Consider the following 57,671-nt stretch of genomic DNA (forward strand, 5'->3'; position numbering starts at 1 on the left):
AAAATATAACGAAAGGCGCAGTGGCTCGACTTATTACAACAATACTCAAAAAGGAATACATCAGGAAATTATCCGAGCTTCAGCTTGCCGTTATCAAGGGCGCTTAATCTGGGCAACCGAACGCGATGATGCTTTTGCTTTTCCGGGAGTATTGAGTCGTGTGACCAGTCGTTGTGCAGGAACAAAAACAGGTTGTGTTAACGTTATTCTTGTTACCCTTGATGGTGGCAAAACCTTTAGACCCACAAATGGCGGGTTTGGTGGCAATACTGATTATCCCGGTTACTACTCTTCTTTTTTCGATATTATCGTCACCGATGAGGGATTTTATTTAGGGGAAACTGCTGTCAGTCGCCGAGAAGCTAATGATGAATTAGCTAAACCTTGGTGGCGAAAATTTTATTTTGATCCTACCGATTCTAATTATGTTCATAGCAGTGTTGGGGATAAAGAATCTCCCTCTCCAACACTAAAAACTCCATCAGGACAAACCCGTTTTGATTGCAGTGCCCCTTCTATTTACCCTATTTCACAGGCGGAAAAATGATGAGCAACAATAATCCAACTCGTTGGCTAAAACCTAAAGAGTGCCTTGATGGCAGTCAAGAATGGCGTTCTATCACTCATGCTGCCAATATTGGTGGAGAAATTCATGTGAAACCTCATTTACCTGGGATTATTATTTTTGTTCATGGGGTTAATTCAGAAGGGGAATGGTATGAAGATGCTGAACGAGAACTTTGCAAGGGGCTTAATGAAAGACTAAATCTTACTGGTACAGCTTACGAGTTGGAAAGGAATAAATATTACCAACCTAAATTTATCTTAGATGAAAAAAATTATGATAATAGCCATTATATTTATGAAGAGCCTATTCGAACATTAACTGAATTAGGTAATTCCCCCGTGATCCGTTTTTACTGGGGATACCGTGCAACGGATGATGATTTAGGTCAATACTGTATTCCACTAAAAAATAAAGCAGGAGAAAGCTATCACCGCTTAGTTAATGAAATACTTAATCCTGAATACAGTCATAAAGATGAAAAATATTGGACACCCGAAGATATAAAAAAATACAATATTGTACAAGAATACCATTCCCTGCCTTACCGTAAAAAACGTCTCTTTATTAATGAAAAAATTAAACATAAAGGCCCTTTTTTCTGGGGTGGAGGACCATTTCAAAATGGATGTAATAATTTAGTCAGTTTATGGAGTGAGTATGGCTTTAGCAATCTCGCGATGTTATGGACGGTGATCCCAATGCCTATTCCTTATAATGTACAGGCCTTTAACCCTGAATCAGACCGACTATTAACAAAATCCCCCCCTCGCCGCTATTATGCCCATGCCGTAAAACGCTTAGCTAATTTAGTCAAAAAAATACGTGAAAACAACCCCTATGATACTGTCACTGTTATTTCACACAGCCAAGGCACGATGATAGCGTTAGCAGCGGCAGCGATTGAAGCCCCTGATAGCCTCTTTGTTTTAAATTCTCCCTATGCCACAAAAGATAATTTCTTAAATAGTTACTCTTATGTTTACAATGAAAACATTAATGAAGCCCATCGAGAAGCAACCCTAAAAGAAATTATTGATAAAATCGCAAAGAATAAAAATCGATTAAAGGGATCGCCTTGTGGATATTCAAGTCTAGTTGTTGGGGAAAGTGAAGATAAAAAAAGTTGGACTCCTGATGTAATAATATATAAAGGAAATAAGCTTGATATTAGAGATAACGAGAATAAAGAAAATAAAAAAAATATCGAAATAAATAAAGAAAAATTCACTAAAGGTGAATTTATTAAAGAAAGAGATAATCATGGGCAATTTTATATTTATTGTAACCCACATGACCGTGTAATGGGTTCATCACCTTTACAAAGTATTGGTTGGTGTCCACTTCCTAATATCACTCAAAAAGGACAAACCACGCATCATCCTCTGTTCAATCTAGAACAACCGCCTTATATCAGAATGTTAGCGCGTAATACGCCTTGTGGTGGAAAACCTAATCCAAAAACTATATTTACTGATGCAAATAGACGATTCAGTGATGGTGATATTTTTTGGGACAGCAATACCAAAACATTAGAAGGCTTCGCATGGCCTGAGCCTTCTGCTAATATTTCATTAAATATTAATGCCCCTGAAGTACCCAATCCGATTGCCGCAGAAGAATTAGCAACGTTTGATGAAGATTATGCGGTAAAAGATAAAAAAACAGAAACTGATACCAATACGGATACGCAGAAAAAGGGGATCCCTTTAGGTGAAGGTTATGGACAAATTATTTATGATGATGAATTAGATATCTATAGCCCCAAAGATGCAGAATATTATTTCTATAAAGATCTCTATTCTTATCAACATCGTATTTGGGTTGAACTCACCCCAGAAGAGAGAAAAGTACTCCAAGGTAATGTATTGCTGGACCCACAAGATAGAAATGCCACCAAGAAATATGAAACCGTAGAAGAGATGAGAACTCGTATTCGTGAATATAATCAACGCCCTACCGACCATGGTACATTACCAAGAAATTCACTGTTTCTTCGTCGCGTAGTCACTTATGATTTACCTATAGGTTATTGTGAAATAGGCAGAAGCCCAGAAAAGATGGATGAGTTAAGAAAATATGCGGATTGGCTAAGTGGCTTAGATATCTATATGGAAAAAGGTGAATTAGATTTACCAAAAATGCCAGATATCATCGAAAACCCGTTAAAGAAAAAATAACAATAAATGCTCAATATTCTAAATCTTAAAAATAAGAAGTCCGCTTGAATTTATTCAAACGGACTTCTTCTCTTATCAATACTTATTGATTACATTAAAGCGGATCCACTTTTAAGCAAGAGACTGCGTGGCGGAAGCTCCCTTCTAATAAAGGACGTGTTTTTGCACATTCTTCATCAGCCATCGGACAACGTGTACGGAATATACAGCCTGATGGTGGATTAATCGGAGAAGGTAATTCCCCCTCTAATAAATCAATATGCTTGTTACGCTCTTTATCGGGATCAGGAATAGGCACTGCTGACATCAGCGCTTTGGTATAAGGGTGTAATGGATGATGATAAACTTCATCATAAGTCCCTAATTCCACCGCGTGTCCTAAATACATCACCAACACACGATCGGAAATATGTTTTACCACTGCCAGATCATGCGCAATAAAGATCAAAGATAATCCCATCTCTTTTTGAATATCTTTCAGCAAGTTCACTACTTGAGCCTGAATTGATACGTCTAATGCTGAAACAGGTTCATCACAAATCACTAATTTTGGTTCTAAAATTAACGCACGCGCAATACCAATACGCTGACATTGCCCACCTGAGAATTCATGAGGATAACGGTTAATTAAGTTTGGCAATAATCCAACCCGCATCATCATTGCTTTCACTTTTTCAACCACCTGTGCCTGTTTCATTTTAGGGTGATAAGTTTTTAATGGTTCAGCAATGATATCGCCAATCGTCATTCTTGGGTTTAAGGAAGCCAGCGGATCTTGGAAAATCATCTGAATGTCTTGGCGAATATCTCGCCATTGCTTATTCCCCATTCCCAGTAAATCATTACCTAACCATGAGACAGTTCCACCAGAGGCTTTGACTAAACCAATAATGGCACGCGCAAACGTCGATTTACCACAACCAGATTCACCAACAACACCAAGGGTTTCACCTTCATATAGGCGCAGTGTGACACCGTCGACAGCTTTTAGACTTTTTTTCGCTTTCCAAAACCACTGCTTATTATCTTGAACATCGAAATAAACCTTTAAGTCATTCACTTCAAGAATAACTTTTCTATCTTGTAATGTGGCCTGCGTCATACCAATTCCTCCACCGCTTTAAAACAGGCTCGTAATCGCCCTTGTGCAAATTGCGCTAATTCAGGCTCATTCGACAAACATTGCTCTGTTGCATACTGACAGCGTGGTTGGAATGGGCAACCTTTTGGTAAACGCAATAAGTTAGGAGGATTACCCGGAATGGTCGCTAGTCGCTCATCTTCACCGTCTAAACGCGGAACGGCTTGTAGCAAGCCAATAGAATAAGGGTGTGAGGGTTGATAGAAGATATCACGCGCTTTCCCGTACTCCATAGTACGCCCTGCATACATTACCAATACTTTATCGCAAATCCCTGCAACAACCCCTAAGTCATGGGTGATCATAATAATTGCAGTGTTTAAATCATTTTTAAGCTCATTTAACAGTGTCATGATTTGTGCTTGAACCGTCACATCAAGTGCTGTTGTTGGTTCATCTGCAATTAACAGTTTAGGCTTACACAGCAATGCCATTGCAATCATGACACGTTGACGCATCCCGCCTGAAAATTCATGAGGGTACATACTCATTCGTTTATGCGCTTCAGGCATTTTTACGGCATCTAACATACGCACAGATTCCGCATAAGCATCATTTTTACTCATGCCTTTATGTAGCATTAATACTTCAATCAGCTGCGCGCCCACTTTCATATAGGGATTTAATGAGGTCATTGGATCTTGAAATATCATGGATATTTCTTCAGCGCGCATTTTATTTAATTCACTTTGGCGAAGATTTAAGATCTCACGGCCATTAAAATTGGCACTACCTGCTGTACGGCCATTTTTCGCTAATAATCCCATCAATGCGAATGCTGTTTGCGATTTACCTGAACCCGATTCACCAACAATTCCTAAGGTTTCACCTGCTGATAATTCAAAGTTCAGCTTATTAACGGCAGTGACATCACCATCTGCGGTACCAAAAGTGACGCTGAGATCTTTAACACTTAATAACGACTTGTTTGTTGTATTTATCATTTTGTTCTCCTTAACGATCTTTCGGGTCTAATGCATCACGTAAGCCATCACCGATAAAGTTAAAACAAAACAGTGTGATAACTAAAAATGCAGCCGGGAAAAGTATCAACCAAGGAGAAACTTCCATTGAGTTTGCACCATCACTTAATAGTGCGCCCCAACTACTTAATGGCTCTTGTGTTCCTAAACCTAAGAAGCTTAAGAAGGATTCAAATAAAATCATACTAGGCACTAATAGAGAGGCATAAACCACCACCACACCTAATACGTTAGGCACAATATGTCTTAACACAATATTGCGTGATGACACGCCACAGACTAATGCCGCTTCAATAAATTCTTTGCGTTTTAGACTTAAGGTTTGTCCTCTTACAATACGCGCCATATCGAGCCAAGATACCATCCCAATCGCAACAAAAATCAGTAAGATATTTTGACCAAAAAATGTCACCAGTAAGATAACAAAGAACATAAATGGGAATGAGTTTAATATTTCGAGTAAGCGCATCATAATTGAATCAACACGCCCACCAATATAACCCGCCATTGCGCCATAAAGTGTGCCAACAATGACCGCAACAAAGGCTGCCGCAATACCAACCATTAATGAAATACGACCACCAATCGCAACCCGTACTAATAAGTCACGGCCTGATGAGTCAGTGCCAAAATAGTGAGAAGAGGCAAAATCAGGTGCCATCGACATCATTTCCCAATCTGTATCGTCATAAACAAATGGCGATAACATTGGGGCAAAAATAACAAATAATAAAATAAAGAAAAGTAACACAAGACTCGTGATCGCAGCTTTATTGTGCATAAAACGACGACGAGCATCTTGCCATAAACTACGACCTTCAATATCTAGCTGCTCCGAGAAATTCCCCAGAGCTTCGCTGTTTTCCTTCAGTGATAACATAACGCGCTCCAGTGTCTATTAATAACGAATTTTCGGATCAATAACAGCATATAAAATATCGACAATTGCATTAAAGAAAATCGTTAATGCACCTACGATAATGGTCAAACTTAATACTAGTGAGTAATCTCGGTTTAAAGCGCCATTAACGAAAAGTTGTCCGATACCCGGCAATCCAAAGATGGTTTCAATCACCATTGAGCCCGTAATAATACCGACGAATGCAGGTCCCATATAAGAGATAACAGGTAGCAACGCAGGTTTTAAAGCATGACGTAGTACAATTCTTCTCATCGGCAAACCTTTCGCTTTTGCCGTTCTGATAAAGTTTGAGTGTAATACTTCAATCATTGAACTACGGGTAATACGCGAGATGCTAGCAATGTAAGAAAGTGATAATGCAATCATTGGCAACAACATATATTGCACCGCGCCACCATTCCAACCTCCAGCTGGTAACCACCTTAAGGTAATAGCGAAAATGAGCACTAACAGTGGTGCGACAACAAAACTCGGTATTACAACCCCCGTCATGGCAAAAGTCATGACGGTATAATCCCATTTGGTGTTCTGATTCAGTGCCGCTATCACGCCTGCCCCCACACCTAAAATTACGGCAAAAATAAATGCCGACAGCCCTAATTTAGCTGAAACAGGGAATGCTTTACCGACTAAGGTGTTTACACTGTAGTCTTTATATTTAAAAGAAGGCCCTAAATCCCCTTTCGATAACTGAATTAAATAATCGAAATATTGCTTATAAATGGGATCGTTTAAATGGTATTTCGCTTCAATATTTGCCATTACCTCAGGCGGGAGTTTTCTTTCACCCGTAAAAGGGCTACCCGGCGCTAAGCGCATCATAAAGAACGAAATCGTTATTAGAATAAATAGAGTCGGTATCGCTTCCAGAAAGCGACGAAAAATAAATTTGAGCATTGCCCGTTCCTATAACACAAACCTATTCAGGCGTGACGATAAAAAGACCTTGCCTTAAAAAGACAAGGCCTCGCCCGATTACTTAGCAATAATATACAAATCTTTAGTATGTAAATTATCTAATGGATCTTTACCTGAATAACCCCCAACATAAGGTTTCACTAAGCGGGTGTTTACATAGTAGTAAAGTGGAACGATAGCCGAATCTTTATCTAATACACCTTCAGCTTTTTGATAAATAGCGGCACGTTCATCATCAGATTTCACACGTAAAGACTCTTTGATCAATGCGTCAAATTCTGTGTTTTTATAGTGAACAGTGTTGTTACTGCTGTAAGACAGCATCATGTTCAGGAATGAAGAAGGTTCATTATAATCTGCACACCAACCGGCACGAGCAACATCATAAGTTCCTTGGTGACGAGTATCTAAGAACGTCTTCCATTCTTGGTTTTCAAGAGATACATCTGCACCTAAGTTTTTCTTCCAAATTGAAGAGGCAGCAATGGCTACTTTTTTGTGAAGATCAGAAGTGTTGTACAGCAGTTTAAATTTCAGTGGATTGGCTTTGTTATAGCCCGCCTCTTCTAACAATTGACGTGCTTTTTCATTACGTTGTTCTTGAGTCCAAGTCGCAAACCACTCTGGTTTACTCTCTTTAATGCCGTCAGTAAATGGAGGGGTAAAGCCATAAGCTGGGATATCACCTTGGTTTTTTACTTTATAAGTGATGATATCTCTATCCATTGAAAGCTTAAGTGCTTCACGAACACGCGGATCGTTAAACGGTGCTTTCTCATTATTAATTTCATAATAATAAGTACATAAATATGGACTTATGCGCAATTCATCTGGGATCTCTTTTTTCAGTTTTTGGAAAAGTTCGATCGGTAAATTGCTATATGTCATGTCGATTTCACCCGCACGATAGCGGTTTACGTCGGTGACTTCTGATGAGATAGGTAGGAACGTAACTTTATCAATAACGGTACTTTTGTTATCCCAATATGTTGGGCTACGCTCTAAAACAATACGTTCGTTGACTGTCCAGTCTTTCAAATTATAAGCGCCGTTGCCGACGAAGTTAGCTGGCTGTGTCCATTTTTCGCCAAATTTTTCAATCACTTTTTGGTTAACTGGCGACATGGAGGAGTGAGCTAATAATTTTGGTAAATAAGGCACTGCTTCAGATAAAGTAATTTCTAATGTATTGTTATCTAATGCCTTAACACCTAATTCTGTGGCTTTTTTCTTACCCGCAATAATATCGTCGATATTCACGATATGTGCATATTGTAGATAGCTTTCATAAGGAGATGCAGTATTAGGATCAGCTAAACGTTGCCAGCTATAAACGAAATCTTGTGCTGTAACAGGCTCACCATTTGACCATTTAGCGCCTTCACGAATTTTGAATGTCCAAACGGTGAAATCTTTATTTTCCCAGCTAGTTGCTGAACCTGGTAAAATTTCGCCATCTGGGCCAACTATTGTCACACCTTCGAAAAGATCACGAGCTAATGCAGATTCGGGCACACCTTCGATTTTATGAGGATCAAGCGATTGTGGTTCAGAACCATTATTACGTACAAGCACTTGTTTTTCAGCTAATTTCACCCCATCTGGAACAACCGCAGCGTTAGCTGTTAGCGCTGACAATCCAAAGATTGCGCTTATTGCAATCGCCAACGCACTCTTTTTAGTTAAATTACTCATCTTATAAAATACTCCCAGTTAGTGAGTTGGTTGTTAGACAACCATTCTGTGATGTTCAGTTGTGTTTTAGAACGGTTTACACAACTTATTGTTTTTACAAAAAATAAATCAAACTTACTTAATTGCCATCAGTGCTTAATTGCCTGATAACATTATAATTTTTTTATGCCGTTATCTTTTTTTGTGTAGCTTTTTTATTTTTTACTACAGTTAATGTCACTTTTAATCATTTAAATCGCACATAACTATAGAATACCGATAATTTACCAGTTTTAGTTATCTACCTTTATAAAATAGCGCTTTAAGTCCGTATAATCAAAGGGGTCTTTGCCTGTAAATCCACCTACTTTTGGACTGACTAATCTAACACTGACGCGATAATAAACAGGTACTATCGCTGAATCCTTATCTAGCAAGGCTTCAGCACGTTGATAGAGTTGATGACGAGCACCATTATCGAGTGCAAGTAGTGCATTATTTAATGTGTCGTCATAGGTTTTATTTTCATAAAAGACCGTATTTAGGCTACTTTTAGAAAGAAATGAGTTTAAAAATGAAGTTGGTTCATTGTAATCTGCACACCATGTTGCTCTCGCAACTTGGTAATTGCCCTGATTACGATTTTCTAGCGCCGTTTTCCATTCTTGATTTTGTAACGTGACATTAGCGCCAATACTTTTCTTCCACATTGATGCGGCTGCAATAGCTTGCTGTTTATTTTGATCTGATGTGTTGTAAAGCAATGTAAAAGTCAGCGGATTTTTACTATCAAACCCGGCTTCTTTTAATAACTCTCGCGCCCTTTCATTACGTTGTTGTTGTGTCCAATATGCCCATTTAGGTGGCTTAAAATTACCATTACCAATAAAAGAGGGTGTAAAAGAGTAAGCAGGGATTTGCCCTTGCCCCATTATTTTTTCGGCAATTACTTGCCTATCAAGTGTTAATTTCACAGCTTCCCGAACGCGGGCGTCATCAAAAGGGGCTTTTTTATTATTGAGTTCATAATAAAAGGTACATAGATAAGGTGTAACGTGTAAATTATCAGGCTGTTCTTGCTTCATTTTTTTATAAAGAACTGGAGGAATAGCGCTGTTAGTAATATCAATTTCACCACTACGATAACGGTTAATATCGCTAGTTTCTGAGCTAATTGGCAAAAATGTGGCTTGCTCTATAATGGTATTTTTATTATCCCAATAAAGTGGATTACGCTTTAAAGTCACTTTTTCATTCACAACCCAATTTTCAATAACATAAGCACCATTGCCAACAAAGTTTTCTGGGCGAGTCCAATTCACGCCATATTTTTCAACAATCTCTTTTTTAACGGGTTTCAACGGTGTGTGACTGACCATATCGATTAAATAAGGAATTGGTTTGGTTAAATTGACTTGCAAAGTGTGAGGATCTATCGCTTTCACACCTAATGTTTCAGGGGATTTTTTGCCACTAAGAATATCTGTAATATTTTCAACATAAGCATATTCGAGATAACTGGCATAAGGTGAACCGGTTTTAGGATCTACGACTCGACGCCAGCTATAAACAAAATCTTCAGCAGTAACTGGAGAACCATCACTCCATTTTGCATCTTCTCGCAAATAGAATGTCCACACCTTGTTATCATCTGTTTCCCAGCGTTGTGCAACGCCCGGCATACTTTCACCATTCGGTCCAACATAAGTCAGCCCTTCTAATAAATTTAAAATAATATTAGTTTCTGGTGCGCCTTCTACTTTATGCGGATCAAGAGATGAAACTTCAGTTCCGTTATTAATTACAATATTTTGTTGCTTTGCCAGAATAGTGCCTTCAGGAAGAGTGACGGCATGAGAAAAAAAGGAGGTTAAGACAAGTGACATAATACTGAGTGGAAACACTGTTTTTAACGTAACTTTATTTTTCATGGGTACCTCTCCTAATAAACAATAATTTATAGCGGGGTCGCTCAATTAACGTTAGGTATCGTTGTTAAATTTTGATTGTAATATTTGTGGCTCTTAGATATTTGCTGATATTAACGAGATAAAAAATGATAACAACACCCTTCTTTTTTACACTTATCGTAAATTTTGTCAATTAATGCGGTATTCTTATCACTTAACTTTATTGAGCCCTCTAGCGTTCTATCTTGAGAAAATAAAAAATACATATCGAGAGAGGCAAAACAACAAATAAACATTAAATTAACATCATGCAAGTTTTATAGATAGAAAACCTACTTAGCTCACAAAATTAATATAATTAGGATGGGTTTTAACCGACTCGCAGAACTTTATGATGCTTCGTTTGTAAAGAATTTCTTTTTGAAATTAATTATAAATAACAATAAATTCATCTTTAGACTGAATAATAATTCTAATTTAAAAATATTTATAGATTATTAAATATTCACTTTTATTGTTTATTTTTAAAATTTAATCTAAATGTTTAATTGAAATAAAAATAAAAAATATTTTCATTTCCGTTTCTATGTATTAGATGAAAAAAACCTCTTTAATATACATATGTAATATTAAAGAGGTTTTTTATTTTATAACGACACCTTCAAATTTTTTCAGCTAGTTAGCCGATTTTGATTGAAACCATTGTAGCTTCTCATTCAATTTGACGACTTCTCCCACAATAATCAGCGCTGGACTTTCCATTGTTTCTGCCATCTGTGCTAGTTGATGTAATTGCCCAACAATCACTTTTTGTGCTGTTAATGTTCCTTTTTCGATAATAGCAACAGGCATCGTCGCACACATGTTTTGACTGAGTAGCATTTGCTGAATGTAATGAGCTTTACTCAATCCCATGTAAAAAACCAATGTTTGATTCTTTTGCGCAATACATTGCCACTGAGCTTCATTTAACCCTTTACCATGTCCTGTAATAAAACGGACGCTTTGCGCATAATCTCGATGCGTTAAAGGAATACCTGCATAAGTTGTACAGCCTGATGCTGCCGTAATACCGGGGATCACTGAGAATGGAATACGGTGTTCAATTAAAGCTTCTAACTCTTCACTGCCTCGACCAAAAATAAAGGGATCACCTCCTTTTAATCTCACTACTCGTTTTCCTGCGGTAGCTTCTTTGATTAAAATTTGGTTGATCTCATCTTGAGGAACACAGTGAAAACCTGCTTGCTTACCAACATAAATACGTTGTGCATCTCTACGAACAAGAGCCATAATCTCATCAGACACTAATCTATCGTAAACTATGACATCAGCTTGCTGACACTGCTGTAAACCTTTAATCGTCATTAGCCCAGCATCACCCGGCCCTGCGCCGACTAAAACAACACTGCCTTGAGGTTGTTTATTTTCAGATAACAGTGCGCTAATACATTGCTGGATACCGTCGTCTCTTTGCGCTTCTATTTCGGCTTGTAATGATTTATCTGCAAAAAATTGCTCCCAAAAATAACGTCTGGCATTCATCGATGAAAAACGCTGTTTTATTTGCTCACGTAATTTTCCGGCAAGTTGTGCTAACGCACCTAAATAATTAGGGAGAAGTTGCTCAATTTTTTCTCGCAAAATACGAGCGAGTACAGGTGCTTTTCCGCCCGATGAAATTGCCACCATAATAGGAGAGCGATCTATGACAGATGGCATAATAAAGCTGGCTTGCTCTGGTGAATCAACCACATTACAAAATATCTGTTTTTCTGTTGCTATTTGGAAAACCTGTTGATTCACTTGCTCGCTATTTGTCGCTGCAATAATAAGCCATTTACCAGACAGATGATCAGCCGTAAATAGCCCTGTGACACAGTTTAGTTTTTGCTCGGTGTGCCATTGCATAAACTGACTTGTAAACGAAAGAGCGATGACAGAAAGATCAGCGCCTGCCTCCATAAGCAATCTGGCTTTACGTTCAGCAATCTCACCGCCTCCCACTAATAAACAAGGTTTATCTTTAAGCTGACAGAATATTGGAAAGTAATCCATATTCATTCCCCTATTTATTGAGATTATCCATTACGGCTACGTACGCTAACGGTGTTACCTTCAACCTTGACATCAAAATGAGTGATCGAGAAATTCTTATCTTCAAGACAAAAACCATCCGTTAAACGAAAATGCTGTTTTTTTAGTGGACTAACGATATACAACTCGTTTTCATGTTCAGCAATTATTCCTCGAGATAGAACACTAGAATGTGCAAAGGGATCGATATTACTTAACGCATATAAACGCGCATCAGAATAAGGGCGAAAAATGGCAACGTGATCTTGCTCCACCAGCGCACAAACACCCGTTCCCGGTGTAATATCATCTATTTGGCAAACCGCTATCCATTGGCTCATGATTGCGCCTCCTCAGTGACCAATTTGATATCAATACGTTCATGTAAACGTGCTGGACGATGTTGAAATCGTTCTTTTACCGTTTGCACTGTCGGATCAGGCATTGAATTATTAATAAAGTGGGCAAAACGTTTTAATGCTTTTGGAGAATCAACCGTTTCTTTCCATTCACAAGCAACCCGTTCTTGTAAGGCTTTCAGCTCTTTTTCTAACTGTGTGTTTAAGCCTAACTTGTCGTGAATAATGACATCACGTAAATATTCAATACCCCCTTCTAAATTATCTAGCCATACTGACGTTCGTTGTAACTTATCTGCCGTGCGAATATAAAACATCATAAAGCGGTCGATATAATGTACTAAGGTTTCTTCATCAAGATCCGATGCAAAGAGATCTCCGTGGCGTGGTTTCATGCCACCATTTCCACCGAAATAGAGGTTCCAGCCTTTGTCGGTGGCGATAATACCGACATCTTTGCCTTGTGCTTCAGAACATTCACGGGTACAGCCTGAGACACCAAATTTCATCTTATGAGGTGTTCTAATACCTTTATAACGATGCTCTAACGCAACCCCCAAACCAACACTGTCGCCAACACCAAAACGACACCAACTGCTACCTACACACGTTTTTACCATACGCAATGCTTTCGCGTAGGCATGGCCTGTCTCAAAACCGGCTGCAATTAATTTTTCCCAAATGGCAGGTAAATCCTGTTTGTGCGCACCGAACATTGCCATTCGTTGCGAGCCAGTAATTTTGGTATACAAATTGTATTCTTGAGCGATTTGCCCAATAGCGATAATACCAGTGGGGGTAATTTCACCACCAGGAGAGCGAGGAATAATGGAATAAGTCCCATCTTTTTGCATATTCGCGAGAAAGTTATCGTTAGTATCTTGCAAAGAAACTAAATCATCACGCAAGATATACTCATTCCAACATGAGGCAAGCAATGAACCCACTGTAGGTTTACACACTTCACAACCATAGCCTTGGCCATGTTTTTTCAGCAGCTCATCAAAACTTTTTAGTCCTTCTACACGAATAAGATGATAAAGCTCTTGGCGAGAATAGTGGAAATGTTCACAAAGATGGTGATTAACTTCAATACCTTGTTTGGCTAATTCTGCATTTAAGACTTGAGTCACAAGAGGAATACAACCACCACACCCTGTACCTGCTTTAGTTTCCGCTTTAATGGCAGCAACTGTATGACAACCTCGTTCAATTGCTTGAATAATGTCGCCTTTTGTAACGTCAAAACAAGAGCAGATTTGCGCTGTTTCAGGTAAGGAATCAACTCCGATTGCAGGTTTACTTCCTGCATGTGCTGGTAAAATTAAGCTATCTGGGTGTTCTGGTAATTCAATAGTATTGAGTGACAACTGTAGAAGATTGCCATAATCTTCAGTATCTCCCACTAATACCGCCCCTAATAAGTATTTATTATCTTCACTCACGATCAGGCGTTTATAAATTTCTTTGCCTTCGTCCAAATAAATATAGCTACGACACCCTGCTTGTTGCCCATGAGCATCACCAATACCGCCAACATCGACACCGAGAAGTTTTAATTTTGCACTTAAATCGGCTCCTTGAAAGACAGAGTGATGACCTAATAAATTATCAACGGCAACTTGTGCCATTTTGTAGCCCGGCGCTACTAAACCGAAGGTTTTATTTTGCCAAGATGCACATTCACCAATGGCATAAATATCAGGATCTGTTGTTTGGCAGTAATCATTAATAACAATGCCTCCTCTTGGGGCAATGTCTAAATCACATTGACGAGCCAGTTTATCTTTCGGACGAATACCTGTGGAAAACACAATAAAATCAACTTCAAGAGAAGTACCATCGGCAAATTGCAGTGTTTTTCGTGCACTTTCGCCTGTCGATAATATTTCTTGTGTGTTTTTAGAGGTATGCACTTTTACCCCCATACGCTCTATTTTTCGCTTAAGTTGCTCCCCACCTAATGTATCAAGTTGTTCCGCCATTAAGGTTGGTGCAAATTCAATAACATGAGTTTCGATACCTAAACTTTTTAGCGCACCAGCGGCTTCTAAACCTAAAAGTCCTCCACCAATTACTGCGCCTTTACGACTAATGCGTGCGCAAGATCCGATAGCATTTAAATCTTCAATAGTTCGATAGACAAAGCAATCCGGTGAGTTATTTCCCTTAATTGGAGGAACCCACGGATAAGAGCCAGTTGCCATCACTAACTTATCGTAACTAACACAACGCCCTGTATTGGTGTGTACCACTTTTTCTTCACGATTGATGGTTATTACTCGTTCACCAATTAATACTTCTATTTGGTGTTTCTCATAATATCCTTGTTTAACTAAAGAGAGCTCTTCAGCAGTGTGATGAGAAAAATAAGAGGAGAGATGGACTCTATCATATGCAACGCGAGGTTCTTCACAAAAGACGACAATATCAAATTCTTCATTGCCACCTTTATCAATCAGCTTTTCGATATAACGGTGTCCCACCATACCATTACCGATGATTGCGAGTGTTTTCTTGCTCATTTTTGCCTCAGATTTAAAGATTTCTAAGGCTAAAATACGAAACCACTCATAAGGAATATTGATGAATATCAAACATAGCTTAATCAATTCAGCTACTACAACTTAATAGTCAACGAGTTACTACTAAAGGAGTATTTAATTCTCATCTTCTTGCGGTTAATTATTCTTCTACCATAATTAATCTTGGTTGCTTATAACCAAGCGTTATATGTAAGCGTAATTAAAACTTTGCGCATCGGTCACGTTTTGCCTAAGTTAATTTCACAAAGTAATAATAATTAGAGCGTGTTAACCTTTTTTGCTTATTTTTACAGCAAGAAAACCGAGTAAAGCAAACGACTCAACGAGTATGGACATTGATTGCCATTAACAATGTCCACTTAAGATAAAAACAAGTGTTGAAAGCTGCCTTACAGGTTCGATTAAAAGACGTTTTACTCATTTTATTCTGCGTTGATAAACACTAGCTTAGTTCACTAGGCTAGTGTTTATCGCCTTGCCTAAAATGCTTTTAATTCGAATAAAAATTGACCATAAAAGGCTAACACGCTCTAATAAGTTATTGACATAACGACTTTAGCTACACCGTTTCAGGGAGCGTCTCATGAAAGCAAAATTATTATCATTATTCGTTGTGGGTGCCCTTTCCGTACCAGCATTTGCAGCAACACCCGCGAATACATTAATTGTGGTACAAGGGCTTGATGATATTGTCAGCCTTGATCCCGCCGAAAGTAATGAACTGTCTAGTATTCAAACTGTACCTAGCTTATATCAGCGTATTGTTCAACCTAATCGTGATAATCCTGAGATTAATGAACCGATTTTAGTTGAAAGCTGGCAAGCCAATCCTGAACAAAAATCTATCGTATTTAAAATTAAACCTGATGCAAAATTTGCATCTGGTAACACCGTTCGCCCTGAAGATATTATCTTCTCTTATCAGCGTGCGATCACCATGAATAAATCACCTGCCTTTATTTTAAATGTCTTAGGTTGGAAAACAGATAACATTAATTCACTGCTGAAAAAAGTCAGTGATAATGAATTAGAAGTGCGTTGGACCGCCGATGTTAGCCCTGATGTTGTGCTAAATATCCTCTCAACCCCGATTGCTTCTATCGTTGATGAAAAGCTGGTTTCTGCTCATATTAAAAATAATGACTTTGGAAATAGCTGGCTGAAAATGAACTCAGCAGGAAGTGGCGCATACAAAATGCGTGCTTATCAACCTCGTCAAGCGATTGTGTTAGAAGCTAACCCTCTCTCACCAACTGGCGCGCCTAAAATGGCGAATATCATTATTAAAAACGTACCTGATCCAGCATCACGTCGTTTACTGATTGAGAAAGGCGATGCAGATATCGCACGCGAACTGGGTACTGACCAAACCGCGGCACTGGCTGGCAAAGCCGGTATTCAAATCTTAGATATTCCTTCCGCAGAACAAGTTTATATGGCTTTTAATACCGCCAGCGGAAACCCTGCACTTAGTAACCCCGCATTTTGGGAAGCGTCTCGTTATTTAGTTGACTACAAAGGCATTACTGAAGATCTAATGCGTGGTCAGTATTTTATTCACCAAAGCTTTTTGCCAGTAGGTTTACCGGGTGCATTAAAAAATAATCCATTCACCTTTGATCCCGAAAAAGCGAAGGCAATTTTAGCCAAAGCAGGCATTACCAATGCTCGCTTTACATTGGATGTTGAGAACAAAGTACCTTACATTACGGTGGCGCAATCCATTCAGGCAAGCTTTGCTCAAGCAGGTGTACAAGTTGATTTATTACCAGCGGCAGGTAGCCAGGTGTATAGCCGCGTACGCGCTAAACAACACCAAGCTGCGATCCGTTTTTGGATCCCAGACTATTTTGATGCGCATTCAAATGCGAGTGCCTTTGCTTATAACGATGGACAATCCAATACTGTTGCTTGGTTAAATGGTTGGAAAATCCCTGAACTAAGCCAACAAACATTGGCTGCACTAAATGAAGCAGACAAAACAAAACGTCAATCACTCTATACTGAAATGCAAAGAGAGTTACAACGTAGTTCACCTTATGTGTTTATCGACCAAGGTAAAAACCAAATCGTTATGCGCGATAATGTTAAAGGTTATGCCCAAGGCCTAAATGCAGATATGGTTTATTATGACAAAGTAACTAAGTAATATTTTTCCTGAAACCATCCACAGTCATGCTATTGTGGATGGTCTATTTTTTGCCATTTCACTAGGCTATTGCTGTATGAATACTGCTATGACGTTACCTATTCGTCTAAAAGGTCAGTTAATTACTTTTGCTCAAGGAATATTGACATTAGTACTCACGATTTTTGGACTTCTTGTAATTACTTTCACGCTTTCTGCTCTTTCCCCTGTTGATCCTGTTCTGCAAATTGTTGGTGATCATGCGAGCCTCGAAACCTATAACCAAGTCAAACATGAATTGGGGCTGGATTTACCTCTCTATATGCAGTTTTTTCACTATGTAGAAGCGTTATTACAAGGGCATTTGGGAACAGCGACATCAACGGGTCAACCCGTTCTTGATGATTTATTGTCGACTTTCCCCGCCACTCTAGAGTTAGCAACAGTTGCATTGATTATTGGTACCAGTTTAGGCATTTTATTTGGTGTATTATGTGCTCGTTTTGTCGGTACACCTCTCGATTTTGTTTTACGCATTTTGACGCTATTAGGTAGCTCTGTTCCTATTTTCTGGCTAGGTTTAATTTTGTTATTAATTTTCTATGCCACACTGCAATGGACAGCAGGCCCTGGACGATTAGACGATATTTATCAATTTACGATTGAACCTGTAACAGGCTTTGCGTTAATCGATACCTTATTAGCGGGTGATAAAGATGCCTTTTTTAACGCGTTATCACATCTTATTTTGCCCGTTTCTCTGTTAGCTTATTTTGCCCTTGCCTCTATTACTCGTTTAACTCGTTCTGCCTGTTTAAACGAAATGAATAAAGAGTATGTCACCTTAGCAAGAGCAAAAGGTATTGGTGAGTTACGTATTCTTTTTTATCACGTATTACCCAATATTCGTGGTGTATTACTGACCATAATCGCCCTGTCTTATACTGGTATGTTAGAAGGTGCGGTATTAACAGAAACGGTCTTTTCTTGGCCGGGAATTGGTCGATATCTTACAACTGCACTTTTTGCGGGTGATACCACAGCCATTATGGGCGGTACTTTAATTATCGGTTTATGCTTTGTCTTTATTAATAATATGACCGATATCGTTATTCGTTTGACTGATCCGAGGCTCCGCTAATGTCACCTTCATTTTTAAGAAAAATAGCGCGTTCGCCTTCCGCATTTATCGGTTTATCGTTGCTTATTTTACTGTTGATTATTGCTATTTTTGCACCTTGGTTAGCCCCTTACGATCCAAATTGGCAACATGCAGCCCAACGCTTATTAGCACCCAACGCTGAACACTGGTTAGGTACAGATAATTATGGGCGAGATATCCTTTCCCGTATTATTTATGGCACACGCCCAATGCTAGGTTTGGTGGGATTGGTGGCTATTATCACCTTACCATTAGGGTTGTTGATCGGGATTTTATCGGGTTATTACGGTGGATGGACTGAACGTATTTTAATGCGATTCACTGACGTTGTGATGTCAATGCCTTCATTGATCCTAGCTTTTGCCTTTGTAGCAATGTTAGGCCCTGGCCTTCTTAATGGAGCATTAGCACTGGCTTTAACAGCATGGCCTGCTTATGCACGACAATCTCGCAGTGAAATTCAACATTTGCGCAATAGTGATTACCTTGCAGCGGCTGAGATGATGGGTATAAAAGGTGTTCGACTTTTATGGGGACATATTTTACCTCTATGCTTACCATCAGCCATTGTGCGTTTAGCCCTTAATTTGGCGGTGATTATTCTTGCTGCCGCAGGTCTGGGTTTTCTTGGATTAGGTGCTCGCCCTCCTATGGCTGAATGGGGAGCAATGATAGCAGAAGGTATGCCCGTTATTTTTGACCAATGGTGGGTAGCCGCTATTCCGGGTACAGCAATTTTGATCAGTAGTCTCGCCTTTAATTTATTAGGTGATGGGCTTCGGGATATATTGGGAGATACCCATGAATAAAACACCTTTAATTGAAGTGAAAAAACTCTGCATAGATTATCCAACGGCAAGAGTGGTTAATAACGTCTCTTTCACTTTAGGCCAAGAGCGTTTAGCCGTGGTGGGTGAATCAGGCTCTGGAAAATCAATGACAGCCCGCGCATTAATGGGACTTGTACGTCAACCAGGAAAAGTTAGCGCAGAGCAACTCAATTTAATGGGAAATAATCTATTGAATTTTTCATCGCGCCAATGGAATAACACTCGAGGTAATACTATTTCGATGGTATTGCAAGATCCCCGTTACGCATTAAATCCAGTAAAAACCATTTATCAGCAAGTGGAAGAGACGGTAAAACGCCATCAAACACTTTCACGCCAAGATAGGCGTCAATTGATTATCGAAATGCTGTTGTCTGTTGGCTTTCCTGAGCAGAGTATTTACCGCTATCCCGGTGAATTGTCAGGAGGAATGGGACAACGGGCAATGATTGCTATTGCACTAATTAATAACCCAACAATTTTAATTGCCGATGAACCAACATCAGCCCTTGATGCCCAATTACGCCATCAAATTCTTGAACTGATTACCACTCAATGTGAGCTGCGTAAGATGGGTCTACTACTCATTAGCCATGATTTGCCTCTCGTTGCTGAATACTGTGAACGAGTCATGGTGATGTACCAAGGCGAACAAGTGGATGAACTCAATGCGAAAGCATTACCGACAGCCACACATCCTTATACGCGTACACTTTGGACATGTAGACCTAATGCAAGCACTTATGGCACGCAATTGCCAGTATTAGATAGGACGCTTAATTTCAAGGGGCAGCATCATGCTAATTGATATTCATGATTTACATGTTCAATTTGAGCAAGGCAAACAAGCAAAGCATGTTGTAAAAGGGATCAACTTACATGTCCAACAAGGTGAAACCTTTAGCTTGATAGGTCGTTCTGGTTGTGGAAAATCGACTGTTTTACGTGTCATTGCTGGATTATTGCCCCATTGGCAAGGTGACATGTCACTTTTAGGGCAAACCATTAAACCACAACAACGTTTTCAAGGCGCATTGCGCCGTAATGTGCAGATGGTATTTCAAGATCCCTATGCCTCTTTACATCCCCAACACCGTATTGAGCGTGCTTTTTCTGAGCCTTTGAAAATTCATCAAATTTCTTTTGATAACAGCACAATTGAACAGGCATTAGCTCAAGTCGGCTTATCTGCGGATGTGGCAAGTCGTTATCCTCATCAACTCTCTGGTGGGCAACGCCAACGAGTTGCCATTGCAAGAGCCCTTTTGCTACAACCTCAATTGTTATTATTAGATGAACCAACTTCAGCATTGGATATGTCAGTACAAGCCGAGATCTTAAATCTGCTTAATACTCTAAAAAAACAGCATAATATGACTTATTTATTAGTGAGTCATGATGCCGATGTGATTGCTCATATGTCTGATAGAGCCGCATTAATGGAAAATGGCGAATTGACTCAACACTATGATAGAGATGCGTTATCAAAAGGAATTCATCGTCTTGATTAACATAGAAGAAGTGATGCAATAAAAAATCGCAGTATTCAAAAAATACTGCGATTTTTAAAAATGCGACTGTGTTGACGATATTTAAACTAATAAGCCCGGAAAAATAGAACGCAAACCGGTCACAATAAACTCAATACCTAAAGACATTAATAATAATCCCATTATACGGGTTACCACGTTAATTCCCGTTTGTCCCAAGTATTTCACTAACAGTGTTGCACTACGAAAAAGCAACCAACAGCAAAATGCAAAAAAGATACTGGTTGCAGCTAATCCTAAAAAGTTAGTAAAGCCTTCCCAGCGAGAACTCCACACAATACAAGAACTAATTGCCCCAGGCCCTGCCATTAATGGTAACGCTAGAGGCACAACAGCAACACTATTACGTACGGCGGATTCGTTTCGTTCTTGATTGTTTTGTTTATCTTCCCCTAAACGCCCATTTATCATGGTCATGGCAATTGTAACAATCAGCATCCCTCCTGCTATACGAAACGAGTCGATAGAAATACCGAAAATACTCAGTATAGAATCACCAATTAACAGAGATGAAACCAAAATAATTGCAACGGAGCCATTTGCAATTAAGTTTGTTCTGTTTCGCCCCGCATCCGTTTGATAACTCGTCATACTAATAAAAACAGGCAAAATACCAATTGGGTTTACAATCGCAAAAAGACCCACAAAAAACTTAATATAACCGGATAAATCCAGCAGTGACCCCATGAAAAGCCCCTTCTTGGCTAATAAACATGCGAATTATTCTATAAAAGATAGAGTAACTCTAAAAAATCCGCGTTACTTTAAATCAATAAACCAGTTAATTCTATTAGTTAACAAGTTTTTACCTAAAATATTCTCTTGCAATCTGATAAAAACCTAGTGGTTTAATTTTATATCGAAATATTGGGTACGACAAAAAAATCGTTGATGATTTTTTACATATGCTTCTCATTCTCATTTAATACCTTGCTGAAAGGTGTCAGCTTATCAATTTTGTGATATATATCACGTTAATTAATTAGAAAGATGGTAAGCTGTTATCATTCGAAAAAAGAGAGTAACTTTAAAAATATATTTATGTTTATTGTTGTTTTTTTTAAGTTTTTTAAGCAAATTAGGGCCTCTAATTATTATTACTGAAATAAGTACGATGTCATCTATCTAGACTATTCTTATTAATGATGATCAAAACGGCTAATTTGCTTAAAAAATTTAACATTTTATCAGGAGTCTCTTTATGTCTGTAACTAACGTTACTGAACTCAATGATTTGGTTGCTCGTGTAAAAAAAGCTCAACGTGAATTTGCTAACTTCTCTCAAGAACAAGTTGATGCAATTTTCCGCGCTGCTGCATTAGCTGCCGCTGACGCCCGTATTCCTCTGGCAAAATTGGCTGTGAAAGAATCTGGCATGGGTATCGTTGAAGATAAAGTAATTAAAAACCACTTTGCTTCCGAATATATCTACAATGCATATAAAGATGAAAAAACCTGTGGGATCTTATCTGAAGATCTGACTTACGGCACAATGACTATCGCTGAACCTATTGGTATCATTTGCGGTATTGTACCGACCACTAACCCAACTTCTACTGCGATTTTTAAAGCATTAATTAGCTTAAAAACACGTAACGGTATTATTTTCTCGCCACACCCACGCGCTAAAGAAGCAACAAATCGCGCTGCAGAAATCGTTTTAAATGCAGCTATCGCTGCGGGTGCGCCAAAAGACATTATTGGTTGGATTGATGAGCCATCAGTCGCCCTCTCTAACGCATTAATGCACCATGAAGATATCAACCTGATCTTAGCAACAGGTGGTCCAGGCATGGTTAAAGCAGCATATAGTTCAGGTAAACCTGCTATCGGTGTCGGTGCGGGTAATACACCAGTTGTTATTGATGACTCAGCAGATATCAAACGTGCTGTAGCATCAATCTTAATGTCTAAAACCTTCGATAACGGCGTAATTTGTGCGTCAGAACAATCTGTTATCGTTGTTGATAGCATCTATAAACAAGTTCGTGAGCGTTTCTCAACTCACGGCGGTTATATGCTAACAGGCAAAGAATTAAAAGCTGTTCAAGATATCATCTTAAAAGACGGTAACTTAAATGCGGCTATCGTAGGTCAGCCAGCAACAAAAATTGCTGAAATGGCTGGCATTGAAGTGCCTGTAAACACCAAAATTTTAATTGGTGAAGTAAAAGAAACAACCGAAGCAGAACCATTTGCTCACGAGAAATTATCTCCACTATTAGCAATGTACCACGCTCAAACTTTTGAAGATGCGGTACATAAAGCAGAAAAATTAGTTGAAATGGGTGGTATCGGTCATACATCTTGCTTATATACAGACCAAGATAATTGCCCTGAACATGTTGCCTATTTTGGCGATAAAATGAAAACATCTCGTATCTTAATCAATACTCCAGCATCTCAAGGTGGTATTGGTGACTTATACAACTTTAAACTTGCTCCTTCTCTAACCTTAGGTTGTGGTTCATGGGGTGGTAACTCCATTTCAGAAAACGTAGGGCCAAAACACCTTATCAACACTAAAACCGTGGCGAAAAGAGCAGAAAATATGTTGTGGCATAAACTTCCTAAATCTATTTACTTCCGCCGTGGCTGTTTACCTATCGCACTGGAAGAAATTGCGAGTGACGGTAAAAAACGCGCCTTTATCGTAACCGACGGTTTCTTATTCAATAACGGTTATGTCGATGAAGTAACTCGTGTACTGAAAAAATTTGGTGTTGAAACAGAAGTCTTCTTTGAAGTTGAAGCCGATCCAACATTGAGTGTTGTGCGTAAAGGCGCAGAACAAATGAACAGCTTTAAACCTGACGTGATCATCGCATTAGGTGGTGGTTCACCAATGGATGCTGCAAAAATCATGTGGGTTATGTATGAGCACCCAGAAACTCATTTCGAAGAATTAGCACTACGCTTTATGGATATCCGTAAACGTATTTACAAATTCCCAAAAATGGGTGTGAAAGCACAAATGGTTGCTATCACCACAACATCGGGTACTGGCTCTGAAGTAACACCTTTTGCGGTAGTAACTGATGACGAAACTGGTCAAAAATACCCATTAGCAGACTATGCATTAACACCTGATATGGCTATTGTTGATGCAAACCTTGTTATGAATATGCCTAAATCACTGTGTGCATTTGGTGGTTTAGACGCAGTGACTCACGCATTAGAAGCTTATGTTTCTGTATTAGCGAACGAATATTCTGATGGACAAGCACTGCAAGCATTGAAACTACTGAAAGAATATCTGCCAGCAAGTTATCATGAAGGTGCTAAAAACCCAGTTGCTCGTGAACGTGTTCATAATGCGGCAACTATTGCTGGTATTGCTTTTGCAAACGCATTCTTGGGTGTTTGTCACTCAATGGCGCATAAATTAGGCTCTGAATTCCATATTCCTCATGGTTTAGCTAATGCGTTATTAATTTCAAACGTTATTCGTTATAACGCAAATGACAACCCAACAAAACAGACTGCATTTAGCCAATACGACCGCCCTCAAGCTCGTCGTCGCTATGCAGAAATTGCTGACCACTTAGAGCTTTCTGCACCGGGTGATCGTACTGCGGCTAAGATTGAAAAATTATTAGCATGGTTAGAAGAAATGAAATCTTCATTAGGTATTCCATCTTCTATTCGTGAAGCAGGCGTCCAAGAAAGTGATTTCTTAGCAAGAATTGATAAGTTATCTGAAGATGCATTTGATGATCAGTGTACTGGTGCTAACCCACGTTACCCACTGATCTCTGAACTGAAACAACTATTATTAGATTCTTACTACGGTCGTGAATTTAATGAACATCCTGTTGTGGAAGTAAAGGAAGAATCAAAACCAGCTAAAAAAAGCAGTAAAAAATAATCGAGACACTCTGTGTTAGTCAGATCCTCAAATTCGATTATTTATTGTTAATAAAAATCTGCTAATGAAGTGCCCTTATAAATTTGGGCACTTTTAATAAAACGGCTTGTAAGGCCTGATTTCGATATTCAATCGAGATCAGGCCTTTTAATTTTGTTTTACCACTGATCGTGACTTAGCGATTTTTTAACCACAAAATATAAGTAGTTATCCTTAACCAACATCTATTATTTTTTTATTAAAAATAAGGTTTTGGATGTTTAAGCCTATATGGCTTTAAATGAAGTGCTAAGCCATTTTCTTTTTCATCCACCCCTTTGCATTAGCCATCCGAAAAAAAGCCGCCTGTGTAGGTTACAGCGCTCGTCTAACTCCTCACCTTCTTCATTAGTTAGCATAATAATTTTATTTTAAACTAATTATCTTTATCGGATGGATCTAAAAAGATATTTTAAAACTAAGACCACCGTTTTTCGTCCACTGTGAGTTTTATTCTCATTAGACAAAAGAAGAAAGATGAACATTTCGATCCATTTAGCTTTTAAATAACGATCAAAATATATTGATATAAAATATTCCCACATCAACGTTATTAATAACATTCACTTTATAAAGCACATAATTTCAATAAAATATTATCAAAATACTGTATGCGTATTGATAAAGTAATAACCTGACAAAAGGTCGCTATTCGTACACTTAACGGTTTGACTTACTCCTTTAGGAGTATAAAAAGCGCAGTTCCTTTCTTGTATTAAAATTCATAGAGTGAGATCTTTTATTTATTAGATAATGATTCAGATGAACCAATAAGCGCCACCAATGAGACTCGATATAAATGTTTCATTATGTTAAGCATAGATAATAGAAATAGATTTATAGCCCATTATGACTATCTTTATTCAATTTTATTAAACTATGAATAATATTAGTATATCAAATGTTTTTACGTCTTATCATTTGTAAAAAACAATGTCAGCATCACAAAATAGACACCCTACGTATATTTGATTATGTTTTTTTTGATTAATGATAATGAAATCTATGAAATGAATAAATTTTCTCTTAAAAAAAGAATATTTCTTTACATAAGGACACCAGAATGGCCAATTTTTGATATAAAAAAAGCCAATAAATTGGCTAAATTTAAAAAATAGATAAACATTTTTTAGTATTAAGTAATATAAGCTTTTATTTGGATACTAATTTTAATCCCTCTTTCATCATTATAAATACGCAAAAGAGGGAAATGAAAAAGGTTACTCTTGTTCAATACTCCCTTTTAGCGTTGCCTGAGTATAATGCTTACGGCAAACTGAAACATATTTTTCATTTCCGCCAATTTCAACTTGAGCACCATCGCTCAGCACATTTCCTTTATCATCTAAGCGTAATACTTTATTTGCTTTTCTACCGCAGTAACACACTGTTTTAAGCTCTACTAACTTATCTGCCCACGCTAATAAATAAGCACTACCTGTAAATAACTCACCTCTAAAATCTGTTCTTAAACCATAAGTAAGAACTGGAATATCATAGGTGTCCGTTATTTCGCAAAGTTGTTCTACATGAGCCTTACTTAAAAATTGGCATTCATCAATTAATACACAATGAATAGGTTGTTTGTTATGCTCAGCAGCAATAACATCACGAATATTCATATCATCACTGAAGAGCAATGCATCAGCACTTAAGCCAATTCTTGAACTAATTTTTCCCTTTGCAAAGCGTGTATCAATAGCCGCTGTAAAAATCAATGTACGCATTCCTCGCTCATTATAGTTATAAGAGGATTGCAATAAAGATGTTGATTTTCCAGCATTCATAGCTGAATAATAAAAGTAAAGCTGAGCCATCAGCTCTCTCCTTAAATAGTGTTTATTTTCACGGGCGACAGTCTAACATAAACAGTCTGCAAGTTATCAATAACAAGTATTTATTACCTTTATTTCTATTCTAGATATACCATTCAAAGATGAGACTCATTGTTAATGCTAATTTTTGCCTAAAAAATAAATAGCTTTAATAAGTACTTAACATATTAAAACACGCCTTGATATACGTTTATTAAAGTATGAAAGTTAACCCCAACTCATTTTTATAAAAAAGTCCGTTATTATAAAAAAATGAACAAAGCTTTCTATTCTTTTACATTAGCGCTATCATCCGTTAAAAGATGCATTTCCTTACTCATATTTCCTTTATTGACTAAAGATACCTCAACATTTATTATTTTTTTCGTTGAGATAATAGTTTAAAAAAAAGAAATTTTACGTAAGGTTTGTATTTAGGTATTGCAGAAATTTAAATAGCAATCTATTATTAGTATTACATCAGCCAACAACATTTATTTGAGACCAGGAAAATGAGCGAATCTTTAAAAATATTAAATAACATCCGTACTCTCCGCGCACAAGCAAGAGAAACTTCTTTAGAAACTTTAGAAGAAATGCTGGAAAAGCTCGAAGTTGTCGTTAATGAGCGTCGTGAAGAATTCTCATTAGAAAAAGCAGCTGAAGAAGAGCGTGTTCAGAAATTACAAAAATACCGTGAAATGTTAGAAGAAGCCGGTATTGACCCAACAGACTTACTTGAAGCAAGTGCCGTTAATAAAACTGGCCGTGCTAAACGTGCAGCTCGTCCAGCTAAATATTCTTACGTTGATGAAAATGGTGAAACTAAAACTTGGACAGGCCAAGGTCGTACACCAGCTGTAATCAAACGTGCAATTGACGAAGAAGGCAAATCATTAGAAGATTTCCTTATCTAATTTAAGTCAATATTCTATTTGAAATACCCTTTTAATTATTTAAAAGGGTATTTTCTTGTTTGCCCCTGATATTAAACAAGCGTTTAATTTTAATATGTGCTGATGTTGTTTGTATATAGGGTTGGGAAACAAAAATAGAGAATGTGAAAATCACATTATTGACTTTTATTTATAATAGAAAAGGAGCTTTTATAGCTCCTTTTTTATTCGTTTCTATTAAGTCAACAACTTTAGTTTTTATAATAACTTAAATACCAATCAACAAACTGTTTTACACCGTATTCTACATTTGTATTTGGTGAGAAGCCGGTAGTCTGAGATAAATCTTGGCAATCGGCGCAGGTAGAAAGGACATCACCATCTTGCATCGGCATTAAATTTAGTTTTGCTTTAATATTTAATGATTTTTCAATTGCCTTAATAAAATCCATTAGTTTTGTTGGTTGCCCATTACCTACATTATAGATTTTATAAGGTGCAGAACTAGACGATGTCTCGCCCTTTTCTACTGTCCAGCTTTCATCCGCTTTAGGAACAATATCAATTAAACGAACAACTGACTCTACGATATCAGCGACATAAGTGAAATCGCGTGTCATATTTCCGCCGTTATAAACATCAATAGGTTCACCAGCAAGCATTGCTTTTGTGAATTTAAATAATGCCATATCTGGGCGACCCCAAGGACCATATACGGTAAAGAATCGTAATCCAGTTGTGGGTAATTGATATAAATGCGAATAACTATGAGACATTAGCTCATTGGCTTTTTTAGTTGCTGCATATAATGAAACAGGATGATCAACACTATCTTCCGTTGAGAACGGTTGCTTTTGATTTAAACCATATACAGAGCTTGAAGAGGAATAGATAAGATGCCCTACTTTATTGTGACGACATCCTTCTAATATATTAATATGACCGACAATATTTGCATCAATATAGGCCATTGGATTTTCAATTGAATAGCGTACTCCAGGCTGAGCCGCTAGATGAATAACACGATCAAACTGATGAGTTACAAATAATTGAGCCACTTTTGCTGAATCAACGATATCAACTTTCTCAAATTGAAACTTTTCTAACTGTTGTAATTTAGCTAATCGAGCTTCTTTTAAGCGTACATCATAATAATCATTAAGATTATCTATTCCAACAACATGATAGCCCATTTCAATTAAACGCTGACTTAAATGAGAGCCAATAAACCCCGCAGCACCTGTTACTAATATTTTCATATTATCACTCAAATAACCCAATTAATTATTATTCACGTCAACGTTATCATGCTTAATATCACCTTGATTAAACATCATAACGCTTAACATTATCATACTTTACAAAAATCAGTATGGCTCAATACATGATTGCATTGAGCCATACCTTAATCTCTTGTGATCACTTTATCTAGCATTTCTCACAAAATCATCTGTCTATAAAATACAATGTATTCGCAAGAACCATACAATAAAAGCTACCATACAAAATGATTATCATTCAGAGTCATTTCACTCTACTTTTAGTGATTTTAACCATTGTGCGAAATCTTCACCAAACTCTTCGTGCTGTATACCATATTCTACGAATGCTTTCATATACCCTAATTTATTACCACAATCGTGGCTTTTCCCTTGTAGGTGATAAGCCTCAACGGCTTCTTTTTCAATCAGCATCGCAATCGCATCAGTTAACTGAATTTCATCACCCGCACCTGGCGCTGTTTTTGCCAATAATGGCCAAATACTTTCAGATAACACATAACGGCCCACGATAGATAAATTTGAAGGGGCTTCTTCTTTCTTCGGTTTTTCGACAACACGAGTAATTGGTTTGCTATCACCTGGGCATAATTGTTCTCCCATGCAATCAACAATACCATAGTTAGAAACTTCATCTTCGGGTACTGGTTCAACTAAAATTTGGCTTGCCCCAGAGCGCTCAAAATGGGAAAGCATCTCTTTCAGGTTAACTTTGGTTAAATCTGCGCTGTATCTATCTAAAATAACATCGGGCAAAATAACAGCAAAAGGCTCATCACCAATTAAAGGTTTTGCACATAAAATAGCGTGACCTAATCCTTTTGCGATCCCTTGACGAGTTTGCATGATAGTGACATGGCTTGGGCAAATACCTTGTACTTCTTCTAATAGTTGACGTTTAACTCGTTTTTCTAAAATAGCTTCTAATTCAAAGCTGGTATCAAAATGGTTTTCAATGGAGTTTTTAGAAGAATGTGTGACAAGGACAATTTCATTAATACCTGCTGCAATACATTCATTAACCACATATTGAATAAGTGGTTTATCAACCACAGGCAACATTTCTTTCGGAATTGCCTTAGTTGCAGGTAACATTCTTGTACCTAATCCAGCAACAGGGATCACCGCTTTTCTAACTTTACGCACTGCTGATGACATTATACTTCTCCTGCAATTCGTACCGTTCTATTTTTAAATATGAATGGGTACATAAAAAATAATCGCCAGAGTATACCAGCTAATATCTAAGGATAAACAGAGCCCTACCGCTTAATTGAGATAGTTCTTCATTTATGTTTAATATATGCACGATATTCTGTATTTATTTAATCTAAATTTAACTTTTATAGATAGGGGAAAACATTAATTTAATCTGATTCGTATTATCCCAAATTTTACATTGCCAATTTGTTCCTTCACATTTTATTTGGTTAATATATAAAAGTTGCAAAGTACCTAAAGGAACACCGCTATTCAATTCGAATTTTTTGCTCTCTGTTTTTATTTCAGCTCGTAATCCTGCTGATGCCAATAATATATTTTTTTTCTGTGTATGATAATACCCTAAAGTGATAGGAAACTGCCCTTTTACACCTATTTCATTCAGCATTTTATTAAGTTTATTCAACATGTTATACATACTTGGAAGGGAACGATTTTTTTCTGACGATTTTAATACATCATTAAATACAACTCGTAAGAGTAAAGCGACCAAAAGCCCATTTTCGTCATCCCGTGATATATCAACACAATAAAAAATAATTTGATCTTCTGATAAGGCAGCAATATCAAATAACAATCCCATTTTAGCAATATCATTTAACTGACGATAATTAACACAATATCCCGCTACAACTTGTTTAACCTGAGGTTGCATCTGTTTTATGAACGACTGAATATAATGTGTATCTTTTCGCAAGCTATTCCAAAGAGGTTCTAAATGTATACCTTCTATTAATACTGATTCAAAAAAACCTGGGCATAATACTTCAATAACTTTTTGTTTTAATTTATCGAGATGTGTTATTGGCTTAAGAAAAATTTCTTGCGCCCCTAAGCGCAACATATCATCTACTTCAGACATATTATCTGTACATGAAATAGCAATAACAGGAATAGCAAGTTTACGTTGTTCAAGGTGACACAAAAACGTAGGGCCATTCATAACCGGCATACGAATATCACATAAAATAAGGTCTGGTAATAATCCCTTATCTAATAAAGATAATGCTTGGCTACCGTTATCGGTTGTATAAACACACGCTTTTTCATGTGAGAAGTATTCCGTCAGCATAGTGCGAAAAACAACCTCATCATCAATTATCAAGATTTTTTTACCCACTAAGGCTTTATTCATTGGTTACTCCAGTAACTATCGTTTCACATGCTGATAAATTAGCGATACATTACTAGTTTAGTTCAACATTGACGTTAATTATTCTCAATCATTACTTTTTTCAATCTATGGGAAATCGTCATACTAATAACGTGAGTTAGGACATTATTTTGTCGAATTTATGCCCCTGTAATAGCCAATTATTCTACTCTGATTGCTGTGAGCCTTACCATTCGGGGCAAAAAAATGCCCCAACAGCAGAAGCATTAATGCGTTCGCGTTATAGCGCATTCGTTAAACATAATGCTGATTACTTAATAAAGACGTGGCACCCCTCTTGCCGTGTTGCATCCTTGCACGATGAATTAACTTCAGGCTTTCCAAATACGCAATGGCTTGGACTCAAAATTATCTCATTACAAGCGAGCACAAATAAAAATGAGGCATACGTTGAATTCTCGGCTTGCTTTATTGAAAGAAATGCCGATGATAAACAGTACTTACATGAACGCTCTCGTTTTCTAAAAATAGACGGCTGTTGGTTTTATATTGACGGTGTGAAACCGAAAGTGGGACGAAACGATCCCTGCCCTTGTGGTTCAGGGCGTAAATACAAAAAATGTTGTGAAAATAACATCAAATAATTGCAAACACAGAAGTAAAAGAAAGGATTTATCCATACATGCAACACCCAAATACTCAAAAAAAAATACTGCGTACTATTTGTCCTGATGCAAAAGGACTTATCGCTAAAATCACCAATATTTGCTACAAGCATCAATTAAATATTGTTCAAAATAGTGAATTTGTTGATCATCGTACTGGTCGCTTTTTTATGCGTACTGAGCTTGAAGGTATCTTTAATGATGAAACTTTTCTTGCTGATTTAGATGATGCATTACCGCAAGGTTCTCAACGTGAATTGAATACCGCAGGTCGTCGTCGCATTGTGGTTATGGTGACCAAAGAAGCACATTGCCTTGGCGATTTATTAATGAAGAGCGCATTTGGCGATCTGGATGTGGAAATTGCCGCTGTTATTGGTAATCATGACACGTTAAAACATTTAGTAGAGCAATTTGATATTCCTTTCCATCTTGTTAGTCATGAAGGATTAACCCGTGATCAACATGATGAAAAGTTAATTGCACAAATTAATCAATACAAACCTGATTATGTTGTACTCGCAAAATACATGCGTGTATTAACACCTGCATTTGTACAAAACTTCCCAAATCAAATTATCAATATTCACCACTCCTTCTTGCCGGCCTTTATTGGTGCTCGCCCTTACCATCAGGCTTACGAGCGCGGAGTCAAGATCATTGGTGCTACAGCTCACTACGTAAATGATAACTTAGATGAAGGCCCAATCATCACACAGAACGTAATTAACGTTGACCACACATTTTCTGCAGAAGATATGATGAGAGCTGGTCGTGATGTTGAGAAAAATGTACTTAGCCATGCTTTATATTGGGTACTTTCACAACGTGTCTTCGTTTATGGTAACAGAACAATTATTTTATAAGTTCTCAAACCATGAATATTGAATACATTGTAGTTATCTAAAAATAAACCGCGATACAAAACATATCGCGGTTTGTTTTATCTTCTATTAATTTTCACGTTTTTGCTTAAAATCAATACGATAGAGCGCAAAAGCTGAACAATACGCACATTTTTACAGCAAACGATCTACTTTTAGCAAAATAGCGCTTTACAGATCTTCGGTATTTGGTATTATTGCGCCCGCTGTCACGGACAGCAGAACAATTTAATGTTGGTGGGATACCCAAGCGGCCAAAGGGAGCAGACTGTAAATCTGCCGTCACAGACTTCGAAGGTTCGAATCCTTCTCCCACCACCATCTCTTCTTAGCTTCATCCCAATAGATTTTTTATCCCATTTTTCCAATCAAATCAATAAAACGATTCAACACGCTTGAATGATACTTAGATTTATAAATATAACAGTTGTACAGTATTGTAGGTTGAGTTAAAGGAATAAAACAGAGCTCTCCGTCATACTCATCTTTCAATGGGTTTTCATCTGTAAATAAAAGAGAATGGTGCGTTTGAATAAAACGTAAACAACAATTAAGATCATCCATCATTCTAACGCAAACAGATTTTCCCCCATCTCTTATTTCATTCTCTAATTTTTTTATTTTAGCTGTTTTGTATAATGCGGGATCACATAACCAAATATTTTCACTTAAGAGTTTATCAATATTCTTATTAGCACTATTAGCAACTTCTTGCTGACAACAAATCCCCAGATATTTATTATCTATTTTATGAATAAGACTAAATCTTTCACTAATAATTTTCTCTGAACTTAATATTAATGTATTTCCATCATAGTCAGGTATTTCATCAAAGTTTTCTTTTGAGAATCGCATTATATTTATATGTGAATAATTTTTATTAGCTGCCTGATAAAGTTGCGTTAAATACTGGCTTTTCCCCCAATCATAATAAACATGAATACTATTATTAATAATACCTGTGGTATGTTTTTTTGTTATCTCTTTTTCCTGAAGATAAAGTGATTTTAAATCATTATAAAGTTCAAGCCCTTCTTGCGTTAAGCTCATACCAAACTTCTCTCGCTTAAATAGACGCTTTCCCAATACTGCCTCAAAGTCCTTTATAGACTTAGCAACTGGAGGTGTCGTTCGATTCATGACACGAGCAGCTTTACTTAATGAACCATTTTCAACTACGGCCATAAAGGCTTCTAATTTACGAGAAAAAAACATAATTCACCATTCCTTTGCTGTGTTGAACAAATAATTTCATTAATTCATTTAATGTAAATATAGATTAATTAATTTAAAAATTAATTTTATATAAATATAGTTTTATATAAATATTTCCTTACCTCCTTTTAATGAATACAATTTATAACCGCAATGCTATTTTTATTATGTCATTATTCCTTACATATAAAGAATAATAATACTTATATTCTTCTATCAAAGATTAGTTTATGTTTCTACTTTGTTTAATTAATAATTTTTATTATGCAATTAACTATTTTTATTAATTTATCGTACTTTCTTTGATTGCTCTTTATTTTATCTAATTTTATTTTTCTATTGATAAGCCGTGCCATGATTTAAGTGATTTACTTACATTCATTTTATGATCCTGATAGTATAAGGCATCCTATTATTCAATATATAAATGGTTACAGTCACATGAAATTTGTCTCTTTCAATATTAATGGTTTACGTGCTCGCCCTCACCAACTTGAAGCTATCATAGAAAAACACCAACCTGACGTTATCGGGCTTCAAGAAACGAAAGTTCATGATGATATGTTCCCATTAGAAAGTGTGGGATCTTTGGGCTACCATGTTTTTTATCATGGACAAAAAGGACATTATGGCGTTGCCTTATTAACAAAAGCAAAACCTGTTGCAGTACGTAAAGGCTTTCCTGGCGATGACGAAGATGCTCAACGTCGAATGATCATGGCAGATATTGAAACACCCGCAGGATTACTCACTGTAATGAATGGGTACTTTCCTCAAGGTGAAAGTCGTGATCATGAAACTAAATTTCCAGCAAAAGAAAAATTCTATGCTGATTTACAAAATTACCTAACTACCAGTTTAAAACCAACCTCCCCAGTGCTTATTATGGGTGATTTAAATATTAGCCCAACAGATAAAGATATTGGCATTGGCGAAAATAATATGAAACGCTGGTTAAAAACAGGGAAATGTTCTTTCCTACCTGAAGAGCGTGAATGGCTGGCAACATTGATGGGCTGGGGATTAACAGATACTTTCCGCCAACAACATCCTGAAACAGATGATAAATTCTCGTGGTTTGATTATCGTTCTAAAGGATTTGATGACAACCGTGGACTACGTATCGATTTACTCTTAGCCAGTCGTTGTTTAGCGGATAATTGTATTTCAACAGGAATTGATTACGATATTCGTGGAATGGAAAAACCATCCGATCATGCCCCTGTATGGGCTGAATTTAAAATCTAATCGTCTTTAATCATTATTCAAAAAAGCACTTCCTTATTATTTAAGGAAGTGCTTTTTATTTATGGCTTAATTATCAGTCGCAGCTTCTTTACTCTGCGCTTTATTTTTTGTGGCGCTTGCTTTGTTACTTCCTTTAGTTGCTGTTTTGCGCTTTTTATTATGCGCTGGCGCAGGAAGATTTCTGAAAGCTTGAATATTCGGGCGACGTTTCGCTTGAGTAATCAATTCTATCAAGGTGTTATTTAATGGCATCATAAAATCTTGATATTTAAATTGTTTCTCACTAATTTGTGTGAGTATCGACTCCCAATGTGCAGTCATATCCGGTAAGGTTGCCATATCTGGCAATACATGAATTAATGCTCTACCCGCTGGCGTTGAATTAATGGCTCGTCCTTTCTTTTGCAAAAAACCACGTTTAAACAGTAATTCAATGATGCCCGCCCTTGTCGCTTCAGTACCTAATCCATCCGTCGCTCTTAGGATTTTCTTAAGTTCTTTATCTTGAACAAAGCGCGCAATACCTGTCATGGCTGAAAGTAATGTTGCATCTGTAAAAGGCCTTGGAGGTTGTGTTTGTTTTTCAACAATCTCACCTTTTTCACACAACAGTTCATCACCTTTTTTTACTATAGGTAATGCAGAACCATCATTTTCCGAATCTTGCTCTTTGGCACCTAATAACACACGCCAACCTGCTTGAGCTAAAAATCGAGCTTTAGCAATAAATTTACCGTTTTCAATATCAAGTTCAATCACGCATTTGCGATAAACCGCATCAGGCATAAATTGCATTAAATACTGGCGAGCAACAAGATAGTAAATATTTTTTTCGTTTTCATTTAACGAAATATTACCTGTTTTTGCTGTTGGAATAATGGCGTGGTGCGCATCCACTTTCTTGTCATCCCAGCAACGATTCTTTTTATCAATATCTAAGGTTTCTTGCGGTAATAAACTTCCGTCATGCACGCTAATGGCATTAATCACAGCATGACGACCTGCAAAATGTTCATCTGGGAGATAACGACTGTCAGAACGGGGATATGTGATTAATTTATGTGTTTCATATAATCGCTGACAGGTATCTAAGACTTGTTGTGCGCTTAAACCAAAGCGTTTTGCCGCTTCAATTTGTAATGCGGAAAGTGAAAAAGGAAGTGGTGCTATTTCAGACTCTTGCTTATCTTGATAATCCGTTACATTGGCAGGTTTGTCTTTAATTCTCTCAACAACATGCTCTGCCAGTTTTCGGTTTAATAATCGCCCTTCCTCATCTTGCCAAGGTTCACAATGCTCACTAGGCTGCCAAATTGCAGTAAAGCGCTCATCTGCAGGTGTCACAACGTGCGCTCTTACTTCAAAGAAATCTTTAGGCACAAAATTTTCAATTTCTTCATCACGACGAACCACTAAGCCTAATACTGGTGTTTGTACTCGCCCTACAGATAATACGCCTTGATAACCATTGCGCTGGCCTAAGAGCGTATATGCTCGAGTCATATTTATTCCATAAAGCCAGTCAGCCCTTGCCCTTGCTAAAGCCGATACACATAATGGAATAAATTCATGGTTATAACGTAATTTATCAATAGCGCGCGTCACAGCAGCTGGGTTTAAGTCATTAATTAAGCAACGACGCGCCTGCTTTCTTTGGTCTTCGCTGATATTTAAATAGTTAAGCACTTCATCGACTAACAACTGGCCTTCGCGATCGGGGTCACCAGCGTGGATCACTTCTTTTGCCTGCTTAAGTAGTGTCTTGATTGTTTCTAGCTGTTTTTTAACATCAGCTCGAGGCTTGAGTTGCCATTTTTCTGGAATAATAGGCAAATCATCTAACGACCAGCGGGCGTACCGCGGGTCGTATGCATCCGGCTCAGCTTGTTCAAGCAAGTGACCAACACACCATGTCACATACTGGTTATCACCACAAAGAATAAAGCCATCACCCCGTTTATGGGGTTTTGGCAATACATCAGCAATAGCACGAGCAAGGCTGGGTTTTTCTGCAATAAATAATCTCATTACGTTAGTTAATCACTTCAATCAACGCTTTTCCTGCCACTGGCTCAGTTAACTCACCGATAGAGGTTAGTTCAATATCAAAACGAGCCGCGACGTCTTTAACTTGTTCCACAGCTTCAGGTAATACAGCTAATAATAAGCCACCTGAAGTTTGTGGGTCGCAAAGTAATTTGCGTTGCATTTCAGTAATTTCACCAATCAAGTGTCCATAACTTTCGAAATTGCGCCCAGTACCTCCTGGTACACAACCTTTTTCGATATATGATTCAACTTCTGGCAATCTTGGTACTTGTGAAAAATGAATAGTAGCTTGCACACCAGAGCCATCACAAATCTCACTCAAGTGACCTAATAAACCGAACCCTGTAACGTCGGTCATTGCAGTAACACCTTCGATATCAGAAAAATCAGCACCAGCTTTGTTCATACGGCACATCATTTCTGTTGCTAAACCTTGGTGTTCTGGTTTTAACAAACCTTTTTTCTCAGCAGTTGTTAACACACCAATGCCTAAAGGTTTTGTTAAAAATAACTGGCATCCGGCTTTCGCTTCACTGTTTTTCTTTACTTTGCTCACAGGAACGACACCCGTTACAGCAAGCCCGAAAATAGGCTCTGGTGCATCAATAGAATGTCCACCAGCCAGTGAAATTCCAGCGTCTTGGCAAGCGGCTCGCCCACCTTCAATCACTTCACGTGCAATTTCAGGCGCCAATTTATCAATAGGCCATCCCAAAATAGCAATTGCCATGATGGGTTTTCCGCCCATGGCAAAGATATCACTGATAGCATTCGTTGCAGCGATGCGCCCGAAATCATAAGGGTTATCAACGATAGGCATAAAGAAATCTGTGGTACTAATAATACCGGTGCCATTTCCTAAATCATAAACAGCAGCATCATCTTTGGTTTCATTACCCACGAGTAAATGAGGATCATGAAATTTAGCTTGCTCACTGTGCAAAATAGTTTCTAAAACTTTTGGCGAGATCTTACAACCACAGCCTGCACCATGACTGTATTGTGTTAAACGAATTGCTTCAGACATAACATGCCATCCTTTTTAAAAATAAGTCACAAAATCAGTTAAGTCGGCAGGAGAAACCGTGTTTGGCGCTTTTAAGGCTGGTGTACCTATATACAGAAAGCCAATAATTTGGTCATGTTCACCACAGCCAAGTCCTTCTCTTACGACTGCATCATGAGTCCAAGAGCCTGAACGCCAAATTCCCCCAAATCCTTGTGCAACAGCGGCCATTTGCATTGCTTGTACACTGCAACCAGCAGCAACCACTTGTTCCCATTCAGGCACTTTCGGATGATCTTTCACTTTTGCAATAACTGTGATGATCAAAGGGGCACGAAAAGGTGCATTTTTTGCTTTTTCTTCAACTTCTGGCCCTAAATTACCCACAACAGCCGCTTTATGCAGTAATTGGCTAAAACGCTCAATGCCTTCGTTTTGCATCACAATAAAGTGCCAAGGCTTAAGTGCACCATGATCAGGCGCGCGCATACCCGCCTGTAAAATAGTATTAAGGGCTTCACTATCGGGGGCTGGAGTAGTCAGTCGAGAAGCTGAACGGCGGTTCAAAAGCAGTGTTAATGCATCCATTTTTATTCTCCTGTCAGCATTTTATTTTAGCAAGATCCCATTCTTATGGGGATGGACAGTTCTTATCAATTCGCAGTATAACAAACTGTTATATTATCACCATCCACAGATTTAGGCGGGAATTTTTCTAAAAATCAGTTGTATGATTATTTAATCGTAATTTATTGTTCACAAAATGATTAATCTTAACTTACCTAAGTTAATTTAAACTTATTTTGAACCTACTTTCCTTTGTAATTCGACTATTTCCTATATTACTTTGATGCCTTTTTATGTGACATTTTTTAGATATTTTCACGTAAGATAAATGTTTGCTTAATAACACCTTAAACAAAAGGTTATCATTAATGGTTTCCTAAAAATCAATGACAGACATTCAATAAGAGCTATATTAGAATATTCCTTCATTGTTATTGCTATTCCCTCTATTGCTAACAACATATTTTGTTTTAATAGTATGAGATTATGTGGATGTAGCCTGCTTACCAATAATTCTAGCATGACTGTTTAGGATTAAAATTTAGCTTTACATGATGTGGAGATAATATGAATAAAATTATGGAGTTAATCGGCGCAATATTAAAATTTAGTTGGCAAGCCATTAACTTTATCAGGAAATTAATCTTAAACGTTATTTTCTTTTTCCTTCTCTTTATGGTCTTTGGTATTTTCTTAATCACCAAAGAAGCACAAAAACCAGTTGATTATGAAGGTGCCCTTCTTGTTGATCTTAAAGGTGTGATTGTTGACCAAACCGCAACACAAAACCCTTTAGGTGAAGTTGGACGTGAGCTTTTAGGTGTATCAAGTAGCCAACTTCAAGAAAACTCCTTATTTGAAGTTGTTGATACGCTACGCCTAGCTTCTCAAGATCCGAAAATTAAAGGAATGGTATTAAAACTTGATGAATTCGCAGGTGCTGATCAACCTTCACTAAATTATATTGGTAAAGCGCTTAATGAGTTTAAAAAGACAGGTAAACCTATTTTTGCAGTAAGTGGTTATTACAGCCAGTCTCAATATTACCTCGCCTCTTATGCTGATAAAGTCTATCTCACGCCCCAAGGTGGGGTGGGTGTTTACGGTTTTGGTTTTCAAAACCTCTATTACAAAACACTGTTAGAAAATTTAAAGATTAGTACCCATATTTTCCGCGTAGGCACCTATAAATCTGCGGTTGAGCCATTAATGCGCAATGATATGTCAGCAGAGTCTCGTGAAGCTTCATTACGTTTAGTTAATGCGCTGTGGTCTACATATTTAACCCAAGTTGCAGAAAACCGCAGCATTACCACAGAAGATGTTTTCCCTGGTGCAAAAGAGATGATTGCTCAGCTACGTAGCGCAGATGGGGATAACGCCACTTATGCGCTAAATCGTAAATTAGTGGATTCTGTAAGCTCATACGCTCAATTTGAAGCTGATATGACAGAAACCTTCCAGTGGGATAAAGAGAATAAGCAATTTAACAATATCAGCATTTATGATTATGCCGATACGCTAACCTCTTCATTACCTACAAGTGATGAAGGAAATATTGCCGTAGTGGTTGTCCAAGGTGCCATTATTGATGGTGAAAGCATCCCTGGCTCAGCGGGTGGTTCAACTATTGCGAATCAAATTCGCCAAGCACGTTTAGATCCGAACATTAAAGCGCTTGTATTACGTGTAAATAGCCCTGGTGGTAGTGTTTCAGCTTCAGAGCAAATACGCAGTGAAGTTGCTGCTTTTAAACAACAGAAAAAACATGTGGTTGTATCAATGGGTGGCATGGCTGCATCAGGCGGATATTGGATCTCAACCCCTGCAAATAAGATTATTGCTAGCCCTTCAACCTTAACAGGCTCTATTGGTATTTTTGGCGTTATTAATACGTTTGAAAACAGCTTAGAGTCTATTGGTGTTCATACTGATGGCGTCACAACTTCACCCTTAGCCGGATTATCTGTCACTAATAAGCTACCGGAAGAGTTTGCAGAGCTTTTACAGCTAAATATCGAAAGTGGTTATAAGACTTTCCTTAATTTAGTCGCTGAATCACGGAAGAAAACACCGGCTCAAATTGATCTGATTGCTCAAGGTCGTGTATGGGTAGGAATAGATGCAAAAAATGTCGGTTTAGTCGATGAGTTTGGTGATTTTGATGATGCTATTGATACAGTTGCTAAAATGGCAAAAATCGATCAACCGGTTGTTGATTGGATGAAACCTGAATTAAGTCTGTCAGAACAGATCATAATGAGTTTATCCTCTAACGCAAAAGCGCTTATTCCTGATCCATTACAAGCTTATTTGCCAGCACCTGTTTTAAAAGAAGTTAAAACACAGACTGAGTTTTATCGCAATATGAACGATCCGCTAAATCGCTATGCGTACTGTTTATCTTGTGGTGATATTCAATAATCTTTTCAATCTATACACCTGCTCATATAGAGTGGGTGTATTCCTCTATTTTTCTGGCCTTTGGTAGAATAATCTTCTGATAAATACTTTTTGTTCGTTTGTATTCAAGCAATTTTTAACACAATGATTTAAAGCAGATATTAGATAGTTTCTATTTTCTTTTTTTTAGCGCCCTTTCCTTTTTTTATTCTACAAACTCCCTATAATCAGGTATTTCTCACAGCTTAATAAGAGTGCTTTGTCTGATGCAAAAGAAATCAATCTACGTTGTTTATACTGGCGGTACTATTGGTATGCAACATTCTGAACATGGCTATATTCCTGTATCAGGACATTTACAACGCCAATTAGCTAAAATGCCAGAATTCCATCGTGAAGAGATGCCCGATTTTACAATCAAAGAGCACCTCCCTTTAATTGATTCTTCAAATATCACACCTGAAGACTGGCAATCTATCGCTGATGATATTAATGATAATTATCATAACTATGACGGATTCGTTATTCTTCATGGTACTGATACCATGGCATTTACAGCCTCAGCACTCTCTTTTATGTTCGAGAATCTCAGTAAACCCATTATTGTCACTGGCTCTCAAATTCCTTTAGAAGCTTTGCGTTCTGACGGACAAACGAATCTATTAAATGCGCTCTATTTAGCTGCACATCATCCAATTAATGAAGTCGCACTTTTCTTTAATAACACACTGTATCGCGGTAACCGCACAGTAAAAGCACATGCAGATGGTTTTAATGCGTTTGCATCACCGAATAGCGCCCCTCTTTTAGAAGCAGGGATTAATATTAAGCAATTTAAAATTAATTCATTTCCAAAAGGAAAAGGAGAATTTATTGCGCATAATATTACGCCTCAACCCATTGGTGTTGTCACCATTTACCCAGGCCTTTCAGATGAAATAGTTAAAAATATTCTGATGCAGCCCGTGAAAGCATTAATATTACGTTCTTATGGCGTGGGTAATGCGCCGTCACACCCTGCTTTACTTTCTACACTGCGCGAAGCAACAGAGCGTGGCATTGTGGTTATTAATCTTACACAATGTATTTCTGGTCGAGTGAATATGGAAGGTTATGCAACAGGTCAAGCCTTAGCTGAAGTCGGCGTTATTAGTGGTTATGATATGACATTTGAGGCAACATTAACTAAACTGCATTATCTCCTTAGCCAACAATATGATTACACTGAAATTTGTCGCTTAATGCAACAAAACCTTCGCGGTGAAATGACATTAAACGATAACGACTAAGCTTAATAAAAGGGCAACTTTCGTGAAAAACTCTGCGCTATTACTGGTTGATATACAAAACGATTTTTGTATAGGGGGTGCTTTAGCTGTTAACGAGAGTGAGATGGTTATTCAAACAGCTAATCAGCTCATTAATGGTTTCAAGCGAACTAAAAGCCCAATTATTGCAAGTTTAGATTGGCATCCTGCCGATCATCTTAGTTTTGCTGAAAACTCAGGTACTGTTGTAGGTGAAATAGGGAAACTGAACGGGTTACCTCAAGTTTGGTGGCCAGTACATTGCGTACAAAATTCTCACGGCGCTGAATTTCATCCTGAGCTCAATCACACACTGATTAACCATATTATTTACAAAGGCCAAAACCGCCTTATTGATAGCTATAGTGCCTTTTTTGATAACGACCATGAATATCAAACAGGCTTACATACCCTTTTGCAAACGCTTAATATAAAACATCTTTATATTCTTGGTATTGCTACTGATTACTGCGTTAAATTTACAGTCATGGATGCTTTACAGTTAGGTTATCAAGTATCTGTTATTACTGACGGTTGCCGTGGTGTCAATATTCAAGATAATGACAGCCAAGTAGCGCTAGAAGAGATGCAAGCAAAGGGAGCGACATTAATAGATTCAGCACATTGGCTTAATCGTAACAATCAATAGGTTCGTTACTTTCTTTATCTTCATAAAATCAGAAAGGGGCTATTTTTAACCAATTCAGTTAATAAGTAGCCCTTTTTATATTAATTCTATCCATTCACCATATGTTTTAGTCATCATCCATTGGCGTTAGCGTTGCCAAACGTTCAGATTGAAACTGAGCTTTTAATTCTTGTTTGCTCTTCATGGTAATTTGCCCATTAGTGCCTACTGTCATATGCTCAGGTATGTGGTTATTTTTTGCTTGCCATAATAAAACAATCTGCATGCAATGTTCTTTTTGTTCATCAGTCAATGCAACGCCGTCAGGCCATTTGCCTAATTCAACTGCGGTGGAAATACGTTGGTAAATTTCAGGGGTTACCATCGAAATAAGTTCATTAACTTCCATTGATTGCTCCATAAGCTAAATCATCACTTAAAATGGCTGAATCGTTTTTTCATTTGTTATATTTTTGTTAATTTAATGGCTATCAACCTTTCTGCTCTTCGCCTGTCTCACTGTTTGTAAATGACAGTGAAGCTGAATTAACACAATAACGCTCCCCTGTAGGGGCAGGGCCATCATTAAAGACATGACCTAAATGTGCATCACACTGCTGGCAACGTATTTCCGTTCTTTTCATATTATGAGAAAAATCATCAATATAGCGGATCGCATCACTGTTAACAGGTTGGTAAAAACTAGGCCAGCCACATCCTGCATCAAATTTTGTATCTGAATAAAATAAAGGAGCAGAACAACATAAACAGTGATAAATCCCAGTTTGACGGTTATGTAATAACTTACCACTAAACGGAGGCTCTGTGCCGTGTTGTTGCGTCACATAACGTTGCATTTCATTGAGTGTTGATAAATCAAGGTGATTGTTATTGCTTGAAATATTCACTTTCTTTTCATTATCTGCCATATCGACCTCGTGCTCAGAAAAATGCTTTTTAAAACAACAGTGAATAATAACAAAGATTTAACAACAAATCTGAAAAATATAGTCTAAAATCATCAAGAGTAATCTTTAGTTTTTGAAATGTGATGAATTTCACATAACGGAGCAAAGGTAACTTCATTTATCGGCGTTGATCCCGATAATACACAGCGTAACATTTAGCTAAAACGACCAATCTTTAAGCGAAAAGTGTTTTTTTAATTGATTTTTTGCAATTATTGACACGATTCCGCTTGACGATTGGCGCGGTTTTGGTAACTTTAGAAGCAACTTTTTAATTCACTAAATTAAAGCTGGTGGAATACATATGACTATCAAAGTAGGTATTAATGGTTTTGGTCGTATCGGCCGCATCGTTTTCCGTGCTGCTCAAGAACGTTCAGATATCGAAATCGTAGGTATTAACGATCTGTTAGACGCAGACTACATGGCATACATGCTGAAATACGATTCAACTCATGGCCGTTTCAACGGTACTGTTGAAGTAAAAGATGGCCACCTCGTTGTTAATGGTAAAACCATCCGCGTAACTTCAGAAAGAGATCCAGCAAATCTGAAATGGAACGAAGTCGGTGCTGACGTTGTTGCAGAAGCAACTGGTCTGTTCTTAACTGACGAAACTGCTCGTAAACACATCCAAGCTGGTGCGAAAAAAGTTGTTCTGACTGGTCCTTCAAAAGACAGCACTCCTATGTTCGTAATGGGCGTAAACCATAAATCATACGCAGGCCAAGATATCGTTTCTAACGCATCTTGTACTACTAACTGCTTAGCGCCTTTAGCTAAAGTTATCAACGACAACTTCGGTATCGTTGAAGGCCTGATGACTACTGTTCACGCAACAACTGCAACTCAACGTACTGTTGATGGTCCTTCTGCAAAAGACTGGCGTGGTGGTCGTGGTGCTTCTCAAAACATCATCCCATCATCAACTGGTGCTGCTAAAGCTGTAGGTAAAGTTATTCCTGAACTGAACGGCAAACTGACTGGTATGTCTTTCCGTGTTCCTACTCCTAACGTTTCTGTTGTTGACCTGACTGCACGTCTGGAAAAACCAGCTTCTTACGCACAAATCTGTGATGCTATCAAAGCAGCAGCTGAAGGCGAACTGAAAGGCGTTCTGGGTTACACTGAAGATGCAGTTGTTTCAACTGACTTCAATGGCGAAGTTCTGACTTCAGTATTTGATGCTAAAGCAGGTATCGCTCTGAACGACAACTTTGTTAAATTAGTTGCTTGGTACGACAACGAAGTTGGTTATTCAAACAAAGTTCTGGATCTGATTTCTCATATCTCTAAATAATTAGAGCCTAGTAAATCAAGATTTTGCTTAGAGCCACCTTTTAGGTGGCTCTTTTATTTTCCAGCCAGTCAGTTTATTGTATTGAAATAGTCAGTGACAGAAGGCCAAAAGATAATGAACGAGAAAATATTTTCATTGCCGATTATTGAACAAATATCACCTTATTTAAGTCGTCGGCAATTAGGTGAACTTCCTATCCTTGTTATTTCACATCCTAAAGTACGAGCAGCTATTAGCCTTCAAGGTGCACATTTAATTGCTTGGCAACCAGCACAAGAACACCCTGTCTTTTGGCTCAGTGAAGCATCTCTATTCACTCCCGGTGTTGCCATTCGTGGCGGTATCCCTATTTGCTGGCCTTGGTTCGCTTCAGCAGGTACACCTAGTCATGGATTTGCACGTATTCTACCTTGGGAATTTAGCGCTCACACAGAACAAGATGACGGCGTACTTATTACAATGACACTAAAAGAGAGCCAACAAACACAAAAATATTGGCCTCATCCGTTTACTTTAATTGCTCGTTTTAAATTAGGGGCAACTTGTGAAGTAGAATTAGAATCTTACGGTGATTATGAAGCAACAGCTGCCCTTCACTCTTATTTTAATGTGAGTGATATTGATAATGTCTCCGTTACCGGATTAGGAGGCCACTACATTGACACTGTAGCGGACAAAGAAGTCTATACTGATGAAACCGCATTACATTTTAATGGACGCACTGACAGGCTTTACACAGAGCCTGACGATTTTAATCTTATTCATGATGATGGTTGGGATCGCACAATTGAAGTTCATCATTATCACCATAGTGATGTGGTGTGCTGGAACCCCGGCGCAGAGCTTGCAAGTTCAATGAAAGATATGAGTGCAGGCGGCTATCGTAAAATGGCTTGTGTAGAAACTGCACGTATCCATAAACCATTAAAACCAGACAATGTGCATCCTGGTCGTTTATCTTTGGTAGTACGTGTTCGTAAAAATATTGCTGAAAAATAAATATTATTCACATATTACAAATAAAAAAGCTTCGAGGTTTAAATCGAAGCTTTTTTGTCATAAATAGCCTATTAAAATATCTATAGCGTCATACAGACATTGATTAGAATGTATAAGTCACACCAGTCCACACAATCGCAGTTACAGACTTATTCACCATTGGGCTGTCTTTAACTTCACTTGGTAAATGGTCAACACGCCCCATAGCAAAGAAGTTCCATTTTTCAGCAAATTTGTAGTTGGCAGAAATCTCGAAATAAGGTCTCCAACTATCATTTGGTGTGTATTCAGCTAAACCACTACGCTGTGATTCTGCATGAGTAATACCATACGCATAACGATTTTGCTTTTTGTTTTCCCAAACAATACCCGCACCAGGTTGGAAAGACCAATTACCTAATTCGAAAGGATATAAATAGGCAGCATCAGCAATAATACCATTACTTTTACCCAGCATATCACCAGAAACAATCGCTCTTAAGCTACCCCATGATTCATGGTGTTTATAAGTAACCCCCCCCATCATAGTATCACGACGACGATTCAATTTTTTCATTTGCTCGTCATCGCTATCACTTGGTTTATAAGCTTGAGGATAATAGTGCAAATCAACAGAAAGTTTATCTTTAGGTGTGTTCCACAAGTAATACCCTGCGGCTAATGTCGCAAAATAGAAATTTTCTGATTGGTAGTTAACTTGTGGCACGGGTAATAAATAATCTTTTGATTTAGCCCCTTTATAAGGAGTGACTTGTGCTAAGACTGAGCCACCAATTGACCATTCTCCAGCAAATGCTGCTGGTGTGCTAAGTCCTGCAATAACGGCTAAAGAAATGATAATCTTCTTATTACTCACGATGATTTTCCATATTGTCATTAATAAAGTAGCAACCAAAAACCAATTTCAGTCACAATTAACTAGAACCGATATTATTTTACCTATAATTATTTTAGTTTTGCATTAAATGTGTAGCAATCAGTGCTTGCCCTAATGCAATACCACCGTCTCCAACGGGCAACATCATAGGGGTTAGTACTTTTTTATTGTTTAATTTTTTCTTAAACATATGTTTGAGTAATGTGTTATTTAACACACCGCCCGTAAGTACAACGGTCTCAATCTGATGTTCATCGGCATATTGCAATGCAATATTGCCTAAACTTTCAGCTAATAAATAATGAAATAGCCACGCCTTTTCACTGACATTGAGCTTCACACTTTCCCATTGCGACCAAAAAACAGACAGTTCAAGCAAGTTATTCTTTATAGGCATTAAATGCCCATATTGCTTGATAATTTCCGTTTGTTTTTCTTTTTGACACGCTAATGCTGCTGTTTGTAGGTAACTGGCTGCTTCACCCTCCCAACTTATTTCTTTAGGAGCTAATCCTAATGATGCTGAAACCGCATCAAATAAACGCCCACAAGAAGAGGCTTTAGGCGAATTTAAACCACGTTCTACTGCCTTACTTAATATTTGCAAATCATTACTAGGTATCAATTGGGTGATAACACTACCTTGCCAATTCTTAGAAAAAGTAGCTAAATGTGCGAACCAGTTTCGCCAAGGTTGAATCGAAGCTAAATTTCCCCCAGGCATAGCAACTGCAGGAAGCCCACCTATTCGTTCTGATTTTTGATAATCCACCCGTAGGCATTCTCCCCCCCATAAAGAACCATCTTGCCCATAGCCTAAACCATCAAGTGCAATGCCTACTACAGCACCTTGCTGATGGGTATGTCCATGTTCAGCTAGACAAGAAACAATATGCGCATGATGGTGAAAAACTTCAATGAGAGGAATATTTTGTTCTTGAGCAAATTGTTTACCCAGTTGATGACTAATGTAATTAGGATGTGCATCTACCGCAATTGCTTTAGGCGTAAAGCGATAAATTTGCTGAAAAAGATCTAATGATTTCATCAGTTGTTGGCGTACACTTAAATCATCAAGATCCCCTAAATGAGGCCCCATAATGGCTTGATGCTGACGTAATAAGCAAAATACATTTTTGAGATCCCCCCCCATTGCAAGCACTGAGGGTTGTGGTTCAAAATCGTCAGGTAATGAAATAGCATCAGGAACATAGCCACGAGAACGGCGGATCATAACACTCTGCTTATCTTCAATACGCACTAATGAATCATCAGCTCGCTGTATAATCTCTCTATTATGCATCAAGAATAGATCAGCAATATCGTGAAGCTGCATTAAAGCATCTTCGTTACTTAATGCAGGAGTGTGACCAGATGCATTTCCTGATGTCATAACCAGTGGAATATTCGTGCCGCGCGCTAATAAATGTTGTAATGGATTGGCTGGCAACATAACACCAATTTCAGTTAATCCTGGCGCAATAAGCTCCGCAAGTTTAGGCGCAACCGTTTTAGGGACTAATACAATTGGAGCCGCAGTGCTTTGCAGAGTTTGGATAGCGGTTGGAAGAAAATCAGGATCTTGATTATCTTCTTTAATTTGATCAATTCCAGTGATCATCACAGCTAATGGCTTCGCAGGTCGGTATTTGCGTTTTCGTAGTAATGCAACGCTCTCATTATTACGTGCATCACATACTAAATGAAAACCACCAATACCTTTAACAGCAACAATTTTTCCAGCAAGTAACGCTTCGCAGGCTTGAGTTAATGCAAATTCTTTGATTGCAAACTCTTCCCCCTGCTCATTCGCAAGCCAAATATAAGGCCCACAGACAGGACACGCATTAGGCTGAGCATGGAATCGTCTGTCTGCAGGATCTTCATATTCATGTTTACATTCAGGGCAAAATGGAAATTTAGACATCGAGGTAAATGGCCTATCATAAGGCATTTTTTTTATGATAGTAAAACGAGGTCCACAGTGTGTGCAGTTAATAAAAGGATAATGAAAACGACGGTTTTGGGGATCAAACAGTTCATCAATACATGCTTTGCAAGTCGTGGCATCAGGTACCACTTGTGTATCCATTTCACCGCCACCACTTTTTACAATAATAAAGTCTGTCGGTAACTGTTCCCATTGATAGGGTGATTCTTCTATACGTTCAATGCGCGCTAATGGAGGGCATTCAGCTTTTAGTGCTTCGATAAAAAGTGTATTTTTAGGTGAAGACGTTAAATGCACCAATACACCTAAACTGTCATTACTCACTTGCCCGAATAAACCAAAACGATGGGCTAATTGCCAAACAAATGGACGAAAACCCACGCCTTGAACCTTACCTTTCACACGCAATGCAATGCCGTTACTCATAGGATCACCAAATCAAAATAAATTTAAGCTTATTCTAGTTTAGTGATTATCAACAACTTTCATTTAGATCAGAAAAAGTGGAATTAGGTAAATTTATCATCACTTCAACTGTAACTCGAGGCGCTATTGCACACAGTAACTCATAGCCAATAGTGCCACAGGCCGTTGCAACATCGTCAACAGGTAGTTGTTCACCCCATAATTCAACTGGGCTACCATAATTGATATCAGGGAAATCCGTAACATCAATGGTTAACATATCCATCGAAATACGCCCTACTAATTGGGTTTTATGCCCATTAACAATGACTGGTGTACCATCTGGCGCATGTCTAGGATAACCATCGGCATAACCACAGGCAACAACCCCTATTCGCATATCACGCTCAGCAATATATCGACTGCCATAGCCTATTGGCTCACCTTTTTTCACTTGTTGAATGGCTAATATCTCACTATTAAATGTCATTACGGGTTGTAAATCGAAATCAGCAATATCTTGCCAAACACCCGAAGGCGAAACACCATATAAAATAATGCCTGGTCGCACCCAATCTTGATATGTTTCAGGGTTAAACAACGTTGCTGCCGAATTTGCTAAGCATCGAGGTAATTCTTTGACCATCGCTTGATTAATTACCGCTTTTTGCGCATCCATATTCAGTCCTGTATCTGCATTAGCAAAATGCGACATTTGAATAATAGAACCAATGTTATTGATGCTTTTAGCGCGGGCGATAGCTTGTTGATAAATATCAGAACGATAACCTAATCTATTCATTCCACTATTAAGTTTAAGATAGATATTAATGGGGCGTTCTAATTGTGCTTTTTCTATGGCATCAAATTGCCAATCAGAATGTACTGTTGTTGTTAGAGAATAACGTTCTAATAAATAAACATCTTCAGGTTTAAAAAAACCTTCAAGTAAAAGGATGGGGCCAACCCATCCTTGCTCTCTTAGCATAATGGCTTTGTCTAATTCAATTAATGCAAAACCATCCGTATGACTCAATGCTGGCCAAACACAGGATAATCCGTGTCCATAAGCATCTGCTTTCACAACAGACCACACTTTGCTACCTTTTACTCTCTCTTTGATAACAGACAGGTTATGGCTTAATGCATCGAGGTTAATGGTTACTTTTGTGGGTCTGGACATGTTTTTTCCTCAATTAATAAGCAGCATCAAGCTTTTGCCCCGGTAAGAGCAATTTAGTATTAAAGCCATCGATATAACGAAATACAGATAAATCATCAGCAGCAATCGCAGGTTTATTTCCTGAAATTAAATCAGCCAATAATTGCCCAGAGCCACATGCCATCGTCCAACCTAATGTGCCATGTCCCGTATTTAAAGATAAATTACGATAAGCCGTTGGCCCTACAATAGGCGTACCATCTGGTGTCATAGGTCTTAGTCCTGTCCAGAATGTAGCTTTTTCTATATCGCCACCACCTTGATAGAGATCTTGTACAACCATTTTTAATGTTTCACAGCGCGATTTTAAAACATTCAAATTAAAACCAACAACTTCTGCCATTCCACCAACACGAATTCGCTCATCAAAACGAGTTACTGCTATTTTATAGGTTTCATCGAGAATAGTTGATGTTGGTGCTCTTGAAGCATCAATAATCGGCATCGTGAGTGAATAACCTTTAAGCGGATAAACAGGAATGGCGACTTTATTTTTCAGAAATTCCGTTGAATAAGAACCCATTGCGACAACGTAATGATCCGCAGTAAGTAATCCATCATGGCATTGAACGCCCGCTACTTTATCACCATCAAATAACAAATGTTTGATTTCTTTGTTAAATAAGAATGTAACACCCGCGTCTTCTGCCATTTTAGCGAGTTTTTTCGTAAAAATTTGGCAGTCACCTGTTTCATCATTCGGTAAACGCAAACCACCGGTGAGTTTATGACTAACATGCTCTAATGCAGGCTCTGCGAATTTAAGTTGCTCTGCCGTCAATAATTCATAAGCAACGCCTTCTTGCTTTAAGACAGCAATATCATTGGCGGCATTATCAAATTGCTTTTGATCACGGAAAAGTTGAAGAGTTCCCCCTTGGCGCCCTTCATATTCTATTCCCGTATCTTGACGCAACTGACGAATACAATCACGGCTATATTCAGCAATGCGCACCATACGACTTTTATTCATAGTGTAATGTGATGCATCACAATTACGTAACATTTGCCACATCCAGCGTAATTGGAAAAGTGAACCGTCCGGTTTAATGGCTAAAGGTGCATGTTTCTGGAACATCCATTTTACTGCTTTTAATGGAATACCCGGAGCGCCCCAAGGGGTTGCATATCCTGGCGATATCTGACCAGCATTACCCGCACTGGTTTCTTCTGCTGCACTATTTTGTCTGTCAACAACAATGACTTCATGCCCTTGCTGCACAAGATACCACGCACTTGTTACACCAATAACGCCGCCACCTAAGATGATCACTTTCATGGCAAGACTCCAATAATTTACATTGATATAACATAAGAGTAATATTCCATACACAAAAAGCCAATATAGAATAATCATCTAGGCGAATAAAAAAGCAAATTTTAGAGTTAAGTCACATTTGGCTAATATTGAATAAGTAATTTTTAACGAAAATTGTCAAATTAACAAATAAAATCAACAAGATATTTTTTTATATATAAATTATAAGAATATTTGTTAATAAATTAATTTACTTTGATGAGAATTTAATCCGTAGAAAACCCGAGCGTGAGTTTTATTAAAAACCAAATACAGCAAAAACATTAGATTATAATTTTTTAATTAACTAACTTTGGTAACTCTTTTTACTAAAATTAGCCTATTTAAAGCATTGCCTAAAATATGACACTTTGTTTTTTAAAAGCATAAAAAAACCAGTATCACAAATCAATGAGGATACTGGTTTTTTCTATTATGACAAAAACCGCAAAAATTAGCGTTTAATTTCTTCCAAATCACTAGGGAGTGGTGATTGCAAGCTTTGCCAGATAATCCCACTGTCTTTACCATATTGGCGAACGCACTCCATTACATGCTCAACATCTTTCTGTTCACACAATGCAGCTAATTTTTTATAGAATGCTAAAGCAAGCTCTTTGGCTTGAATATTTGAAAAATAGTAACGACCAACACGCGTATACAGACCTTTTAAACCATTGAGGATAAGGCCATAAATTGGATTGCCTGATGCGAAAGCTAAGCCACGAAAAATGTTGTAATCCAGTTCACTAAACTCATCAGCACTATTTTCAGTGGTAAGCTCATGGTTTAAAACTTCAATACATTTTTCAGGATTGCTTCTAAACGCAGTGCGGATAAAAATAGCTGAAATATTAGTTCTTACCGCCAATAAATTATCAATTAATTGCGGTACACGATCATGATCGAGACGAGCTACAGTTTCAAGAATATTAAGGCCAGATGTTTCCCAGAAATTGTTTACCTTTGTTGGCTTTCCATGTTGGATCGTTAACCATCCATCACGAGCAAGACGCTGTAATACTTCTCTTAATGTGGTTCTTGTTACACCAATTAATTCAGATAGTTCACGTTCCGCTGGTAGGATAGAACCAGGGGGAAAACGATTATTCCAGATGCTTTCAACAATATACTCTTCCGCGAAACCTGCGGGGCTTTGAGCCTTAATAACCATATTTTTATTTCTTCCGAAGCGATTTTTCTGCTAATAATGAAAAAGATAATATCAGAATGCGGAATTTTGATATAGCTCAACCATCATTAAATAGTGAGTGGCATCATAAAACCTGATGTTGTTTTATCAATTTATTATTACTAACGCGCTTAATTTCACAGCAATTAACGCGTACTATGGTTAGATCGCGCATGATTGCGCTTAAAATCTCTGTTTGGAGGATGAGAAACCTAATGGATATGAGTATAAGACAAGCACTACTGAAGAACTTTATGGGAAACTCTCCCGATTGGTATAAACTTGCTATTCTTACTTTTTTAATTATCAACCCACTGATTTTTTTCTTTGTTGACCCTTTTGTCGCCGGTTGGCTATTAGTTGTAGAATTTATTTTCACTCTAGCTATGGCGTTAAAGTGTTACCCATTACAACCAGGAGGACTACTTGCCATTGAGGCTGTCATTATTGGAATGACTAGCCCAAAACAAATTGGTCATGAAATTGCCAACAACCTTGAAGTTATTTTACTTTTAGTCTTTATGGTTGCGGGTATCTATTTTATGAAGCAATTATTACTTTTTGCTTTTACCAAACTGCTTTTATCCATTCGTTCTAAACGAATGTTATCTATTGCTTTTTGCTTCGCAAGTGCATTTTTATCTGCCTTTTTAGATGCTTTAACCGTTATCGCTGTTGTGATCAGTGTTTCTCTCGGTTTCTACTCTATTTATCATAATTTCGCCTCTAACCAAGCAGGAACAGAGCTAAATAATGATGGATTTATTGATACCGCAGAGAAAAAACAAACCTTAGAACAATTCCGTGCTTTCTTACGTAGCTTAATGATGCATGCTGGTGTAGGTACTGCATTAGGTGGCGTAATGACCATGGTAGGTGAACCGCAAAACCTGATTATTGCAAAACATTTAGAATGGGATTTTGTGACTTTCTTTATTCGAATGTCACCTGTAACAATTCCTGTTTTCTTTGCAGGCCTTGCTGTGTGCTATTTGGTTGAGCGCTTTAAGCTTTTTGGTTATGGTGCTGAATTACCTGATTTAGTTCGTAAAGTTTTAACTGAATACGATAAGAAAAACAGTGAAAAACGCACTTCTCAAGAAAAAGCACAATTGATGATTCAAGCATTAATTGGGATTTGGTTAATTGTTGCTTTAGCTCTTCATTTAGCAGAAGTCGGTATTATTGGTTTATCTGTTATCATTCTTGCGACTACATTTTGTGGTGTTACAGAAGAGCATGCGCTCGGTAAAGCATTTGAAGAAGCCTTACCTTTCACTGCATTATTGACCGTTTTCTTCTCAATTGTTGCAGTTATTATTGACCAACAATTATTCGGCCCAATTATTCAGTTTGTTCTCCAAGCTTCAGAGTCCTCACAGCTCTCTCTCTTCTATCTGTTTAATGGTCTATTGTCTGCCATTTCAGATAACGTTTTTGTGGGTACTGTTTATATCAGCGAAGCCTTAACGGCCTTACAAGATGGATTAATTAGTCAATCACAATATGAACATATTGGTGTTGCTATTAATACAGGTACAAACTTACCTTCTGTTGCCACACCTAATGGCCAAGCTGCATTCCTATTCTTATTAACCTCTGCGCTATCTCCACTTATTCGTTTATCGTATGGACGAATGGTAATAATGGCTCTGCCATATACTATTGTAATGACATTATTTGGTCTACTAGCGGTTGAATTCTGGCTAGTTCCTACAACACATTGGTTTTATGAAATAGGCTTAGTTGCTATTCCATAACAATAGTTCTACAGTTACACCACATAAATAGGACTTTTACTTGATAAAAGTCCTATTTTTTTCATTAAAAGAAGGTTGAATGTAAATATTTGTGAAATAACAGGTTTTAACTTTTTTTGCACTTGAATTTTGGGCAAAATAGACACTTATTTTAATATTTAAATGGACATTATTATGCTGACTGCTCTTCGTCACTGGTCACAACGCCGTTTTTCATGGCTATTGCTTGCATTAACAGCAATAGGTCTTGAAGGTGCTGCATTGTATTTTCAGTACGGAATGGAATTAATGCCTTGTGTGATGTGCGTTTATCAACGCATCGCAGTATTAGGAATATTAGTTGCCGCATTTATTGGTGCAAGCGCACCCAAAATGGCACTCATGCGTATGGCAGGTAGTTTTTTATGGCTTTATTCAGCTTACCGAGGCATTGAATTGGCTTGGGAGCATACGCAACTTATTCTTAATCCATCACCTTTTGCAACATGTGACTTCTTTGTCACATTACCTTCTTGGTTTGCATTACAAAATTGGTTCCCTGCTGTATTCCAAGCAACGGGTGACTGCTCTGTCAGCCAATGGCAATTCTTAACATTAGAAATGCCTCAGTGGATGCTAATTATTTTCTCTGCTTATTTTGTTGTGGGTCTATTGGTCTTAATGAGCCAAATCACAAGTTCTTTTAAATCAAAAGAATAAAAAAATAGCCCTTAGTAACACACTAAGGGCTATTTATTGTCGAAAAATAAAACTTCAACATTGACTAAATAGTTCTAACCTGGAATACAAGCACCTTCAATTAAAGCCTGTTCACTACAGCGTTTACCATTAGCAAACTGACACACAGGTGTCTGCCCACCATGTAATTCATAGTTTAAAGAAGGTATCCCTCCTGAAAAAACACATGTTGCCTTAGCCGATTCATCTAAAGGAACACTAAGACTTGTTGTCGGTATTGTTCTGCTTTTATTCACTGCTTGTGTTGATGAATATTCTGTCTGGGTTGAACTACTGCATCCTGCAATAAAACCAAAGCCAACTAACATAAACAGATAACATGTTGTTTTAAATTTTTTTTGCATCAAAGGCACCCTAATGTCTGCTGTTATTCACTATTAGTGTGAAGCACTTTTTGAGAGTAAGTTTATGACTAAAACACCAGCAATAATCAATCCCATACCAATAATGGCAGGTAAATCAAGTTTTTGTTGATAGATAAAAACTGCCGCAACAGAGACTAACACTATCCCTAAACCACTCCATATTGCATAAGCAATACCCAAAGGCATAACTCTTACCACTTGAGAAAGTGCCCAAAAAGAAAAACAATAGCCAATGACAACAACAATTGATGGATATAATCGACTAAAGCCTTCAGAGGCTTTTAACATTGTTGTCGCAATCACTTCCGATATAATCGCCAACATTAGATAAGTTAATCCATTCATTTTTTCGCCTTAATCTTATATAAAGTCAATTTTGTGAATTCTATCACAAGCCATATTAAGGATATTCATCTACAACAAATAAAAAAGGCATCTTTCATATTGAATAGATGCCTTTTAAAATAAAAATACTTATTTAGTGTTGATGAAGCTGATTCTTTTTACGGGGCTTTCCCCCCATAGAAACGCGATAACGGCTAAAAATAAAGCCACACCAAATAACAGCAATAATGCTTAATATCATTCCTGCATAACCCATATTTGGCATACCCGCATGTAAGATAACTTGATTACCAATCAAAGCCCCTGCACCAATGCCAATATTAAAAATACCAGAATAAATAGACATCGCGATATCTGTTGCATCGGGAGCTAAATCAATCACTTTAACTTGCATACCAAGGCCGATACACATAAAACCAATCCCCCAAAATATAATCAACACAATGAATGTCGTTAAATTTTGGCTACTTATCATTAATAAACTTAAGCAAGCAGTAAGTAAAATTAGTGCAAAAAATAAAAATGATGTTGGCAACTTGGCACTATAACGACTAAATAGCACACTGCCAATAATACCAGCACCACCAAAAATAAGTAAAACTAACGTAGCAAAGTTTTGATTTAATTTTGCAATATCAATAACAAAAGGCTCGATATAACTATAAGCCGTAAAATGTGCAGTAACGGCAATAACTGTTAACAGGAAAATCCCCATTAATGGCCCGCGTTTTAATAATACAGGTACACTTTTTAATGAACCTGAATGCTCACTGGGTAATAAAGGCAAATAACGCATTAATGCAAACATGGTAATTAAAGCTAAAATACCAATTCCCATAAAAGTTGCACGCCATCCTAACCATTGCCCAACAACACGCCCAATAGGTAAGCCGAGAACCGTAGCTAATGCTGTTCCTGTTGCTAATAAACCTAATGCTTGTGCTCGTTTACCAGGAGGTGCGACTCTAATTGCCAATGAGGCAGTAATAGACCAAAAAACTGCATGAGAAAAAGCAACGCCTATACGCCCTGCAATCAACGAGTTAAAATCCCATGCTAAACCAGACAAAATATGACTTAAAATAAAAAGAATAAATAAGATAA

46 protein-coding genes, 1 tRNA gene and 1 pseudogene (1 of these 48 running past the window's edge) are annotated in these 57,671 nt (G+C 37.7%); 20 read left to right on the forward strand and 28 right to left on the reverse strand.

All coding sequences use genetic code 11. The annotated features are described in order from the left end of the window. Both GWI68_RS12425 and GWI68_RS12430 read left to right on the forward strand, forming a co-directional pair. A pseudogene (locus tag GWI68_RS12425) lies at window positions 1–547 on the forward strand (hypothetical protein); the annotation flags it as partial. Continuing rightward, entirely contained in the window at window positions 547–2,745 is a 2,199-nt protein-coding gene (locus GWI68_RS12430; RefSeq protein WP_166540492.1) for a hypothetical protein, read from the forward strand. The pseudogene GWI68_RS12425 and the gene GWI68_RS12430, both read left to right, overlap by 1 nt. Window positions 2,746–2,839: 94 nt before the next feature. Here the strand turns inward: GWI68_RS12430 and oppF are convergent, their stop codons facing one another. The 9 genes from oppF to nirB all read right to left on the reverse strand — a co-directional run bounded on the left by oppF (window position 2,840) and on the right by nirB (window position 15,253). Beyond that, the gene (oppF, locus tag GWI68_RS12435; RefSeq protein ID WP_036936438.1) at window positions 2,840–3,847 is read right to left on the reverse strand and encodes a murein tripeptide/oligopeptide ABC transporter ATP binding protein OppF; all 1,008 of its coding nucleotides are present in this window, start codon (window positions 3,845–3,847) and stop codon (window positions 2,840–2,842) included. After that, a complete protein-coding gene (locus GWI68_RS12440) occupies window positions 3,844–4,830 on the reverse strand; it encodes an ABC transporter ATP-binding protein (RefSeq protein ID WP_166540493.1) in 987 nt (328 codons plus the stop codon). Before GWI68_RS12440 ends, oppF begins: the two co-directional genes overlap by 4 nt. A 10-nt stretch (window positions 4,831–4,840) precedes the next feature. Next, window positions 4,841–5,749, reverse strand: coding sequence for an oligopeptide ABC transporter permease OppC (oppC, locus tag GWI68_RS12445; RefSeq protein WP_166540494.1), 909 nt, complete (start codon window positions 5,747–5,749; stop codon window positions 4,841–4,843). Window positions 5,750–5,767: 18 nt separating this feature from the next. Further along, window positions 5,768–6,688 carry an oligopeptide ABC transporter permease OppB gene (gene oppB, locus GWI68_RS12450; protein ID WP_166540495.1) on the reverse strand — a complete coding sequence of 307 codons (921 nt, stop codon included), beginning with the start codon at window positions 6,686–6,688 and terminating at the stop codon, window positions 5,768–5,770. A gap of 78 nt (window positions 6,689–6,766) precedes the next feature. Continuing rightward, window positions 6,767–8,404: an oligopeptide ABC transporter substrate-binding protein OppA gene (oppA, locus tag GWI68_RS12455; protein ID WP_099075552.1), complete on the reverse strand. Its 1,638-nt coding sequence runs from the start codon at window positions 8,402–8,404 to the stop codon at window positions 6,767–6,769. A gap of 272 nt (window positions 8,405–8,676) precedes the next feature. Next, window positions 8,677–10,314, reverse strand: a complete 1,638-nt coding sequence (locus tag GWI68_RS12460) for an ABC transporter substrate-binding protein (RefSeq protein WP_166540496.1) — start codon at window positions 10,312–10,314, stop codon at window positions 8,677–8,679. Window positions 10,315–10,968: 654 nt separating this feature from the next. Continuing rightward, window positions 10,969–12,351 carry a siroheme synthase CysG gene (gene cysG / locus GWI68_RS12465; protein ID WP_166540497.1) on the reverse strand — a complete coding sequence of 461 codons (1,383 nt, stop codon included), beginning with the start codon at window positions 12,349–12,351 and terminating at the stop codon, window positions 10,969–10,971. Window positions 12,352–12,374: 23 nt separating this feature from the next. Further along, window positions 12,375–12,710, reverse strand: coding sequence for a nitrite reductase small subunit NirD (gene nirD / locus GWI68_RS12470; RefSeq protein WP_166540498.1), 336 nt, complete (start codon window positions 12,708–12,710; stop codon window positions 12,375–12,377). Beyond that, window positions 12,707–15,253: a nitrite reductase large subunit NirB gene (gene nirB, locus GWI68_RS12475; protein WP_166540499.1), complete on the reverse strand. Its 2,547-nt coding sequence runs from the start codon at window positions 15,251–15,253 to the stop codon at window positions 12,707–12,709. The genes nirD and nirB overlap by 4 nt, the downstream gene beginning before the upstream one ends. Before the next feature lie 604 nt (window positions 15,254–15,857). On the opposite strand from nirB, the gene GWI68_RS12480 reads away from it, so the two are divergent. The 5 genes from GWI68_RS12480 (at window position 15,858) to GWI68_RS12500 (ending at window position 20,905) form a co-directional block, all read left to right on the forward strand. Next, a complete protein-coding gene (locus tag GWI68_RS12480) occupies window positions 15,858–17,423 on the forward strand; it encodes an ABC transporter substrate-binding protein (RefSeq protein WP_166540500.1) in 1,566 nt (521 codons plus the stop codon). 76 nt (window positions 17,424–17,499) lie between these two features. Next, the gene (locus GWI68_RS12485) at window positions 17,500–18,543 is read left to right on the forward strand and encodes an ABC transporter permease (protein WP_109407645.1); all 1,044 of its coding nucleotides are present in this window, start codon (window positions 17,500–17,502) and stop codon (window positions 18,541–18,543) included. Continuing rightward, window positions 18,543–19,373, forward strand: a complete 831-nt coding sequence (locus tag GWI68_RS12490; protein WP_109407646.1) for an ABC transporter permease — start codon at window positions 18,543–18,545, stop codon at window positions 19,371–19,373. Before GWI68_RS12485 ends, GWI68_RS12490 begins: the two co-directional genes overlap by 1 nt. Further along, a complete protein-coding gene (locus GWI68_RS12495; RefSeq protein ID WP_166540501.1) occupies window positions 19,366–20,202 on the forward strand; it encodes an ABC transporter ATP-binding protein in 837 nt (278 codons plus the stop codon). Before GWI68_RS12490 ends, GWI68_RS12495 begins: the two co-directional genes overlap by 8 nt. Next, window positions 20,192–20,905, forward strand: coding sequence for an ABC transporter ATP-binding protein (locus GWI68_RS12500; RefSeq protein WP_166540502.1), 714 nt, complete (start codon window positions 20,192–20,194; stop codon window positions 20,903–20,905). Before GWI68_RS12495 ends, GWI68_RS12500 begins: the two co-directional genes overlap by 11 nt. 81 nt (window positions 20,906–20,986) lie before the next feature. On the opposite strand, the gene GWI68_RS12505 is transcribed toward GWI68_RS12500, so the two are convergent. Then, window positions 20,987–21,631 carry a YchE family NAAT transporter gene (locus tag GWI68_RS12505; RefSeq protein WP_109407649.1) on the reverse strand — a complete coding sequence of 215 codons (645 nt, stop codon included), beginning with the start codon at window positions 21,629–21,631 and terminating at the stop codon, window positions 20,987–20,989. 514 nt (window positions 21,632–22,145) lie between these two features. Between GWI68_RS12505 and adhE the strand changes: the two genes are divergently transcribed. Further along, on the forward strand, window positions 22,146–24,812 hold the full coding sequence (gene adhE / locus GWI68_RS12510; protein WP_109407650.1) for a bifunctional acetaldehyde-CoA/alcohol dehydrogenase: 2,667 nt from the start codon (window positions 22,146–22,148) through the stop codon (window positions 24,810–24,812). A 1,259-nt stretch (window positions 24,813–26,071) separates the two neighbouring features. On the opposite strand, the gene GWI68_RS12515 is transcribed toward adhE, so the two are convergent. Continuing rightward, window positions 26,072–26,668, reverse strand: a complete 597-nt coding sequence (locus GWI68_RS12515) for a thymidine kinase (protein WP_166540503.1) — start codon at window positions 26,666–26,668, stop codon at window positions 26,072–26,074. Window positions 26,669–27,177: 509 nt separating this feature from the next. Here GWI68_RS12515 and hns point away from each other — a divergent pair. Next, on the forward strand, window positions 27,178–27,582 hold the full coding sequence (gene hns, locus GWI68_RS12520; RefSeq protein ID WP_072068302.1) for a histone-like nucleoid-structuring protein H-NS: 405 nt from the start codon (window positions 27,178–27,180) through the stop codon (window positions 27,580–27,582). Window positions 27,583–27,812: 230 nt separating this feature from the next. Here hns and GWI68_RS12525 read toward each other — a convergent pair whose 3' ends face one another. The 3 genes from GWI68_RS12525 to rssB form a co-directional block, all read right to left on the reverse strand. Next, the gene (locus tag GWI68_RS12525) at window positions 27,813–28,820 is read right to left on the reverse strand and encodes an NAD-dependent epimerase (RefSeq protein WP_109407651.1); all 1,008 of its coding nucleotides are present in this window, start codon (window positions 28,818–28,820) and stop codon (window positions 27,813–27,815) included. Between the two features lie 270 nt (window positions 28,821–29,090). Further along, the gene (gene galU / locus GWI68_RS12530) at window positions 29,091–29,999 is read right to left on the reverse strand and encodes a UTP--glucose-1-phosphate uridylyltransferase GalU (protein WP_109407652.1); all 909 of its coding nucleotides are present in this window, start codon (window positions 29,997–29,999) and stop codon (window positions 29,091–29,093) included. Window positions 30,000–30,177: 178 nt separating this feature from the next. Then, window positions 30,178–31,197 carry a two-component system response regulator RssB gene (rssB, locus tag GWI68_RS12535; RefSeq protein WP_109407653.1) on the reverse strand — a complete coding sequence of 340 codons (1,020 nt, stop codon included), beginning with the start codon at window positions 31,195–31,197 and terminating at the stop codon, window positions 30,178–30,180. Between the two features lie 149 nt (window positions 31,198–31,346). Between rssB and GWI68_RS12540 the strand changes: the two genes are divergently transcribed. The 3 genes from GWI68_RS12540 (at window position 31,347) to GWI68_RS12550 (ending at window position 33,046) form a co-directional block, all read left to right on the forward strand. Continuing rightward, window positions 31,347–31,820: a YchJ family protein gene (locus GWI68_RS12540; RefSeq protein WP_166540504.1), complete on the forward strand. Its 474-nt coding sequence runs from the start codon at window positions 31,347–31,349 to the stop codon at window positions 31,818–31,820. A 38-nt stretch (window positions 31,821–31,858) separates the two neighbouring features. Continuing rightward, window positions 31,859–32,707, forward strand: coding sequence for a formyltetrahydrofolate deformylase (purU, locus tag GWI68_RS12545; RefSeq protein ID WP_166540505.1), 849 nt, complete (start codon window positions 31,859–31,861; stop codon window positions 32,705–32,707). Window positions 32,708–32,961: 254 nt separating this feature from the next. Beyond that, a tRNA-Tyr gene (locus GWI68_RS12550) sits at window positions 32,962–33,046 on the forward strand. 30 nt (window positions 33,047–33,076) lie between these two features. Here the strand turns inward: GWI68_RS12550 and GWI68_RS12555 are convergent. Then, the gene (locus GWI68_RS12555) at window positions 33,077–33,940 is read right to left on the reverse strand and encodes a LysR family transcriptional regulator (RefSeq protein ID WP_166540506.1); all 864 of its coding nucleotides are present in this window, start codon (window positions 33,938–33,940) and stop codon (window positions 33,077–33,079) included. 441 nt (window positions 33,941–34,381) lie between these two features. Between GWI68_RS12555 and xthA the strand changes: the two genes are divergently transcribed. Then, a complete protein-coding gene (xthA, locus tag GWI68_RS12560; RefSeq protein WP_166540507.1) occupies window positions 34,382–35,188 on the forward strand; it encodes an exodeoxyribonuclease III in 807 nt (268 codons plus the stop codon). A gap of 66 nt (window positions 35,189–35,254) precedes the next feature. Here the strand turns inward: xthA and GWI68_RS12565 are convergent, their stop codons facing one another. Genes GWI68_RS12565 through GWI68_RS12575 form a run of 3 tightly spaced genes read right to left on the reverse strand, consistent with a single transcriptional unit; the run spans window position 35,255 to window position 38,831 of the window. Beyond that, window positions 35,255–37,216 (reverse strand): DNA topoisomerase III, encoded by a 1,962-nt coding sequence (locus GWI68_RS12565; protein ID WP_166540508.1) that lies wholly within the window; start codon window positions 37,214–37,216, stop codon window positions 35,255–35,257. Between the two features lie 4 nt (window positions 37,217–37,220). Next, entirely contained in the window at window positions 37,221–38,264 is a 1,044-nt protein-coding gene (selD, locus tag GWI68_RS12570) for a selenide, water dikinase SelD (RefSeq protein WP_166540509.1), read from the reverse strand. Window positions 38,265–38,279: 15 nt separating this feature from the next. Continuing rightward, window positions 38,280–38,831, reverse strand: coding sequence for an NAD(P)H nitroreductase (locus GWI68_RS12575; protein ID WP_166540510.1), 552 nt, complete (start codon window positions 38,829–38,831; stop codon window positions 38,280–38,282). Between the two features lie 546 nt (window positions 38,832–39,377). Here GWI68_RS12575 and sppA point away from each other — a divergent pair. The 3 genes from sppA to pncA all read left to right on the forward strand — a co-directional run bounded on the left by sppA (window position 39,378) and on the right by pncA (window position 43,169). Then, window positions 39,378–41,234, forward strand: a complete 1,857-nt coding sequence (gene sppA, locus GWI68_RS12580; protein WP_166540511.1) for a signal peptide peptidase SppA — start codon at window positions 39,378–39,380, stop codon at window positions 41,232–41,234. A 245-nt stretch (window positions 41,235–41,479) separates the two neighbouring features. After that, a complete protein-coding gene (ansA, locus tag GWI68_RS12585) occupies window positions 41,480–42,502 on the forward strand; it encodes an asparaginase (protein ID WP_109407661.1) in 1,023 nt (340 codons plus the stop codon). A 22-nt stretch (window positions 42,503–42,524) separates the two neighbouring features. Beyond that, entirely contained in the window at window positions 42,525–43,169 is a 645-nt protein-coding gene (pncA, locus tag GWI68_RS12590) for a bifunctional nicotinamidase/pyrazinamidase (RefSeq protein WP_166540512.1), read from the forward strand. Window positions 43,170–43,275: 106 nt separating this feature from the next. On the opposite strand, the gene GWI68_RS12595 is transcribed toward pncA, so the two are convergent. Further along, window positions 43,276–43,557 carry a DUF1315 family protein gene (locus GWI68_RS12595; RefSeq protein ID WP_166540513.1) on the reverse strand — a complete coding sequence of 94 codons (282 nt, stop codon included), beginning with the start codon at window positions 43,555–43,557 and terminating at the stop codon, window positions 43,276–43,278. Between the two features lie 82 nt (window positions 43,558–43,639). Further along, window positions 43,640–44,077 carry a peptide-methionine (R)-S-oxide reductase MsrB gene (gene msrB, locus GWI68_RS12600; protein WP_072068316.1) on the reverse strand — a complete coding sequence of 146 codons (438 nt, stop codon included), beginning with the start codon at window positions 44,075–44,077 and terminating at the stop codon, window positions 43,640–43,642. 343 nt (window positions 44,078–44,420) lie between these two features. Between msrB and gapA the strand changes: the two genes are divergently transcribed. Both gapA and GWI68_RS12610 read left to right on the forward strand, forming a co-directional pair. Beyond that, on the forward strand, window positions 44,421–45,416 hold the full coding sequence (gapA, locus tag GWI68_RS12605) for a glyceraldehyde-3-phosphate dehydrogenase (RefSeq protein WP_036936343.1): 996 nt from the start codon (window positions 44,421–44,423) through the stop codon (window positions 45,414–45,416). Window positions 45,417–45,530: 114 nt separating this feature from the next. Then, entirely contained in the window at window positions 45,531–46,415 is an 885-nt protein-coding gene (locus GWI68_RS12610) for a D-hexose-6-phosphate mutarotase (RefSeq protein WP_166540514.1), read from the forward strand. A gap of 103 nt (window positions 46,416–46,518) precedes the next feature. Here GWI68_RS12610 and GWI68_RS12615 read toward each other — a convergent pair whose 3' ends face one another. The 5 genes from GWI68_RS12615 to fadR form a co-directional block, all read right to left on the reverse strand. Continuing rightward, window positions 46,519–47,271, reverse strand: coding sequence for a MipA/OmpV family protein (locus GWI68_RS12615; protein ID WP_166540515.1), 753 nt, complete (start codon window positions 47,269–47,271; stop codon window positions 46,519–46,521). A gap of 94 nt (window positions 47,272–47,365) precedes the next feature. Next, window positions 47,366–49,669 (reverse strand): carbamoyltransferase HypF, encoded by a 2,304-nt coding sequence (gene hypF, locus GWI68_RS12620; RefSeq protein WP_166540516.1) that lies wholly within the window; start codon window positions 49,667–49,669, stop codon window positions 47,366–47,368. Window positions 49,670–49,718: 49 nt separating this feature from the next. Beyond that, window positions 49,719–50,831: an alanine racemase gene (alr, locus tag GWI68_RS12625; protein ID WP_166540517.1), complete on the reverse strand. Its 1,113-nt coding sequence runs from the start codon at window positions 50,829–50,831 to the stop codon at window positions 49,719–49,721. 13 nt (window positions 50,832–50,844) lie between these two features. After that, entirely contained in the window at window positions 50,845–52,149 is a 1,305-nt protein-coding gene (locus tag GWI68_RS12630; protein ID WP_166540518.1) for a D-amino acid dehydrogenase, read from the reverse strand. A gap of 472 nt (window positions 52,150–52,621) precedes the next feature. Beyond that, a complete protein-coding gene (gene fadR / locus GWI68_RS12635; protein WP_109407668.1) occupies window positions 52,622–53,341 on the reverse strand; it encodes a fatty acid metabolism transcriptional regulator FadR in 720 nt (239 codons plus the stop codon). A gap of 233 nt (window positions 53,342–53,574) precedes the next feature. On the opposite strand from fadR, the gene nhaB reads away from it, so the two are divergent. Then, a complete protein-coding gene (nhaB, locus tag GWI68_RS12640) occupies window positions 53,575–55,119 on the forward strand; it encodes a sodium/proton antiporter NhaB (protein ID WP_166540519.1) in 1,545 nt (514 codons plus the stop codon). A 174-nt stretch (window positions 55,120–55,293) separates the two neighbouring features. After that, on the forward strand, window positions 55,294–55,818 hold the full coding sequence (gene dsbB / locus GWI68_RS12645) for a disulfide bond formation protein DsbB (RefSeq protein WP_109407670.1): 525 nt from the start codon (window positions 55,294–55,296) through the stop codon (window positions 55,816–55,818). A 74-nt stretch (window positions 55,819–55,892) separates the two neighbouring features. Here the strand turns inward: dsbB and GWI68_RS12650 are convergent, their stop codons facing one another. From GWI68_RS12650 to GWI68_RS12660, 3 genes are all read right to left on the reverse strand, one after another. Further along, window positions 55,893–56,201 carry a DUF333 domain-containing protein gene (locus GWI68_RS12650; protein WP_166540520.1) on the reverse strand — a complete coding sequence of 103 codons (309 nt, stop codon included), beginning with the start codon at window positions 56,199–56,201 and terminating at the stop codon, window positions 55,893–55,895. Between the two features lie 33 nt (window positions 56,202–56,234). After that, the gene (locus GWI68_RS12655) at window positions 56,235–56,567 is read right to left on the reverse strand and encodes an SMR family transporter (RefSeq protein ID WP_072068325.1); all 333 of its coding nucleotides are present in this window, start codon (window positions 56,565–56,567) and stop codon (window positions 56,235–56,237) included. Between the two features lie 133 nt (window positions 56,568–56,700). Further along, window positions 56,701–57,671, reverse strand: partial view of a sugar transporter gene (locus GWI68_RS12660; RefSeq protein ID WP_166540521.1) — the 3' portion only. Its footprint extends 259 nt past the window's final position; 971 of the gene's 1,230 nt are visible here — the last part of the coding sequence; its start codon lies off the right edge, out of view; the stop codon is at window positions 56,701–56,703.

The sequence above is a fragment of the Proteus sp. G2669 genome (assembly GCF_009915245.1).
Lineage (GTDB): Bacteria > Pseudomonadota > Gammaproteobacteria > Enterobacterales > Enterobacteriaceae > Proteus.

Excerpts from the sequence above, each read along its gene's own strand:
- GWI68_RS12655 (WP_072068325.1), bottom strand. The coding sequence starts at position 56,567 with ATGAATGGATTAACTTATCTAATGTTGGCGATTATATCGGAAGTGATT.
- nhaB (WP_166540519.1), top strand. The coding sequence starts at position 53,575 with ATGGATATGAGTATAAGACAAGCACTACTGAAGAACTTTATGGGAAAC.
- rssB (WP_109407653.1), bottom strand. The coding sequence starts at position 31,197 with ATGAATAAAGCCTTAGTGGGTAAAAAAATCTTGATAATTGATGATGAG.
- nirB (WP_166540499.1), bottom strand. The coding sequence starts at position 15,253 with ATGAGCAAGAAAACACTCGCAATCATCGGTAATGGTATGGTGGGACAC.
- ansA (WP_109407661.1), top strand. The coding sequence starts at position 41,480 with ATGCAAAAGAAATCAATCTACGTTGTTTATACTGGCGGTACTATTGGT.
- adhE (WP_109407650.1), top strand. The coding sequence starts at position 22,146 with ATGTCTGTAACTAACGTTACTGAACTCAATGATTTGGTTGCTCGTGTA.
- cysG (WP_166540497.1), bottom strand. The coding sequence starts at position 12,351 with ATGGATTACTTTCCAATATTCTGTCAGCTTAAAGATAAACCTTGTTTA.
- hypF (WP_166540516.1), bottom strand. The coding sequence starts at position 49,669 with ATGAGTAACGGCATTGCATTGCGTGTGAAAGGTAAGGTTCAAGGCGTG.
- galU (WP_109407652.1), bottom strand. The coding sequence starts at position 29,999 with ATGTCATCAGCAGTGCGTAAAGTTAGAAAAGCGGTGATCCCTGTTGCT.
- GWI68_RS12515 (WP_166540503.1), bottom strand. The coding sequence starts at position 26,668 with ATGGCTCAGCTTTACTTTTATTATTCAGCTATGAATGCTGGAAAATCA.
- GWI68_RS12500 (WP_166540502.1), top strand. The coding sequence starts at position 20,192 with ATGCTAATTGATATTCATGATTTACATGTTCAATTTGAGCAAGGCAAA.
- GWI68_RS12610 (WP_166540514.1), top strand. The coding sequence starts at position 45,531 with ATGAACGAGAAAATATTTTCATTGCCGATTATTGAACAAATATCACCT.
- GWI68_RS12575 (WP_166540510.1), bottom strand. The coding sequence starts at position 38,831 with ATGGATGCATTAACACTGCTTTTGAACCGCCGTTCAGCTTCTCGACTG.
- oppF (WP_036936438.1), bottom strand. The coding sequence starts at position 3,847 with ATGACGCAGGCCACATTACAAGATAGAAAAGTTATTCTTGAAGTGAAT.
- sppA (WP_166540511.1), top strand. The coding sequence starts at position 39,378 with ATGAATAAAATTATGGAGTTAATCGGCGCAATATTAAAATTTAGTTGG.
- GWI68_RS12650 (WP_166540520.1), bottom strand. The coding sequence starts at position 56,201 with ATGCAAAAAAAATTTAAAACAACATGTTATCTGTTTATGTTAGTTGGC.
- oppA (WP_099075552.1), bottom strand. The coding sequence starts at position 8,404 with ATGAGTAATTTAACTAAAAAGAGTGCGTTGGCGATTGCAATAAGCGCA.
- GWI68_RS12595 (WP_166540513.1), bottom strand. The coding sequence starts at position 43,557 with ATGGAAGTTAATGAACTTATTTCGATGGTAACCCCTGAAATTTACCAA.
- GWI68_RS12630 (WP_166540518.1), bottom strand. The coding sequence starts at position 52,149 with ATGAAAGTGATCATCTTAGGTGGCGGCGTTATTGGTGTAACAAGTGCG.
- GWI68_RS12485 (WP_109407645.1), top strand. The coding sequence starts at position 17,500 with ATGAATACTGCTATGACGTTACCTATTCGTCTAAAAGGTCAGTTAATT.
- oppB (WP_166540495.1), bottom strand. The coding sequence starts at position 6,688 with ATGCTCAAATTTATTTTTCGTCGCTTTCTGGAAGCGATACCGACTCTA.
- GWI68_RS12495 (WP_166540501.1), top strand. The coding sequence starts at position 19,366 with ATGAATAAAACACCTTTAATTGAAGTGAAAAAACTCTGCATAGATTAT.
- dsbB (WP_109407670.1), top strand. The coding sequence starts at position 55,294 with ATGCTGACTGCTCTTCGTCACTGGTCACAACGCCGTTTTTCATGGCTA.
- GWI68_RS12490 (WP_109407646.1), top strand. The coding sequence starts at position 18,543 with ATGTCACCTTCATTTTTAAGAAAAATAGCGCGTTCGCCTTCCGCATTT.
- gapA (WP_036936343.1), top strand. The coding sequence starts at position 44,421 with ATGACTATCAAAGTAGGTATTAATGGTTTTGGTCGTATCGGCCGCATC.
- xthA (WP_166540507.1), top strand. The coding sequence starts at position 34,382 with ATGAAATTTGTCTCTTTCAATATTAATGGTTTACGTGCTCGCCCTCAC.
- GWI68_RS12440 (WP_166540493.1), bottom strand. The coding sequence starts at position 4,830 with ATGATAAATACAACAAACAAGTCGTTATTAAGTGTTAAAGATCTCAGC.
- alr (WP_166540517.1), bottom strand. The coding sequence starts at position 50,831 with ATGTCCAGACCCACAAAAGTAACCATTAACCTCGATGCATTAAGCCAT.
- GWI68_RS12555 (WP_166540506.1), bottom strand. The coding sequence starts at position 33,940 with ATGTTTTTTTCTCGTAAATTAGAAGCCTTTATGGCCGTAGTTGAAAAT.
- GWI68_RS12505 (WP_109407649.1), bottom strand. The coding sequence starts at position 21,631 with ATGGGGTCACTGCTGGATTTATCCGGTTATATTAAGTTTTTTGTGGGT.
- selD (WP_166540509.1), bottom strand. The coding sequence starts at position 38,264 with ATGTCTGAAGCAATTCGTTTAACACAATACAGTCATGGTGCAGGCTGT.
- hns (WP_072068302.1), top strand. The coding sequence starts at position 27,178 with ATGAGCGAATCTTTAAAAATATTAAATAACATCCGTACTCTCCGCGCA.
- oppC (WP_166540494.1), bottom strand. The coding sequence starts at position 5,749 with ATGTTATCACTGAAGGAAAACAGCGAAGCTCTGGGGAATTTCTCGGAG.
- purU (WP_166540505.1), top strand. The coding sequence starts at position 31,859 with ATGCAACACCCAAATACTCAAAAAAAAATACTGCGTACTATTTGTCCT.
- GWI68_RS12430 (WP_166540492.1), top strand. The coding sequence starts at position 547 with ATGAGCAACAATAATCCAACTCGTTGGCTAAAACCTAAAGAGTGCCTT.
- GWI68_RS12565 (WP_166540508.1), bottom strand. The coding sequence starts at position 37,216 with ATGAGATTATTTATTGCAGAAAAACCCAGCCTTGCTCGTGCTATTGCT.
- GWI68_RS12460 (WP_166540496.1), bottom strand. The coding sequence starts at position 10,314 with ATGAAAAATAAAGTTACGTTAAAAACAGTGTTTCCACTCAGTATTATG.
- nirD (WP_166540498.1), bottom strand. The coding sequence starts at position 12,710 with ATGAGCCAATGGATAGCGGTTTGCCAAATAGATGATATTACACCGGGA.
- GWI68_RS12525 (WP_109407651.1), bottom strand. The coding sequence starts at position 28,820 with ATGAAAATATTAGTAACAGGTGCTGCGGGGTTTATTGGCTCTCATTTA.
- GWI68_RS12480 (WP_166540500.1), top strand. The coding sequence starts at position 15,858 with ATGAAAGCAAAATTATTATCATTATTCGTTGTGGGTGCCCTTTCCGTA.
- msrB (WP_072068316.1), bottom strand. The coding sequence starts at position 44,077 with ATGGCAGATAATGAAAAGAAAGTGAATATTTCAAGCAATAACAATCAC.
- fadR (WP_109407668.1), bottom strand. The coding sequence starts at position 53,341 with ATGGTTATTAAGGCTCAAAGCCCCGCAGGTTTCGCGGAAGAGTATATT.